Raw genomic sequence first — 56,233 nt, forward strand, 5'->3', positions numbered from 1 at the left:
GCGTCTTCATGTCGGCCAAAAACATGCTGATGCCGCGATGCTTGGGCGCGTCCGGATCGGTGCGGGCCAGCACAAAGATCCAGTCGGCGTAGTGCGCGCCGCTGGTCCAGATCTTCTGCCCGTTGATCACATAGTCGTCGCCGTCGCGTACGGCACGGGTCTGCAGGCTGGCAAGGTCGGAGCCGCTGCCCGGCTCCGAGTAGCCCTGGCACCAGATGATCTCGCCGCTCGTGATTTTCGGCAGGTGCTCGCGCTTCTGCCTCTCGCTGCCGTGCAGGATGATCACCGGGCCGATCAGGCTGAGGCCGTGATAGCTGCCGGCGGCGGGCGCCCGCGCCTCGGCCATCTCCTCGTTGAAGATGAACTGCTCGGCCACCGACATGCCCGCGCCGCCATACTCTTTCGGCCAGTGCGGCGCCAGCCAGCCGCGGTTGCCCAGCGCCGCGCGCCAGCGCTCCGTCGCGGCGTCGCGCCGCGGTCCGCTGGCCTCGCCGAGTTGCGCCCGCGGCCGCTCGCCGGGACTGAGGCTGAGATAATGCTCTTGAATGAACTGCCGCACGTCCAGCCGGAACGCTGCTTCCACGGGCGTGTCGCGAAGATCCACCGGCTTTTACACCTTTCGTGCCGCGGAGCACAACCTCGGCGCCCACCGATCGCACCGCTCGATCTGGCCGGTTCGCGAGGCGATTGCGCCGCGGGCCACGCGGCGAGCCGCTCACGTCTGAAGTATGGCACGCCACGTTCGCGCCCGCCACGCGGGGAGACGAGCGAGCCCGGCCGCGCTACACTGGGCGCGATGTACGACGGACCTATTCCGCTAACACGAGAAGTGGGGCGGGTGCCCTCGATGCGCGTGCCGCTGGACGCCGCGGGCGAGGCGCGCTGCCAGCGGCTGATGGCCGATCTGCTGCTGATCGATCTGCATCAGCACCCCGTCGTGCTGCCCGACGCCCCGGCCCGGTTCACCGAGTACCTGCGCGGCGCCAGCTACCGCTGGGGCTTCGAGGCCGTGCGCGCGGGCGGCTGGAGCACGGTGGCCACGGCCAACGCCTTCCGCGCCGCCGCACGCTCCGGCGACATGTCCTTCGTTGACTTCGACGATCTCGTCGACGAGCTGGCGGAGATGCTCGGCGACGTCCGGGCCAGCGCGGGCGTCGGGGTCGTCTGCAGCGCGGACGCGATCGAGGCGGCGCGGGCCAACGGCACGATCGGCTTCCTGCCGACGCTGGAGCACCTCGGCATCGGCCACGATCTGCGCCGGCTGGACCTGCTCTACACCATGGGCGTGCGCCTCGCCGGCCTTACCTACGCCAAGCGCAACCTGCTGGGCGACGGGCTGCTGGAGCGCAGTGACGCCGGACTCAGCGAGCTCGGTGTCGCCGCGATCGAGCGCATGAACGACCTCGGCATCGCCGTGGACCTCTCGCACGCGGGCCACACGACGGCGCTGGAGGCGATCGCCTGCTCGCGTGCGCCGGTGATCTTCAGTCACAACGCCTCGTACACGCTGCGCCCGACGCGCCGCACGCGCACCGACGAGGAGCTGACCCTCTGTGCCGCGAAGGGCGGCCTGATCGCGATCACCGCCGTGCCGAACTCGCTCAGAGACGACCCAGCGCAGGACATCGGCTGCGTCCTCGACCACTACGACTACATGGTGCGGCTGGTCGGCGTCGAGCATGTGGGGATCGGCACCGACACATTGATCGGCGACCACGTCGGCTACCACCGCGTGATGATGGGCCGCAGCGGCCCGGACGCCTTCCCCACGCCCTACCTGAATGGCCTCGAATCGCCCGCCGACGGCTCGAACATCGTGCGCGGCCTGATCGCCCGTGGCTATGATGACGCCCAGGTCCGCGCCATCGCCGGCGGCAACGCGCTGAGCTATTTCCGCCGCGTGTGGAAGTGACCGGCAACAGGAACGGAGGGAGACGCCCATGCCGCGAGTGCCGGCCATCACCGCCAAAGAGCAACTGCCGGAGGCGCAGCGCCCCATCTTCGCTGCGATCGCGGAGAGCCGCGGCGCCGTCGGCGGGCCGTTTCCCGTGCTGCTCAACAGCCCCGAGGTCGCCGGCCGGGTTGCCCACCTCGGCACCTACCTGCGCTTCGAATCGGAGCTGTCCGGCGTGCAGCGCGAGCTGGCGATCATCACTACGGCGCGGGAATGGAACTGCGCCCTGGAATGGGGCGGCCACGTTCAGCTCGCCCGCCGCGAAGGGGTGCGCGAGCAGGCGATCGACGCCGTCGGCCGCCGCGCCCCGCTCGCCGGGCTGACGGACGAGGAACGGCTGATCGTCGGCTACGCGCGCGAGCTGGTCGGCACGCGGCGCGTCGGCGCGGACACCTTCGCCGCCGCGCACAAGGCGCTGGGAGACCGTGGTGTGACCGACCTGACCGCCACGATCGGCTACTACGGCATGCTCGCCTGCGCCCTCAACGCCTTCGAGGTCGAGCCGCCGGCAGGCGCACCGCCGCTGCCGTAGCCGGGCGATTCCTGCCCGTTCGACCGCCCGCCAGCAGATCGTCGAGAGCCAGGAGAGAACCGCATGCCGAGCGCCTTGCTCGACCAGATCATGGCGGCCGCCGCCTTCGCACCGCTCAACCCGGCCCCTACGTTCAGCGGCGCCGACCCGGTCTTCCCGCTGGCGCTGCGCATCGGCGAGGCCGGCGCGGCGGCGATCGCGGCGACTGGCGTTGCCGCGGCCGAACTGTGGCGGCTGCGCACGGGCCGGACGCAGAGCGTTCACGTCGCGGTCGATGCGGCCGCCGCGGCGATGCGCGGTAACCAGTACCTGCGGCGCGAGCAGGAAGGCGGCGGCGACGCCCCGCTGGCCGCCGCGGGCCGGATCCCCGGCGCGGGCGGCGGCATCTACCGAACGGGCGACGGCCGCTGGATCTACCTGCACGGCGGCTTCGAACACCACCGCGCCCGCATCCGCAAACTTCTCCAATGCGAGGAGGACGCGGAGAGCATGGCGCGGGCCGTCGCAGGCTGGAAGGCGGCGGCGCTCGAAGACGCGGTGTTCTCCCACGGGGCCTGCGGCGGCGTGATCCGCACGGAAGCCGAGTGGCTGCGCGGCGAGCAGGGACAGGCGATCGCCGGCCTGCCGTTGCTCGAAGTCCTGCGCGCCGGCGACAGCCGTCCCGAGCCGCTGCCGCAAGCTGCCAGGCCGCTCTCGGGCATCCGTGTGCTGGACCTGACCCGCGTGCTCGCCGGCCCCACCTGCGCCCGCACGCTCGCCGAGCACGGCGCAGAGGTGCTGCGTGTGGGCACGGACCGGCTGCCGAACAATGAGAGCCAGACGATCGACACCGGCCACGGCAAGCGCTCGACCGTGCTCGACCTGGCGAATCCATCGGGCATCGAACAGCTCAAGGCGCTGATCCGCGACGCCGATGTCTTCTCGCAGTCGTATCGCCCTGGCTCGCTGGCGTCCCGCGGCTTCTCGCTTGATGCAGTCATGGCGCTGCGGCCGGGCATCATCTATGTCACGCTCAGCGCCTTCAGCCACGCCGGCCCCTGGCGCGACCGGCGCGGCTTCGACACACTGGTGCAGGCCGTGAGCGGCATCGCCGACGAGTACGCGCTCGACGGCCGGCCGCGGCTCTATCCCGTCTCCGCGCTGGACTACATCACCGGCTACCTGGCGGCGTTCGGCGTGATGGTGGCCCTCGGCCGGCGGGCGCGCGAGGGCGGCAGCTACCACGTGCGCGTCTCGCTGGCACAGACCGGGCGCTGGCTCACCGCGCAGGGCCGCATTGCGCCCGAACGCGTGGCGGCGGCCCCGGCCGATCTCACACCGGAGCGGCTGGCGGCGCTGAGCACGACCTCCGACTCGCCGTTTGGCCGCCTGCGCCACCTGGCGCCCGTGGTGCAGATGAGCGAGACGCCGGCGCGCTGGGAGCGGCCGGCCGTCCCACTCGACCATGACGAACCACGCTGGCTGGACGAGGAACGAGGAACGAGGAAATAGAGTAAAGGAGTGAGAACATAGGAACGATGAGAGCCTCGCGCCCCGCTTCTCGTTCCTATTTCCTCGTTTTTATTTCCTCGTTCCTGCGCTACACGGGCAGGTTGTAGACTCGCGCCGCCGTGTCGTGCAGCACCTTCTGGCGCACCTCCGGCCGCAGCGAGGCGAGCGACTTCGCCACCTGCTCCTTGACCTCCGGGTAGAGGCAGGTCGGGTGGGGGAAGTCCGTCTCGAACATGACGTTGTCTTCGCCGATCATGTCGATCGTGTGCGCCGGCCCCCAGCGCTCGAACCAGAACGAGACGTAGCAGTTGCGCCGGAACAGCTCGCTGGGCAGGATGCCTTTCCAGACGTCGCGCTTCTCCTCGGGCACCACGTTCTCGTGCCACTGGTAGTCCATCGACTCGAGCAGGAACGGCACCCAGCCGATGCCGCTCTCCACCGAAATGACCTTGAGCTTGGGATGGCGCAGCAGCACGCCGCTGAAGATCAGGTTCGTCAGCGTCTTGGAGTTGTCGAGGAAGAGGCTCACGGAGATGAAGGCGGTGAAGTCGCCTCGCCCCAGCGTGGACCAGCCGCGCGGCCGGATCTTGCCCGAGCCGATGTGGAAGTTCACCGCGACGTTCATGTCCTCGCACAACGACCAGAACGGATCCCACTCCGGCGTGTCGAGCGAGGGCAAGTCGAAGTCGTGCGGGCTGTCGCACATGACGATGCCGGTGAGCCCGAGCTGGTTCCGCGCCCGTTTGACCTCGGCCATCGCCTGCTCGATGTCCCAGAACGGCACCAGCGCCTGCGGGAAGAGCCGCTGCCCGCTCTGCTTCTGGATGTCGGCCATGTGGTCGTTGTAGATCGTGGCGCAGGCGAGCCGCAGCTCGTTGTCCGAGATCTCCATGAAGCGCTGGCTGCCGAAGCCGCTGACGTTGGGGAAGACGATCTGCGCGTAGATGCCGTGCTCGTCCAAAAAGCCGAGCCGCGCATCGACGTCGTAAGCGGCCTTGCTCATCTTCTCGAAGCGGTCGTTGCGCTCGACGCCGACGCCCTCGATCTTGGTGCCGTCCACGCGGACGGCGGTGGCGCCGAGTGTGGAGAAGGGCACGTTGCCGTCGATCACCCAGCTCTGGCTGCCCTTCTCGTCCTCGACCACCTTCGGCACGCGGTCCTTGAACCTGGCCGGGGCGCGGTCCACCCAGAGGCCGGGCGGCTCCGTGTAGTGGCTGTCCATGTCGATCACGCGAATCGGGTCCGTGGTGAAGGGCGCAACCGTGGTCATCGCTGCTGGCTCCTGTCGAACGCGCTCCCTGCCGGTCCAGTCGCGAAACCGCTTCGCGTGCCGGCCGAGGCGAAGGCGTGCGCCGCCGCGCGCCCTCATCATGCGGAGCACCGGGGAACTTGGCAAGGGATTGGACCGATCTCCCGGCTCTCCGCCTGAACAGGCATGTTCGTTGGCCACATAACCGGCCACGCGCGGGCGGTCGTCGTTGAGCGTAGACTCGGGGACGAAGAGCGGGGTTGCACCAGTTCGGCGGAGAGGATTTGCATGTACGATCTGCTGCTCAAGGGCGGGCGTGTGATCGACCCGGCCCAGGACCTGGATGCCGCCCGCGATCTGGCGCTTGAGCACGGGCAAGTCGCGGCCATCGCTTCCGCGATCGGCGAGAGCGAGGCGCGGCAGGTGCTCGATGTGAAGGGCAAGATCGTCACGCCCGGCCTGATCGACCTGCACGCCCACGTCTTCGACGGCGTCACCCGCAACGGCGTCGCGCCCGACCTTGCCGGCGTGCATGCGGGTGTGACCACGGTAGTCGATGCCGGCAGCGCCGGTTCCGCCACGGTGGACGCTTTCCCGCGGTATATCCTGCCGAACAGCGAAACCGAGGTGCTGCCGTTTCTGCATATCTGCCAGACCGGACTCGCCACCATCCCGGACATCGTCGCGGAGGCAAGCATCGACCTGGATGCCACGCTGGCGGCGATCGACCGGCATCCCGGGCTGATCAGGGGAATCAAGGCGCGGATGGTCTCACCCGCGCTCGAAATCCTGGGCATGGAGATGCCGCGGCTGGCCAAACGCGCGGCGCGCGAGCGCGGGCTGCCGCTGATGGTCCACATCGGCGACACCGAAAAGCGCTGCGACCCGGCGGTGATTCGCGAGCTGCTGCCGCTGCTTGAGCCGGGCGATATCGTCACGCACCTGTTCACGGCGAACCCCGGCGGCGTGCTCGACGCAGACGGCAAGCTCGTGCCCGAGGCGCGGGAGCTTGCCGATCGTGGGATCTGGCTCGACACTGCGCACGGACGGCTCAACTTCGGCTTCGACGTGGGGCGCCGGGTGCTGGAGCAGGGGCTCGTGCCGCACTGCATCAGCACCGACCTGACCGTGCCCGGCCGGCGCACCACGGTGCACAGCCTGGTGGAGATGATGGCGCGCTTTCTCGGCCTCGGCTTCACGCTGCCGCGGGTGGTCGCCATGTGCACCGTGAATCCGGCGCAGGCGCTGGGCGAAGCCGGCCGCCTCGGCAGCCTTGCCGTAGGCCGTCAGGCGGACGTCACCGTGCTCGATCTGCGCCGGGGCGCGTGGGTGGTCTACGACGTGCTGGGCGAGGCGCTGGCAATCGACACCTGCCTCGTGCCTGTGGCGACGATCAAGCGTGGGCGACTGTTCGAGCCGGAATGGGGGCCGCACCCCTGGGGCTGGGAGCCCGCGCCGGCGCGGAACTGATCCGGGCGAAGCTGCGGTTGTGCCGGCGCGGATTGCGCAGTGAGGCGGATCATCGCCTCATGGTTGCTCATAGTTGAAAGAGGAGCAGGGACGGTGGCAGAAACGATCCGTGTCGGCCTGGTCGGGGCGAACGCCCACACCGGCAGTTGGGGCGCGCGCTCGCACGTCCCGGCGCTGCACGCGCTGCCGGACTACGAGCTGACGGCGATCTGCACCGCCCACGAGGAGACGGCGCGCGAGGCAGCCGCCACGTTCGGCGCTAAGCTGGCGTTCGCGGACTATCACGCGCTCGTGGCGCAACCAGAGATCGACCTGGTCGCCGTGAACGTGCGGGTGCCGTTTCACCGCGAGATCGTGCTCGCGGCGCTCAACGCGGGCAAGGACGTGTTTTGCGAATGGCCGCTGGGCGCGAACCTGGCCGAAGCCGAGGAGATGACGGCACTCGCGCGGCAGCGCGGCGTGCGCACGCTGATCGGACTGCAGGGACGCAGCGATCCGACCTTCCTCTATTTGCGTGAGCTCATCGCGGACGGCTACGTTGGCCGGGTGTTGACCTGCAGCATGGCCGTGATCGGCAGCGGCGGTGTGGCGCGGCCAGCGAGCCGCGTCTGGGCCGCCGATCGGGCCAACGGCGTCGGCACGCTGGCGATCCAGGGCGGGCACACGCTGGACACGTTCTGCTTCAGCGTGGGCGAGTTCGCGGAGCTGGCCGCCAGCGTCGGCACGCAGCTTCGCGAGTGGCCGATCAGCGACAGCGGCGCATCCGTGGCCGTCACATCGCCGGACACGGTATTGCTCCACGGCAAGCTGGCTGGCGGCGCTGCCGTCTCGGCGCAGATCGTCAGCGTGCCGTTCCACGGCAGCGGGGCGCGGCTGGAGATCTACGGAAGCGAAGGCTCGCTCTTCCTCTCCAGTCACGGCGGCTTCAACATCGGGCCAAGCACGCTCGCCGGGGCGAAAGGGGACGCGCCACCCGCGAAGATGACGGCGCCGGAGCGCTTCACGCTTGTGCCCGAAGGCACGCCGGCGGGCACCGCCTTCAATGTGGCGCAGGCCTACGTGCGCTACGCCGACTGCGTGCGCACAGGGGAACGCATCGACGCCGACTTCGATCTGGCCGTGCAGCGGCATCGCCTGCTCGACGCGATCCAGCGCTCGTCCGACGGCGGCGCGGCCGTGAAACTCAGCGCATAGCCGCCCCAGTTAACCGCGACGCGGGCCGCGCGGCCCGGCGCTGCTGCTCAGTTCCATGCGGCCGGCGGATACGGCCGAAGCAGTGAAAGGCCATCAGCAATGACGCAAGATGCGACGCGCAATGACCCGGCACCCTCCGCCTATGTCCCGTCCACACAGCAACTGGTCGTCGAAATCTACGTTCGCGACATCCAGCGATCCACCGCGTTCTACCGGCGGCTCGGCTTCACGCCGATCGAAGACAAGGGCAGCTTTGTCGCCCTGGCGTGGGACGGGCATCAACTCTTTCTCGCCCAGCAGCCCGAGCTGCCGCCGCCCGGGGCCGGCGTCCGCGCCAACGTGCGTATCATGGTACCGGACGTGGAACGCTGCTGGACGCTCGCCCACGAGATCGGGGCGCGCATCATGGCCCCGATCGGCGACCGCGATTACGGCATCCGCGACTTCATCATCGCCGACCCGGACGGCTTCGGTATCCGCTTCGGCAGCTGGTTGCCCGGCGCGGCGCGCTGAGCGCCGCGCCGCCGCCCTGGCGGCGCTACTGGCGCTGCATCTGCACGCGCCCGCCCGGAACGAAACCGTTGACCCGGTCGAGATCGATGATCAGGGCCATGCCTTTGCGCTCGCGATCGGCGTTCTGCTCGGGCTGCGGCGCGTGCTCATACACCGTGTTGCGCACGGCGTCGCTGCCGTCGAAGTGGCCGCGCCCCTGGAAGTTGAGCATCATGCGCGTCTCCGGGTTGCGGTACAGCAGGGTGAGGCGCGGGTTGTGCGCCAGCGCCCGCTGCAGGCCGCCCTCCGGGTTGCGCACCCAGATCGCCAGCTGGTCACTGCTGTAGACCTGCGTGCTGCCGCGGAACGAGAGGTTCGGCTGCCCCGCCTCGTCCACGTAGGCGACGATCACGGGGTTGCCGGCGATGAGGGCGCCGTTGATGGCCTCGCGCATGTCGTCGCTGATCTGGATCGGTGCCGGAACCTGGGCGCTGGTCATTGAAGGCCTCCCTGTTTGACTGTCTGCCGGCGGCCGGTGCGTGCAGCCGGCCTCAGGCATCGTAGCCGATCGCGAGCGGTTGTGAATTTGCGGCTGCTCAGCAGGGTAACCGCCACGCGCTCAACGGCATGAGGCGCCGCGACCGCCTGGCGATCCGCGAGCGCCGCCGCCGCCGATTTGTGGTGGCGATCCTTGCCAGCGGGTGCTAAAATCCTGAGCCGTAGGGCGAGGCCGATTTCACGTTCGGCGACGTTGCACCCGCTTCCCTGCCCGATGCGATTGGAGGGGCCGATGCTGTCATCCTCCCGCGTCATCCGCGAGCGCCCTGCTCGCTGCCCCCTCACTGTCCCCACGCGATAAGCATGCCCCGCCCGCCGTTCGGCGGGAACGGGGCCGCACCCGCGCGCCGGCGCCTTCCACCGCGGCCGGTGATGCTGCGTCTCTCTCACGGGCAGAGCAAGGAGGTTGTCGATATGGTTGTCAGTACGACCGAGGTGAAGCCGCTCACCGACCTGGAGTTGATGGCGCACCTGTTCCGGCGCGCGGGCTTCGGCGCCACGCGCGCGGAACTGGACGCGGCGCTGAAGCAGGGCTACCAGGCGACCGTCGAGGAGCTGATCCACCCGGAGGCGCAACCCGAGCTCGAAGACGACCTCATCTTCCGCTACTACGTGGACATGAAGGAGGCGCGCCAGATCGAGCCCGCCCAATCCTACTGGGTCTACCGGATGATCAACACGAAGCGGCCGCTGGAAGAGAAGCTGGCGCTCTTCTGGCACGGCCTCTTCGCCACCGGCTTCGTGAAGACCAATCATGCCGGCGCGATGCTCGACCAGGTCGCCATGTTGCGGCGGCACGCCCTCGACAACTTCCGCACGATCCTGATCGAGCTCTCGCGCAACCCGGCGATGATCTTCTGGCTCGACAATCAGGAGAACACCACCGCCGTCCACAATGAGAATTACGGCCGCGAGCTGCTCGAGCTGTTCTCGCTCGGCATCGGCAACTACACCGAGGACGACGTCAAGAACTGCGCCCGCGCCTTCACCGGCTGGACGATGAGAAACCCAATCCCCGGCGCGCAGCCGTTCGGCCGCTTCCCCTGGGAGTTCGAGTTCCGCCCCGACCTGCACGACTACGGCGAAAAGGTCTTCCTGGGCGAGCGCGGCCACTTCGACGGGGCGGACATCATCGATATCATCGTGCGGCAGCCGGCCGCCGCGCGCTTCATCGCCCGCCGCCTCTACACCTTCTTCGTCTCGGATACCCCGGACGATGCGGCGATCGCACAGCTCGCGGACGTTTACCTCAGCTCGCAGTACGACATCCGCGCGGTGATGCGCGCGCTGCTGCTGTCGGACGCCTTTCGCTCGCCGCGGGCCTATTACGCCAAGGTCAAGAGCCCGACCGAGCACGTCGTCGGCATCATGCGGCTGGTTGAGGATTTCCAGTATCCGGCCTGGGGAATCCGGGAGATCGCCCTCGAGTGCCGCTACATGGGCCAGGACCTGTTGAATCCGCCCAGCGTCGAGGGCTGGCACACCGGCAAAGAGTGGATCGACACCGGCATCCTGGTCGAGCGCATCAACTTTGCCTCGGCCCAGGTCGGCGACCTCAGCAAGCCCGGCGTGCAGAAGATCGTGGCACGCCTGCGGGCGAAGGGCGAACTCACGCCTGAGGCGTTCGTCGACGCCTGCCTCGAACTGATCGGGCCGCTGAGCGTTTCGGACAGAACCCGCGAGTCGTTGCTGACCTTCGCCCGCCAGGGCGGCAACCTGAAGTTTGCGGGTGTTGACGATCGCGCCAGCGAGCAACGCGTGGCCGAGCTGCTGCAGCTGATCGTGGCGACGCGCGAGTTCCAGCTCGTCTAGGACCGGTTCGCGGCGGGGCCACGCGCAGGGCCGGCGAAGTTCTGAATCCGCGGTGAACCGGGAGTGAGTCAGGAGAGAGCGATGAGCGCCACGAAGCCACCGACACTGGTCGTGCTGCAACTGACGGGCGGTAACGACGCCTTGAACACGGTGATTCCCTACGCCGATGGGCTGTACTACGACAATCGCAAGACGGTGCGCATCGCCGAAGCGGATGTGCTGAAGATCGACGATCGCTTCGGCTTCCATCCCAGCATGGCCGCGATCAAGCCGTTCTGGGACGACGGCAAGATGGCGATCATCGCGGGCGTCGGCTATCCGAACCCCAACTACTCGCACTTCCGCTCGATGGATATCTGGTACACCGCCGAGCCCGACAAGATCTCCACGGACGGCTGGTTGGGCAAGGTCGTGCGCGAGATCGACCCCAGGGCCGAGAACGTGCTCTCGGCGGTCAATTTCGGGCGCGGCCTGCCGCGGGCGCTGGCGCTCAGCGGCGTTCCCGTGGCTTCCGTCGCGCAGCTCGACGGCTACGGCCTGCTCACCAGCCTCTCCAGCGTCGATCAGCGTAACTCCGCGCTCGAAGTCTTCTCGTCGATGTACGACGACGGCTTCAACGACGACCAGCAGGTGAAGCAACTCAAGCCCGTGCACGTCGACGACCCGATGAACGAAGTGCTCCAGTACATGGGGCATACCGGGCTCGACGCGCAGAAGGGCGCCGACATCCTGGCGACGGCCCTGGAGAAATACAGCTCGACTGTGACGTATCCCGGCAGCCAGATCGCCGCGAATCTCAAGGGCATCGCGCAGGTCAAGCTGGCCGACCTGGGCACGCGCGTGTTCTACACCTCGCACAGCAGCTTCGACACGCATGCCTCCGAGCTGCCGATGCACGCGTTGCTCTGGAAAGAAGTCTCCGAGGCGGTTTCGGCCTTTTTCGCCGATCTGCGCCAACACGATGCTGCGGACGACGTGATCCTGCTGATGTGGTCGGAGTTCAGCCGTCGCGTCAAGGACAACGGCGCGGGCACCGACCACGGCGCGGGCGGCGTCGCCTTCGTGCTCGGCGATCCGGTCAAGGGCGGCATGTACGGCGAGTACCCGTCCTTGAAGGAGAGCGACCTGACCATCGGCAACCTGCAAGCCAACAACGACTTCCGCTCGACCTACGGCACGATCCTCGAGCGCTGGCTGCAGGTCGAGGCGAAGCCGATCGTCAACGGCAGCTTCGAGCAGTTCGCCTTCGTTTAGCGGCCGAGCCAGCCAGTCGTGGCATCTGAGCAACCGGCAGCCGGCCGCCTGCTCCCCAACCACTCAGCAGGAGCATCGTCATGGTCATGGTCAGGAGCCGCCCCTTCACCTACTCACACACCATCGGCATGCTGGCGCTCACCGGCCGCGGGTTCAGCAACCCGGTCGATATGACCGTGGCCGAGGGCGGCCTGCTCTACGTGCTCAACCGCTCGAACTCCACCCAGGCGCCGATGGGCGCCGTGCGTGTGGGCATTTGCACCGTCGACGCCGAGTTCGTCGGGCAGTTTGCCGGCTTCGGCGAAGGCGACGGCCAGCTCACCTGGCCCACGTCGATCGACCGGGACAGCGAGGGCAACGTCTACATCAGCGACGAGCACCGCCACGACGTGCAGGTGTTCGACCGCGACGGCAACTTCGTGCGCAAGTGGGGCGGCTTCGGTTCCGGCCCGGGCCAGCTCAATCGCCCCTCGGGCGTGGCCGTGGACACCGACGACAACGTGATCGTCGTCGACCATCTCAACAACCGCATCCAGCGCTTCAGCCCGGAGGGCGAGCCGCTCGCCGCCTGGGGCTCGGCCGGCAGCGGGCCGGGCGAATTCAACCTGCCCTGGGGCGTCGGCGTCGACGCGACAGGCAACGTCTACGTCGCGGACTGGCGCAACGACCGCGTGCAGAAGTTCTCCGCCGGCGGCGAGTACGTGATGACGATCGGCGCGCCAGGCGCAGGCGACGGCCAGCTCAAGCGGCCCGCCAATGTCTCGGTGGACGGCGAGGGGAACATCTTCGTCGCCGACTGGGGGAACGAGCGGGTGATGGTCTTCACGCGGGAGGGCTATCCGCTGACCGCGCTGATCGGAGACTCCGAGATGTCCACCTGGGGTGCGGAGTTCCTGATGGCGAACGCCGACCTGACGGAAGGCCGCAAGGTCATGGCCGACGGCACCCCGGAAAAACGCTTCTGGGGTCCGACCGCGGTGGAGACCGATGCCAACGGCCGCGTCCTGGTCGTGGACAGCTGCCGCCACCGGATCCAGGTGTACGATCGCGCGAAGGAGTAGCGGCAGCAGAGCACGTTCCGCGTCCCCGCACATTGTGCGGTCGGCGTGTCGAGACCGATGACGGCCGCATCGCCGCTCGGCGGTTGCGGGCGCCTGCTCAGCATGCCCGCCATGCCGCCAAGGCGCCCCTGGCCACATCCACGGCGCTCCACCGGCCCGCGCCCTGCGGGGCCGGTAGGCCAAGCGCGGCTCAGGGCGCTTCGCTTGTTCACCACGAAAGGGCGGCGCTAGACTGAAGTGGTGCGCCCCCGTAGCTCAGTTGGATAGAGCACCGGCCTCCGGAGCCGGGAGCACAGGTTCGAGTCCTGTCGGGGGTACCGCGGCGCCAACCAGTCAGCGGGCCGGGCCGCAGAAGCCCGGCTCTTCTTGCGAGCCACGGCCGTAGAACAAGCGAGGCGAGCCCTGAGCAGGCGTCCACAACTGCAACGCAAGCGGCGGGAACGCCGATACGACCCGCTCAAACCACTTGGCGGCTTCCGCCACGAGCCAAAGGGCTGGTTCGAACGAATTATCCACCACAAGTGGGCCTTCGGCGTGATCTCCGTGGTCGGCGGGCTCGTGTTGCTGGTGGGCACCGTCGTCCTCTTCAATCCGCCGAACAGCACCAGCACCAACCGGGCTGCCAAGCAGAACGCCTCCTCCAGCGATGAAGCAACGGCGCCCTCCTCGCTCGACACCACGCCGGGGCCGAGCGCCACGGCGTCGGCTACGCCGACCGGAACGCCGGCGCCGCAACGCACCTACAGCGCCGCGCCGCCGTTCTCGATCGATCCCGCGGCGACCTATATCGCCACGATCGCGACGGACCAGGGGAATATCGTTCTGCAGCTCGACGCGAAGGCCGCGCCGCAAACGGTGAACAACTTCGTCTTTCTCGCCACCAACCGCTTCTACGACGGGCTGGCGTTTCAGCGCGTGATCAAGGACTTCGTCGCCCAGGGCGGGGCGCCGCAGCCGGACGGCAGCGGCGGCCCGGGCTACGTCGTGCCGCCGGAGAACAGCCCGCTCAAGCACACGACCGGCGCCCTGGCTGTCGCCGAGGCGCTCGGGCAACCGGGCATGGGCAGCACGTTCTACGTCGTGCTGAAGGACCAGCCCGACCTGGACGGCAAGGACACTGTGTTCGGCAAGGTCACATCCGGGCTGGAGATCCTGCAAAACCTGCCGAACCGCGACCCCAAGGATCCCAACGCGCCCGCGCCGCTGATGATGAAGAGCATCACGGTAAGCAAGCAGTAGCGGAGCCGGCCGTCGTGGCCGCGCTGCACCCCGAGAAGGATGACCGATGGCCCAGTACAGCGCACCGCCCGCGATGTCGATCGACCCAAACAAGCGCTACACCGCGACCCTGCATACCGACAAGGGCGACGTTGTCGTCGACCTCTTCGCCAAGGATGCGCCGAAGACGGTCAACAACTTCGTCTTCCTTGCGCGCGAAGGCTTTTACAACGACGTCACCTTTCACCGTGTCATCCCCGGCTTCATGGCGCAGGGCGGCGACCCGACCGGCAGCGGCAGCGGCGGGCCGGGCTACAAGTTCGAGGACGAGCGCAACGGCCGCCAGCACGTCGAGGGCACGCTCTCGATGGCGAACGCGGGGCCGAACACCAACGGCAGCCAGTTCTTCATCTGCTACGAGGCGCAGCCGCACCTGAACGGCCGGCACACGATCTTCGGCCAGGTGACGCAAGGGATGGACGTCGTGCGGCAACTGCGCGAGCGCGACCCCGGCCGCGACCGTCAGCCCGGCGACGCGATCAAGAGCGTCGACATCAGCGAGGCGTAGGGGCGGGCGGCGGCTCGCATCCGCACCTACGTGCCCTCGCCTTCTCCATACAACAGGAGAATGAGAGTGGCGATCCAGCGGGCGAAGTTCCGGATGGCATCGAGCTAGGGGCTTCGCGCAGGGGCGCACGGCGCGCCAGTACGTGCACGGGCGCGACACACCGGGCGCCGGGTTTCCCGGCGCCCTACCGCGTCAGCATCGCCAGATCGCCCCTTTTCCCCTGGCATTGGGAGAGCCGCCATCGGCGATCTCACAGAAACAGGGGATAGCGGGTCGGCCCGGCCGCCTACGCCGACGCCGCGCGCGCCAGTGATCGCTCGCAGAACTCCGCCGGAGACTCGGCGGCGCCGCGGGCGCGCGCAATCTCGTATTCGACGGCGCACTCGTTGCAGAAGGTGAGGCGATCGTAGCGAACGCTGCCCATCGCCCGACGCGGCGACTGGCAGCGATGGCAGGGCAAGGAACTGCGCGGATCGACGCCGCGCGCGGCGTCCTCTTCCACGAACAGGCGCATGACGGCGCGGATCGCCTCGATCTGGCCCGGCGTCAGCGCCCGGCCCACCTGGGCGGCGCGCTGGGCGGGCGCTGCCGCGGCCAGTCTTCGGGCGCTCTCGCGCGCCGGCGCGACGTAGCCCTCCACTTCCGGCTCGAGCTCGTCCTGCTCGGGTACGCCCCACCAGCCCTTCTGGCGCGGCCGCTCGACGGTGCACGAGGTCTTGAACGCGCGGCGAGACATCGCAGACAGCCTCCTCTCCTCGCGGCGCACATGGGCGCCGCGCACCGGGCGCCAGACCAGGAGAGGACGGCTCGACCGCGATCAGCACCGCCGGCAATGAAAAAAACCGAGGGCAGCAGCCCCCGGTCATACCGGCGGAACTTCCTCCCTTGAACGCCTACGAGGTTAGCTGTCGGGTTCGGCCTCAAGAGATTGGCCTATCCGCCCGAAGGCGGAATTCACCCCAGATGGTGGGTCCCCCGTTGCCGCGACGCGGCATTCGGCGCTGGCGCTCTTCGGTTGTACCCCCATGCTATGAACCGAGTTCGCGCACTGTCAAGGGCGGGAAGCTGGCAATAGACGGAAAATCTGCTCACCCCGCCGAATCGGAGCCGCGCAGCTTCCCACGCTCGGCCCGGTACTCGACGAAGCGCAGCAGCAGGGCGAACGGCAGGGCGCAGAGCAGCGCGACCAACCCCGCAATCCAGTAGGTGCCGCTTAAGATCAGCAGGATACCGATCGCCACCGCGACAGAGAGGCCGACGATCGCGCTGATCCTGCCGATAACCACGCCGATGGGAATATTGCTGTCCGTGGCTGAATCTCCCTCGGTCCACGCGTATGTCAGCGCATGCAGCGTCGTCTGGCGCCGGCCAAACCGGTCGCGCTCAGGCGCCGTGCTGCATCCGGCTGAGAAAATAGGAGACGACGCGGCCGGTGCGGTCGTGACCGGCGCTGCAATGCACCAGCACGGGCTTGGGCAACGCCTCGAACGCCTTCCAGGCCGCCTCGTACTGCGCCGGTGTAAACGGCTCGGCCATGCCGTCCGGCGCGGCGATGTTGGCCACGCCGAAGCCGGACTCTTCGTAGAAGGCGAGCAGCCCCTGCGGCAGGCCGCGCGCGTACAGCGGCAGCTGATCCTGCCCAAGCAGGCAGATGATCGAGGCGATGCCCGCCTGCCGCTTCTCCGTCACCCAGTCCTCGACGACGCGGCGCGGAACGGTGAACTCCTCACCCGGCCGGTAGCCCGGCCGGAAGCTCGTGGCCAGCAGTCCTTTCTTCACCCAGCGCACCATACTCCCACTGTAGAAAAGGCGGCGTGCGGCGAACAACCCCGACGGATGCCCGTAAGGCCCGCGGCCGCTACCATGCCCTACGGATGGTGAGGGCTCTTCCGCACAGCGGGAGGCTCGGGAGGAGCAGGCGGTGGCCGGGTCGCTGATCGTGGTGGCGTCGAGCAACGGGCGCGTGGGCATCGGCGAGGCGATGCGCGTGCTCAGGGCCGGCGGCTCGGCGCTGGACGCCGTCGAGGCCGGCACGCGCCTGGTCGAGGACAACCCCAACGACAACTCCGTTGGCACGGGCGGCCTGCCGAACCTGCTGGGCGAGGTCGAGCTGGACGCCAGCATCATGGACGGGCGCACCCTGGCCGCCGGCGCCGTCGGCTCCGTGCGCTACTATCCCAATCCCGTCTCCATCGCCCGCCGCCTGCTGGAGACGATGCCGCACTGCTTTCTGGTTGGCACCGGCGCCGAACGCTTCGCCGGCCAGAGCGGCTTCCAGGCCGCCGAGCTGCTGACGCCGGCAACGCGGCAGCGCTACCAGGACTGGATGGCGGGCAAGCTCGACGGTGCCGAGTCCGAGAACTACCGCCGCTACATGGCATCGGTGCACGATCTCGCTGCCATGGCGCAACAGGTCACGGACCCGCATCGCACCGGCGGCACGGTCAACTTCCTCGCCCGCGACCGCGAGGGCAACCTCGCCAGCGCTGTCTCGACCTCCGGCTGGGCCTGGAAGTATCCCGGCCGCCTCGGCGACTCACCCGTGATTGGCGCCGGCAACTACTGCGACAACCGCTACGGCGCCGCCGCCTGCACCGGCCGCGGCGAAATGGCGATCCGCTGCGCCACGGCGCGCAGTGTGGTGCTCTACATGAAGCTCGGCATGAGCGTTGCCGATGCGCTGGCCGAGGCGCAGCGCGACCTCTGGGCGCTGGAAGACGCCTTCTACGGCAACATGCACATCGTCGCGCTCGACCGCGACGGCAATCCCGCGGCGGCGAGCAACAGTCCCGCGACGTACATCTACCAGCGCGACAATATGGACACGTTTGCCGAGGAGCCGCGCACCCTGATCGTCTCCGCCGACCCACAGAAGCAGGGCGGCTGGAGCACGGTCACCAGGCCGCGGGAGCAGAGCGACCGGCAGTAACGAGGAAATAGGAAATAGGAGCGGCTAACGAACACCTCGTCTCTATTTCCTATTTCCTCGTTTCTCGTTCCTCGTTCCTACTGATCCGCCTGCGCCAGCGTCTTGTTGGCGGTGCGCGCAACGCCGGCCTCCACGCCCAGCGCCTCCAACGCCGCTTCAAGCTGGGGGTCGCGGCCGTCAGCCAGGGCACGGGCATCCGAATCGACCGCGCGATCGGGCGTAATGCCGACCTTTTCCAGCGATTGCTTGCTCACCGGTGAGAGCACGCCCTGCACCGCGACTTCCATGCCGGCCTTCTGATCGGCCAGCGGGAAGAACTGCGCCGCCATCAGGCAGCCGCAGCTCTTCGCACCCACGATCAGGCCATCGTGATACTGCTGCACCGCCGAGGCGAACAGCTCGGACGACGAGGCGCTGCCGCCATCGACCAGCACCACGAGCTTCTGATCAAAGGTGAAGCGCTCGTTCGCGCGCGGGATCGGCATCGTACGGCTGCCGCCGGGATTGACCAGGTAGGAAAGCGGACTTTGCGAGACGAAGAGCGAGAGCACCTCTTGCAGGTCACCGAGCGAGCCGCCGGGGTTGCCGCGCAGATCGACGATCACGCCGCCTGTCTGCGCATCGTCGAAGTCGCCCAGCGCCTGCTTCACCTGGAGCTGGATCGGCACCTGGGTGGGGAACTCGCGAATGCGGATGTAGCCGACGTTGCCGGGCAACTGCTTGCTGCGCACCAGGTCGAGCGAGATCGTCTGGCGCGTGATCGTGATGCGCCGGTCGGCGCGGCCGGGGCGGCGCACGTCGAGCGTGAGCGTGCTGCCGTCCGGGCCATCCAGGGCGCGGCTCGCCTCGCGCGGGGTGAAACTGCCGATCTTGCTGCCGTCGATCGCGAGCACGGAGTCGCCGGCTTGCAGGCCGGCGCGATCGGCGGCCGAGCCGGGCGCCACTTCAAGCACCAGCGGCGGCCGCTCGGTCACGCGCTCGATACGGATACCCGTCGTGGTGCCGAGGTTGCCGGCTTCGCGCCTGTTCTGCGTGGCGAACTGGTCGGGCGAAAGAAACGTCGTGTGCGAGTCGTCCAGGGACTCGGCCATCGCCGAGGCGGCAGCGTAATTGATTTTTGCGGTGTCGAGCGTGTGGCCGCGCGTGACCTTCAGCTTGCCGAAGGCGTCCTCGATCGCGGCGAGGTCGGCGGTTCGATCGCCGTGCAGCGCGGGCGCGGCGGCCTTCGCCGTTTGCAGGCCCTGCTTGCCGCCCTCGTCCAGCAGGCCACGCCAGGCGGCGTTGAGCAGCGTGTTCGGCGCCGGCCGCTCGACCGCGCGGTTGAGCAGCAGGTTGTAGGCGTTCTCGAAGACGGTGAAATCAAGCGTGCCGACCGGCTCACCCGCGGGCGTGCTCGTGGCCGCGGGTGCGGGCGGGATGCGCGCGGACGTGCAGGCGACGCCGGCCAGCAGCAGCACCGCCAGCGTGAGGCAGAGCAGCGAGCGAGGGCGCCTCACAGCGATTCGCGCAGGAATTGCCAGGCCTCCTTGAACTCGGGGCCGCGCATGTCGGTGTGGCCGCCGTCGTACCAGACGATCCGTTTCGGCTCGCCCAACGCGTCGAAGAGGATCTGCGCCGCGGCGGGCGGCACGGTCTCGTCGCGCCGGCCGTTGATGCAGAGCACCGGCCGCGGCGCGATCTTCCCCGCGAAGTGGCTGGGATCGACGATCTCCAGCGCCAGCCGCATCGCTTCGATGCGCGGCGGATCGTCGGGCAGGTCGCGGAAGCCGCTCAGCGTGGCGCCGCCGATGCAGAAGACGGCGGCCTTCACGCGCTCGTCGCGGGCGACGAAGGGCACGCCGTTGATCGTGCCCATGCTGAAGCCGATGAAGCCGGGCCGGCCCAGGTCGATCTCCGGCCGCGTGGCGAGGTAATCCACGGTGCGTTGCAGATCCACGCACATCTGCACGGCGTGGTCGCGCCGCGTCCAGGGGAGTTGCCAGATCGCCTGCGGGTCGCGCGGGCGGGGTTCGCGCTCGCCGTGGCCGCTGGCGTCGATCGCGATGCAGGCGAAGCCTTCGCGCGCCCAGCGCAGCGCCGCCAGGCGGATGTAGTCATCCTCTTTGCGGCTGCCGGCGCCGTGCTGCATCAGGATCGCGGGCAGCGGCCCGGCGGCCGCCGCGGGCTGCCAGAGCAGACCGGTTACGCGCTCGCCGTGCGTGCTGGAGATGGCGAAGCGCGTACTACGGACGCCGTTCTCCTCGGCAACGACGCGCGCTTCGGCCTCCAGCGGCATCTCGCGGTCGTAGCGGAAGAAGAGGTCGCGCACGCGGTCGTCGACGATGCTGGCGGTGGTCATCGATCGTCCTCCGCTTCGACGCCTAATCAGGGCGCAGCGTTTCGAGCAGGAAGCGGCGCATCTCGTCGATGTCGTCGCGGGGAATGTCGCCGTGGCCGCCCTCGTACCAGATGGCGCGGCGCGGCTCCTTCAGCGCGCTGAACAGCGCGTGGCCGAGCACGGGTGGGATGATCGCGTCCTGTGTGCCGTTCACCATCAGCACCGGCCGCGGCGCGATCAGCGGCGCGTAATGCAGTGGGTCGCAGGCGTCGGCCACGGTTTCGGCATCATGGCGGCGCTCGGCCGGCGCCTGCAGGGCGAAGAAGTGCAGCAAGCCGGCGCCGCCCAGCGCAAAGACGGCGGTGCGCACGCGCGGCTCCATCGCCACAAAAGGCACGCCGAGGATGCTGCCCATGCTGAAGCCGGCGTAGCCGATGCGGGCCGTGTCCAGGTCGGGCCGCGTCTCGGCCCAGTCGACGGCGCGCATCGTATCGACCACGTACTGCGTGACGAATTCGAGGCCGCGGAAGGGCTGGCGCAGCACGACGGTGGGGTCGGAGATGTGCTGGCCGCGCTCGCCGTGAAAGGGCGCGTCGATGCAGAGGCAGGCGAAGCCCTCGCCGGCCCAGTGCTCGAAGAGCTGGCGCATCAGCGGCTCGTCTTTGCTGGCGCCGGCGCCGTGGCCGATCAGGAGCAGCGGCCGCGGCGCCGCTGCCGCGGCGGGACGGTAAAGGACGGCGGGCACGCGCTGGCCGTGGGCGCTGAAGTAGGCGAAGCGCTCGCTGCGTACGCCAGCGGCGCAAGAGGTGACCGGCTCGCTCGCGTCGAGGGACGCATCACGGTCGTAGCGAAAGAGCAGGCGCCGCTGCTCGGGCGAGAGTCCCATCCGCCACCTCCACGCCCCGTACGCCGCCCGGTATGCAGAGCGTAGCCGGAGAGGCGGGCGCGGGTCCAGCGGAGGCCGGCAGGCTGCTCGGCCGTCCGCGGGCGCGGGCATGGCACTGGCCGCACGGACACGGTGCTTGTAGACTGACAGAAGAACGTTTGTTCTTATGTCGGGGAATGGCAAAATTGCCCTCCTATGCCCACGATCTTGCTTGATATAGCACGTATGTTCTAGTATGGTGCGGGCATGCGGATCGCTTGCGTGCTCGTACCCGACCTTCCCGTGCAGCTCGTGCTGCGGCAGCGGCCGGACCTCGCCGGCCGGCCCGTCGTGGTCGGCGGCTACCCGCACGAGCGCAAGGCCGTGGCCGACGCTTCGCCGGAGGCCGCGGCGAGCGGGATCTCGCCGGGCATGGCGCTGCGCCAGGCGGCGGGGCTCTGTCCCGCCGCCACCTTCCTTCCCCTCGACGCCTCGCTTGTGAGCGAGGCGTTTGCATTCTTACTTCACGTTATGGAAAGTTTCAGCCCCGCCGTAGAAGCAGAGCCGCCCGACGCCTTCTATCTCGACCTCTCCGGCCTGAACGCCGCGCGCGAGCAGGCGCTGCTGGAGACCGTGCTTGCGGTGCTGCGCGCCGGCTCGTCGCCGGCCCGTGCCCTCACCTCTAACCCCTCTCCCAATGCTGGGCGAGGGGGATCTTCAGATGCGCCATTCACTGCTCACGGCCAAGGCGTATGCCATGCGCCCTCTATTCCCTATTCCCTATTCCCCATTCCCTTCCCCACTGCCCGCGCCGCGGGCGCGGCGGGCCGCTTCACGGCGCGGGTGGCGGCGGAGTTGGCGGGCGCGGGCGAGGTGCGCCGCGTGCCGCCGGGCGCCGAGCGGGAGCTGCTGGCGCCCGTGCCGGTGACGCACTTGCCCTGCTCGGCAGAGATGCAGCGGCGGCTGCGCCTCTTCGGCCTGCGCACGCTGGGCGAGTTCGCGGCGCTGCCCTTCGGGCCGGTGCAGGCGCAGTTCGGCCGCGAAGGGGCGCTGATGTGGCGCCTCGCCCGCGGCGAGGACGAACGCCCACCCTTGCCACGCCGCCTGCCGCGGCACCTGGCACGCGAGCGCCATTTCGACCCGCCCGTGATCAGCACGGAGACGCTGCTGCGCGTCGTGAAACGCGAGCTGGCGAAGCTGACGCCGGAGCTGCAGGCGCTCTACCTCGGCTTCCGCCAGGTCACGCTGGCGCTGGCGATCGAGGCACAGGAAGTGCGACAGCTAGAACCTGCGGACGCCGCGTGTCGCGCCTGCGGCGCGACGGGCGCAGTATTGGAAGTCTCCGACGGTTGCGCTGCGCTATGGGCGCCCCTGCAACGCGTCGCCACACCGAGCGATTCACGAGTTGTCCCTACCAACCTGTCACCTGTCACCTGTCACCTGTCACCTCCTGTTCCCTGTTCCCTGTTCCCTATTCCCTACCAGCGCACCTGGACCCTGCACGCGCCGGCGAACCGGCCGGAGGCGGCGTTCCTGCCGGCCGCGGCAGCGCTGCGCGAGCTGGCGCTGCCCGGCCCGGTGGCGGCGCTGCGGCTGACGCTGCACGATCTCTGCCAGGAGGAGGGCCAGCAGGGCAGCCTCTTCAGCAGCGCGGCGCGGCGGCGCACACAGCTCGGCGAGGCGGTGCGCCAGATCGAGGCACGCTGCGGACGTAACCTGCTGCAGCGCATCGTCGCGCTCGACCCGCGCTCGCGCCTGCCCGAACGCCGCCGCGGCCTGGCCGAGTTCCGGCCGTAGGGGCCGGGGGTTAGGGAATAGAGAGACGCTCTGCCATCCTTTCCAAATAAACCCACTCCACAGCTTCCCCCTCTCTATCGAAGATCGCGCTCCGCGCGATGGAAAACCCTGGAGAGGGGCCAGGGGGTGAGGCCACATGGCCCTCGAAGACTGGTCGCAGAGCATCGTCGCCACACCGGGCGCGTCCGCGGGCAAGCGGCGCGCCCGGCCCTCACCCCCGGTCAATCTCATCGTCCCAATCCTGGGAGAGGGGCCGGGGGTAAGGGCCGTGCCGCTCAATGCGCCGCGGCGGATCGAAGTGGAGGCGGACGCGGTCACGGGTGCGCCGGCGCTGCTGCGGAGAGGCGGGCGGGAGCAGCGCGTGCGCTCGGTGCAGAACCACTGGCGCATCGACGACGAGTGGTGGCGCGAGCCGATCTCCCGTCACTACTACCAGCTCGAGCTGGCCGGCGGCGCGCTGCTCACCGTCTTCCGCGACCTCGTCGCCGGCGGCTGGTGGGAGCAACGAGCGTAGGGCGAGGGAATAGGGAATAGAAGGGCCAGAACGTGCGCGACTGGCAATAGACACACCGGAACGCTTCGCGTATTTCTATTCCCTATTCCCTATTCCCTATTCCCTATTCCCTATTCCCAGGAGTGAGCCATGCGCGAGATTCCGCTTCGTATCGTCGATGCCTTCACCGACCGGCCGTTCGCCGGCAACCCGGCGGGCGTGGTGCTCGACGCCGAGGGGCTGGACGAGGCGACCATGCAGGCGATCGCCCGCGAGGTGAACCTCTCCGAGACGGCCTTCGTCACGCCCTCGCAGCGGGCCGACTTCCGCGTGCGCTTCTTCACGCCGACGACGGAGATTCCGCTCGCCGGCCACCCCACGATCGCCACGATGCACGCGCTGGTCGAGGCCGGGCGCATCCAGCTCGGCGGCCCGCGCACGCGCGTGACGCAGGAGCTGAACGTCGGCGTGCTGCCGGTGGACCTGGAAGCCGATGCCGGCGGCCGCCTGACGCGCATCTGGATGACGCAGAAGCCGCCCGAGTTCCTGCGGATATACGACGCGGCGCCCTACGCCGAAGCGCTCGGCATTCCCATCGCCGGCATCGAGCCGGACTTCCCGGTGCAAACGGTGAGCACCGGCACGCCGCAGCTCATGTTCCCGGTGCGCAGCCTGCACGTGCTGGAGCGGCTGCGGCCCGACTTCACGGCGCTGACCGCGCTGCAGGCGGAGGGCGATTACTTCAGCCTGCACGTCTTCGCGCCGGAGGGCTACGCGCCGGAAGCGAAGGCGCACGCCCGCCACTTCGCGCCCGCGGCCGGCATCGCCGAAGACCCGGTGACCGGCTCGGCCAGCGGCGGCATGGGCGCCTATCTGGTGCGCTACGGCCTGGTGCAGACGCCGAGCTTCATGACGGAGCAGGGTCACATCGTCGGCCGGCCGGGCACGATCTACATCGAAGTAGACGGCGAAGACGAGCAGATCACGGGCGTGCGCGTGGGCGGCCGGGCCGTGACCGTGACCACCGGCACAATGCGGATTCCGTGAGGAGAGTGAGCAGTGAGTGGGGAGTGGGGAGCGGGGAGTGCCAGTGATTCGAGGCGGCAGCGGCGGGCCGCGCCGGCCCGGGCCCTCACCCCCGGCCCCTCTCCCAATCCTGGGAGAGGGGAGCTTTTTTCGGCCCGTGTGCAGTTCCGCCCTCTATTTCCTATTCCCCATTCCCTGTTCCCTCCGTCATGACGTACGCCGAGCTGCACCTGCATACGAGCCATTCGCTGCTCGACGGCGCCTCGCTGCCGGAGGAGATGGTGGCGCGCGCCGCCGAGCTGGGCTACTCCGCGCTCGCCATCACCGACCACGACGGCCTCTACGGCGTGATGCCCTTCTACAACGAGGCGCGCGACGCTGGCATCAAGCCGATCGTCGGCGTCGAGCTGACCGTTAGGGAACAGGGAACAGGGAACAGGGAACAGGAGGGCGATTCGAGGACCGCAAACGCTCCCGCCGTCCCCCATGCCGCTGCTGGCACCGCCGGGGAACATAACGGCTCCGCTCCACCAACTCCTGTCACCTGTCACCTGTCCCCTGTCACCTGTTCCCTGTCCTCTACGCACGTGACCCTGCTGGCTCGCGACCAGACGGGCTACAGCAACCTCTGCCGGCTGATCACCACGGCGCACATGCGGCAAACAGAGAATAACAAGGGCGACCCGGCGATCGACTTCGCCACGCTGGCCGCGCACCACGCCGGGCTGATCTGCCTCTCCGGCTGCCGCAACGGCGAGATCAGCCAGCACCTGCTCGCCGGACGGCGTCAAGACGCGCTGGCCGCCGCGCAGCGCTACGCCAGCGCCTTCGGCCCCGACAGCTTTTATGTCGAGCTGCAGCACAACCTCTGCCGCGAGGACGACGCCTTGATCCGCGCCCAGGTCGAGCTGGCCGGCCATCTCGGCCTGGGCTACGTCGCCACCGGCAACGCGCACTACCACCTGCCCGAGCGGCACAAGTTGCAGGATGTGCTCGTCAGCATCCGCCACCGCGCCACGCTGGACGACTCGCACCACCTGCGCCGGCCCAACGCCGACTTCTATCTCAAGTCGCCCGCCGAGATGGCGGCGCGCTTCGCCGCCTACCCGCTCGCCGTCGCCAACAGCCTGCGCATCGCCGACGCCTGCAACGCCAGGCTCGACTTCAGCGCGTATCGGTTCCCCGACTACGAGGCGCCGAACGGCCTCTCCACGGACGAGTTCCTCGAACAGCTCTGCCGCGAGGGGGCGCAGCGCAAGTACGGCCACTGCAGCGGCGAGGTCGAGGAGAAGCTGCGCTACGAGCTGAACCTGATCCGCAAGCACGGGCTCGCCGGCTACTTCCTCATCGTCTGGGACCTGATCGACTTCGCGCGGAAAAACCGCATTCCTGCGCAGGGGCGTGGCTCGGCCGCCAACTCGATCATCGCCTTCGTGCTCGACCTCACCCGCGTCGACCCGATCCGCCACCGGCTCTTCGTCGGCCGCTTTCTCAACGAAGAGCTGCAAACCGTGCCCGACATCGACATCGACTTCTCGCGCGAGCACCGCGAGCAGGTGATCCAGTACCTCTATGAGAAGTACGGCCGCGACCACGCCGCGCTGGTCTGCACCGTCGTCACCTTCCAGGCGCGCAACGCCGTGCGCGAGGTCGGCAAGGCGCTCGGCCTGCCGCCGGACGACCTGGACCGCGTGGCGCGGCACCTGCACCACCAGAGCGCCAAAGGGCTCGAAGCCGAGATCGCCCGCATCCCCGGCATGGAGGCGAAGGCGCACGCGCCGATCTGGCGCGAGCTGGCCGAGCTGTGCGAGGCCGTGGCCGACTTCCCGCGGCACCTTTCGCAGCACGTGGGCGGCATGGTGATCTCCTCCTGTCCGCTGGCCGAGCTGGTGCCACTGGAGAAGGCGCGCATGCCCGGCCGCGGGGTCACGCAGTGGGATAAGGACGGCGTGGGCGACGCAGGGCTGATCAAGATCGACCTGCTCAGCCTGGGCATGCTGGCGCTGATCGACGAGGCGGTCGAGCTGGTGGACGAGGCGCGCGGCCTGTGCGTGGACCTTGAGCACGTGCCGCTGGACAACGCCGACGTCTACGACACGCTCAGCAGCGCCGACACGCTCGGCATCTTCCAGGTGGAGAGCCGGGCGCAGATGCAGTCGCTGCCGCGATCGCAGCCGCGCAACTTTCTCGACATCGTGGCGCAGGTGGCGATCATCCGCCCCGGCCCGCTGCAGGGCAACATGGTGCATCCCTACCTGCGGCGGCGGCGCGGCCAGGAGGAGGTGAGCTACGCCCACCCGAAGCTGGAGCCGGTGCTGGAGGAGACACTGGGCGTGATCCTCTATCAAGAGCAGTGCATCCGCGTGGCGATCGAGGTCGCCGGCTTCAGCGCGGGCGAGGCCGACCAGCTGCGCCGCGCCATGAGCCGCAAGCGTTCGGCCGAGGCGATGGCGAAGCTGCAGGCGCGCTTCTTCGCGGGCTGCGGCGCCAACGGCGTGGGCGCGGCGACGGCGGCCGAGATCTGGCAGATGCTGCAGGGCTTCGCGCAGTTCGGCTTCTGCAAGAGCCACGCCGCCGCCTTCGCCTGGATCACGTATCAGTCGGCCTGGCTGCGGCTCTACTACCGCGAGGAGTTCTACGCCGCACTGCTCAACAACCAGCCGATGGGCTTCTACTCGCCCGAAGTGGTGCTGAACGATGCGAAGCGGCACGGCGTCGAGGTGCTGCCGGTGGACGTGAACGCCAGCCGCGACCGCTGCACGATCGAGCGCGGCGGCCTGCGGCTCGGCTTCCGCTACGTCGAGGGGCTGGGCGAGACGCAGCGCGAGCGGCTGGACGCGGCGCGGCTTGCGGGCGAGTACCGCTCGCTGGGCGACTTCTGCCGGCGTACGGGCCTGGCGCGCGAGGCGGTGGAGAACCTGATCGCGATCGGCGCCTTCGACGCCTTCGGCCTGGAGCGCCGCGAGCTGCTCTGGCAGCTCGGCCTGATCTACCGGCCGGAAGTGCACCACGCCGCCACACGCCGCCGCCGGCCCACGGCGGCGGAGGCCGTGGCGCGCCGCCTGCTGACGCCGTCGCAGCGCCGGCCGAAGGCGCCGCCGCCGTTGCGGCCGTTGCAGGAGGCGCTGCCGCTGCCGATCGAGCAGGACATGGCGCCGCTGCGGCCGATGACGCCGCGCGAGCAGGCCGAGGCCGACTACGCGATCAGCGGCCTCTCGGCGCGCTGGCACTGGCTGGAGTTCTTCCGTCCGTACCTGACCGATGACGTGGTCAGCAGCCTGCAGCTGGAGCGGCTGCCGGACGGCACGAAGCTGCGCCTGGCGGGGCTGGTCGTCTGCCGGCAGAAGCCGGGCACGGCGAAGGGCTTCATGTTCGTAACGCTGGAAGACGAATGGGGCCTGAGCAACGTGATCGTGAAGCCGGCGGTGTACGAACGCTACCGCACGCTGTGGCGGCTGGAGCCGCTGATCGTCGTCGCCGGCGAGCTGCAGCGCCGCGACGGCACGATCAACGTGATGGCGCACACGATCGCGCCGCTGCCGGTGGGCGAGGAGCCAGAAGCGCCGACCGTGCCGGAGTCGCACGACTTCAGCTAACCGCCTGGTGAAGAGCTAACCAGGCTGCGACGTAAGATAACGTATACGCTATCATGGAAGCGCAATGCCCGCCGTGCTGCGCTTCGGTCCATACAGCGTGTACGTGTATGCCGAGCGCGGCGGGCGGCATCATGGAGCGCACTGCCACGTGCGCTGGGCGGAGCACGAGGCCTCGGTTGCCTTGCCGGAGATCGAACCGATGCACGGCGCAAAGCTGCCAGGAAGTGTGCTCATGGTACTGCGCGATCATGTGGATGTCCTGAATAATGCCTGGATCGCGTTGAACGAGCAGAAGGAGCGGTAAGCGATGGCACGCTGGACATCGCAAGGCTACCGGCGGATCGTCCGCGCCGACGAGCACGATGGCATGCTGACGGTTGGCTTTGCGGACGGCACCTGCGCCACGCTGCCGCTAGCCAGTCTCTTACCGGCCGGCGCGCCGTATCAGGCGGCGAGCCAGCCGACGCACACCAACTATGAAGTCATCCTCAAGGCAGTTGCAGGCGAAATCGCCATCCCATGGGATGAGATCCGCATCCTCACTGACGCCGAGTTTAGCCAGCAAATGGCACGCGACGCCGAGCGGCGCGCTCGGCGAATAGGCGTGCGTATCCGCGAGCTACGCCGCGAGCGCGGCCTGACTATCCGCGAGTTGGCCCAGCGAGCCAGCATCTCGCCGGTCAGCCTCTCGCGGATCGAAAACGGCCGGCACGACGTCGTGCTCACGACCCTCGCTCGCATCCTCGCCGCAATGGGCCGCTCACTGCGCGATCTGGTCACTCCAGGTGGGCTTGATGAAGCTGAAGACGATACCTGTGATGCGCCGGACGTTAAGCCCGGCGTGACAGTCCTCGCGAATCGAGCGAGCGACCGCCAGCAATGAAGTCTCAATATCCGGATCTGAGGCATCCAATTCAGGAGGCACGAAAGCAGGAATGGGATGTCCAATCCCGGCCAAGGGCGAAGAAATGCTCAATCACATTGAACTGCTTCCCGAACAGGAGGCACTCTTCGAAACGATCGTCGAGGCAGCACGCAAGCTTCGAGACAATCATGAACCGTTCATGTTCATTCAATTCATCGGTGGGCAGACCCTCCAACATCACGGACTACCGGGTGGTGCGATAAGTCCCTACCGAGGGCACCTTGATGCCCTGGCTAACGCCGGCCTTATCAACAGACGGCTCGGCAGCCACGGCGCCTTCAACTTCGATGTTACCCCGCGTGGCTTCCTGTACTACGAACACATGGAGCAGCGAGCTGGCCAACCCAACCGGAACGTTGAAGAGGCCATCCATCGCTACCTCGACTCTGCAATATTTTCTGTTCGTCATAATCATTCCAACCACAAGTGAGAGGACGCGGAACGGCTCCTTTGGTCAGGTGACTCTGAGCAGCAGCTCACAACAATCGGCCATCTATGCCGTGAGGCTATCCAGGAATTCGCTACCGAGTTGGTCAACCAATTCCAACCCGCGGAAGCAGATCCGGATAAGTCTCATGATATCAACCGGGTGCGGGCAGCGATGGAGGTCCGGAAGGTCATATTGGGAACCACTGAAGTGCCAATGCTCGATGCGCTGCTGGAATATTGGCGCGCCGTCAGCATGCTCGTTCAGCGACAAGAGCACGGAGGTCAGCGATCCGGAACACCGTTGGTCTGGGAAGATGCCCGCAGAGTGGTGTTCCAAACTGCAAATCTCATGTATGAGATCGATCGAGCTCTAAACCGATGATACGCCCTACACTGCATTGCCCTACAGCTTCAGCTCGCTTGAGTGGCCGGGGAAGAGGCGCGAGTGCGGGTCGACCGCGCGCTTGGCGGCGTTGGCAGCGATCGCGGCCTGGGCGAAGCCGGTAACGATCAGGTTCAGCGGCTCCGAGCCTTCCTGCGCGGCGATGTCGCCTGCGGCGAAGACGCCGGGCAGGTTCGTCTCCATGAAGCCGTCGACGCGGATGTGCCGCGCGTCCGCAAGCTGCACACCCCAGGACTCGATCGGCCCCAGCGCCGCCTTGAAGCCGATGTTAATCAGCACGGCATCGACCTCCAGCTCGCGCTCCTCGCCCGTGCGATTCTCGAAGATCGTCGCGCCCTGCACGCGGCCCTCGCCGTAGACCCGCTTCAGCTCCCAGAAGGTGAGCATGGGGATGCCGCTCATGCGCAGCGCGGTCAGGCTCGCCTCGTGCGCGCGGAACTGGTCGCGGCGGTGAATCAGCGTGATCTCCTTCGCCCAGTCCTTCAGGTTCAGACACCAGTCCACCGCCGTATCGCCGCCGCCGACGATCAGGATGCGCTGGTTGCGGAACGGCCGCTTATCTTTGACGAAGTAGAAGACGCCGCGGCCCTCGAAGTCCTCGACGTGGGCGCGGTCGATCTTGTTCGGCGAGAAGGCGCCGATGCCCGCGGAGATCACCACGGTGCGCGTAAAATGCGCGTCAACCGGCGTGCCCAGCCGCCAGACCTCTTCCCCGTCGACGTCGGCACGAGTGAGCGTGTCGATGCGCTGCTCGAAGCAGAACTCGGGCTGGAACAGCTCGCACTGCGCCAGCAGTTGCGTCACCAGGTCCTGCGCCAGGATCTTGGGATGGCCGGGCACGTCGTAGATGAACTTTTCCGGGTAGAGCACGGCGAGCTGGCCGCCCGGCTCGGGCAGCGCCTCCAGCAGCTTGGTTTTCATGCCGCGCAGGCCGGCGTAGAAGGCGGCGAACAGGCCCGTCGGCCCCGCGCCGATGATCGTCAGATCAAACAGTTCACGGCTCATCGTTTCTCCTTCCGCTGCCCCGTGCCTGGCTCCGAAAAGGTGCGCACCGGCAATCCGGCCGGCCGGCTGGTTTGACGCCCTCCGCACCCACTCGATACACTGAGTATGGCAGAGAGAGGCGCGACATCTGCCGGATCGGTCCCACGGCCGCATGCAGCCGCGACGGCGTGGCAGCAGGCGGCTCTTTTGTGCCGTGCGACGCAGGCCGCGGAACGTCGTCCATGCCGCTGATTACGATTGCCGATATCTCCCTCGCCTACGGCGGCCGCGATGTGCTCTCGCACGTCAGCGCCCGGCTCGACGCCGGCGATCGCGTCGGCCTGATCGGCCCAAACGGCGCCGGCAAGACCTCGCTGCTGCGCCTCATCGCCGGCGAGGAGCGGCCCGCCGGCGGCCAGATCGCGCTGGCCGGCGGAAACCGCCTCGGCTACGTGCCGCAGATTCCCCACGTCGCGCCCGATCGCACCGTGCGCGAAGAAGTGCTTTCCGGCATCGCCCACCTGGCCGAGCTTGAGCACGCGATCGAGGCCGCGGCGCACTCACTGACTGAGGCCGAGGGCGCCGCGGTTGCCGCGGCGGCGGCGCACTATGACGAACTCACGCGCCGCTTCGAGGCGGAAGGCGGCTACCGCTACCGTGCAGAGGCGGAGGAGATCCTGGCCGGTCTGCGCCTGCCCGAGCGGCTGTGGAACCAGCCCGCGACCGGCATGAGCGGCGGCGAGAAATCGCGCATCGCCCTCGCCCGCGCGTTGCTGTCGAAACCCGACCTGCTGCTGCTGGACGAGCCGACCAACCACCTTGACATCGCCGGCATCCGCTGGCTCGAGGGCTTTTTGGGCCGCTGGCCCGGCGCCGTGGTGGTCGTCTCGCACGATCGCTTCTTCCTCGACCGCGTCGCGACAGAGATCTGGGATCTTCGGCACGAACGCCTCACCCCCTACCGCGGCAACTATTCGGCCTACGTGCAGCAGCGGGACGCGCGGCTCGCGCGGCAACGCGACCAGTACGAGCGGCAGCGCGAGAAGATCGAGCGCGAGCAGGAGCTGATCCGCCGCTACAAGGAGGGCCAGCGGGCGCGCTGGGCGCGCGGTCTGCAGACGCGGCTGGACCGGGTCGAACGGCTGGACCGCCCGCGAGAGGAGAAGTCGGTCTCGATCCGGCTGAGCAAGGCGAGCCGCACCGGCCGTGTCGCGCTGCTGCTGGAACACGTGGTCATCGCGCAACCCGGCAACCCGGCGCACGAGCTGCTGCATTTTCCCAGGAAGGTCGAAGTCGAACGCGGCGAGCGCATCGCCATCGTCGGCGACAACGGCACCGGCAAGACGACCCTGCTGCGCACGCTGATGCGCGAGCGCGAGCCGGCACACGGCACGATTTCGCCCGGCGCCAACGTGCGGCCCGGCTACTACCGCCAGGGCACCGAGCACCTGGACGATCGGCTGAGTGTGCTCGACGAGCTGCTGGCCACGCGCAACATGCCGTTGCAGGATGCGCGTGATCTGCTTGCCCGCTTCCTCTTCCGCGGCGACGCGATCGATCAGCCGGTCGGCACGCTCTCGGGCGGCGAACGCAGCCGCCTGGCGCTCGCCAAGCTCAGCGCCGACGACGTGAACCTGCTGCTGCTGGACGAGCCGACGAATCACCTTGATATCGCCGCGCGCGAGGCGCTGGAGGCCGTGCTCGACGGCTATCAGGGCACGATCCTCTTCGTCACGCACGACCGCGCCTTGATTCAGAACCTGGCGGCGAAGACCTGGCTGATTCAAGACGGCGTCGTGAGGCTGCATGAAGGCGGCGTGATCGAGCCGCCGGCCGAGGCGGTCAAGCCCGCCAGGCCGGCCGAGAGGGCGGCCGCTGAACGCCAGCGCCCAGCCTCGCCCGGCCGTGAGCAGGCGAAACGCGCGCAGGCCGTGGCGCAGCTCGAAGCCGACGTGGAGGCGGCCGAGAGCCGCATCCGTGCCCTTGCGGCCGAGCTTGAGCGCGCCAGCGCCGCCCACGACGCGGAGCACACCGGCGCCGTGGGCGCGGCCTACGCCGAGGCGGAGCAGCAGTTGCACGCGCTGATGGCCGCCTGGGAGGCCGCGGCGCAGGCCGTCGAGGCGGCGGCGGGCTGAGTCCGGTTGCTACTGGCTTTGGGGCGGGCCGAGCACGTCGTCGAGAGCAATCGTTAACTCAGGGAACGCAAGCGGCGTGAGCGTGCCGCCGCGCTCGACGACCGTGACCCCGGTGTAGCGCCGGCCGCGGGGGCGACGATGCACCAGCGCACGGTCGCCGCGCAGGTCAAAGACCCAGGTCTCCGGGATGCCGGCCGACGCGTAGAGGGGAAGCTTGCGGCTGAGGTCGTAGGCAAGCGAACTATCCGCGACTTCAATGACCAGCCAGACGGCCTCGGGACCGGGTAGCCCACTGAGATAGTAGTCATCCCGCCGCCGAAGGATGGCCAGATCGGGTTCTGGCTCCGATCCCGGCCGCAGCCGCACGGACATCTGGATCGAAACTATCGCACGGCCGGTGAGACGCGGCGTGAAGAAGTCGTTCAAGACGTTGACCGCTCGCCAATGACGTAAACCGATCGCGGCCATGTAGAGGATCTCTCCTTCGATGAGTTCGATCCGCTCCGCGCGCTGGAAGACGCCGGCCTCGATCATCCGCTCGTATTCGTCCGTGCTGAACAGCCGGCGCCGCGGCTGCCACTCGGGTGCCTCGTCTGGTTTGGGCTTCGCGACCATCACAATCGCTCCCGCTTCGTTCCGTGCTCGTCCAGACCAGTATCGCAAACGCGCCGGCGCTTCAGCGGGCCTCTGGCCCGCGCAGAAAGCGCTCGACCCAGATCGCGGCCGTGGCGCCGTCGCCCACCGAGGCCGCGACCTGCCGCGCCGAGAACTGGCGCAGATCGCCGGCGACGAACACGCCGGGCACGCTGGACTGCAGCCTGCCGTCACTGACGACGTGCCCGCCGCCGTCCAGATCCACCGCGCCCTGCAGCCAAGCCGTATTGGGGTTGAGCCCGACGTAGATGAAGACGCCGCCAGCGTCCAGCCGCGATGCGCCCTCACCTGTCGTTAGCTCAACCCCGCTCACCGTCTCCTCACCCACGATCGCACCGACCGTCGCGTTCCAGAGCACGCGGCACTTCGGGTGTCCGAGGATGCGCTCCTGCATCACCCGCGCCCCGCGGAACGACAGGCGCCGGTGCACAATCGTCACGCTCGACGCGATCTCAGCCAGGTAGAGCGCTTCGTCCAGCGCCGAGTCGCCGCCGCCCACCACGACCACCGGCCGGTCGCGGAAGAACTCGCCGTCACACGTCGCGCAGTAGGAGACACCGCGGCCCTCGAACTCCTGCTCGCCCGGCACGCCCAGCCGCGCCAGCGTCGAGCCGCCGGCCAGGATCACGGCACAGGCGGCAAACGTCTCGCCGTCGGTTTCCACCAGGTGGCGGCCGTCCGCGCCGGCGCCGGGCCGCAGCGCCTGTGCCTCGCCGTACGCGAACGCAAGGCCCGCGTCCATCGCCTGCTGCGCCATCAGCGGCCCCAACTCGTGGCCGGCGATGCCGTCGGGAAAGCCGGGATAGTTCTCCACGCGGTCTACGTTGACGAGCTGCCCGCCCGGCCCCATGCGCTCCAGCAGCAGCGTGTCGATGCGCGAACGGGCGGCGTAGAGGCCCGCGCTCAGCCCAGCCGCACCGCCGCCGACGATCAGCAGATCGGTCTCCCTGGTCATTCTCTTGCGCCGTTCCTCTCGTTGACAGTCTCGGGAGCCGCTGCCTACGATCCCAGCGCGAGCGGACCGGCGGCGCGACAAGCGCGACGCGGCCAGACGCGAAGGCGAGGTGCGGCATGACCAGTCTGGCCCAGGAGATGGTGACCGTCTACGACCCCACCGCCCAGCCGCGGCAGAGCGGCGCCGCGCTCGCCGCACGAACCGACGACCTGCGCGGCAAGACGATCGGCGTGCTCGACAACGGCAAGGCGAACGCCGGCCTGCTGATGACCGCCGTCGCCGGCATCCTCAAAGAGCGCTACGGGGCCGCCGACGTGATCGTGCGCAAGAAGCCGGTCGCCGGGCCAGCCTCGCCACAGGTGATCAGGGATCTCAAGGAGCAGTGCGCCGCCGTGCTTGTCGGCAGCGCCGATTGAGGCTCCTGCACCGCCTGGAGTGTCCAGGCAGCGATCGTGCTGGAGAAGGAAGGCATGCCCACCGCCGTGGTCGGCACCGACGAGTTTCTCTCGCTCTTCAAGCTGGAGTCGCGCTCGCGCGGGCTGCCCGATCTGCCGGTGGCGATCACCAAGCACCCGCTGGGCGGTCTGCGCGAGCCCGACGTGCTGGCCAAGGCCGAGGCGCTGGTGCCGCAGACCGTGGCCGCGATCGTGCGCGGAGGCGCGGCATGAGCGAGGGTCCGCGCGCCCGCACGTTGCAACTCCCGTCCTCGTTCCAGGAGATCAACACCGTCTTCTACGAGCGCGGCTGGACCGACGGCCTGCCGATCGTGCCGCCCACGGAGAACGCGGTCGCGGAGATGCTCGCCTGGACGGACCGCGATCCACTCGATATCGTCGGCGTGCTGCCGCCGCGGCAGGGTGAGGCGACGGTCGAGAAGATCGCGGTGAACGCGGTGATGGCCGGCTGCCTGCCGCAGTATCTGCCGGTGATCGTTGCGGCGATCCAGGCGATCTGCGACGAGCGCTTTAATCCCGACGGCGTGCAGGCCACCACGCACCCCGTGGCGCCGCTGCTGATCGTCAACGGCCCGATCGCCAGAGAGTTGAGCATCAACAGCGGCTACAACTGCTTCGGCCAGGGCGCGCGCGCCAACGCCACGATCGGCCGCGCCATCCGCCTGGTGATGATGAACGTCGGCGGCGGCCTGCCCGGCAGCGGCGACCGCAGCACGCAGGGTAGCCCCGCCAAGTACACCTACTGCATCGCCGAGAACGAGACGGAGAATCCCTGGCAGCCGCTGCAGGTCGAGCTGGGCTTCGACGTCGAAACCAGCACGGTCACGCTCTGCGGCTGCGAAGGGCCGCACAACATCCAGGACCATTACAGCAATACAGGCGAGGGCATCCTCAAGACGATCGCCGGCGCGATGGGCCAGGCAGGCAGCAACAACATCCTCGGCCACGGGCATCCGGTGCTCACGCTCGGACCGGAGCACGCCGCCACGATCGCCCGCGACGGCTACAGCAAAGCCGACGTGAAGCAGTTCGTCTTCGACAACGCGCGCTTCCCGGTGAGCAGGCTGGGTTACGAGTTCACGCACGGCGTGCTCGACCGGCTCAACAGCTTCGACCCAGACGCGCCGGACGCGATGTGCCGGATCATGGAGCGGCCGGAAGATCTGCTCGTGGTCGTCGCCGGCGGCTCGGGCAAGCATTCGTCGTGGCAGCCGACCTTCGGCGGCTACACGAAGCCGGTGACGCTGCCGATCGCACGCAAGGACGGGGCGACCGCACGCTCGATCGAGGAGTTCCGGCGAAGCTGACCGAGTCGAACGTGGCGCCTTCGAGGCTGGGACCCATTGGCCGGCGGCAGAGGGAACTGCCGGCCGCACGGGTCCGATTGCAGGTACGGCAGCGCTATGCGTGAAGCAGCGGATGATCGTCCGGTCGGCCCGCCGCGCGCCATCCTCTTCGATTTGGACGGCACGCTCGACGACCGCTCGCGCTCGATCGCGCGCTATGCCCGGCCGTTCCAGGCGTCGTTCGCCGAACATCTGGCCGAGATCGAGATCGCTGAGCTTGAGGCGCTCCTCCAGCGCGCCGACGGCGACGGCTACCGGGTGCGAGCTGACGTGTGCGAGGATCTCCTGCGTGTGTTGCCCTGGCAGAACGCGCCGGAGGTTCAGCAGCTCGTCGAGCACTGGTACGCCTGGTTTCCGATATCGGCTGCGCCGCGCGACGGGCTTGAGGCGCTGCTGCCGGCGCTCGCGAGGCGGGGAATTCGGCTGGGAGTGGTGAGCAACGGCGGCGTGCGCATCCAGCGGGCCAAGCTGGCGGCGCTGGGCATCGAACGCTATTTTTCCGCCGTCGTGATCTCCGAAGCGGTTGGAATCGAGAAGCCGGACCCGGCGATCTTCCGGCATGCACTGGACCAGCTTGGTTGCGCCGCAGGGGAGGCCTGGTTCGTCGGTGATCATCCTGTAAACGATGTCCTCGGGGCGAGCGCCGCCGGCCTATGGGGCATCTGGTTGCCCGCGCTGCACCCGTGGCCGGCCGAACACCCGCCGCCGGCATGGCAGATCGCCACGCTGCTCGACATCCTGCGCCTGCTCGAACCGGCCGCCTTCGAGAGCACGGGCCCAACCGCATCGCACATCGCGACATAGTTGAAAAAGTCAATCGACAATCCGTACAATGACGGCCAGCAGCTACGCGCTCACAGCCAGCGGAGGCCGGCGATGCCCATCGAGTTCATCGGGATGATCGGGACGCGGCCGGCGTCCGAAACGCACGGCGCCGCCGTCTCGATTATCGGCGGTTCGGTCGATCGTGACTTCGTACGCGACTTCTCCCGCGCCCACGAAGACGCCGGCTTCGACCGCGTGCTTGTCGGCTACGGTTCCACCGGGCCAGACACCTGGAGTGTCACCTCGTATGCTTCCTCGGTAACCGAGCGGCTCGGCTTCTTGCTGGCGCATCGCCCTGGCTTCGTCGTGCCCACGCTGGCGGCACGCAAGGCGGCCACGCTCGACCAGTTCAGCGGCGGCCGTATCGCCCTGCACTTCATCACCGGCGGCAGCGACGCCGAGCAGCGCCGCGACGGCGACTTTTTGGACCACGACGCCCGCTACCGCCGCACCGACGAGTATTTGAGCGTCTTGCGCCAGGTCTGGACCTCCGATCAGCCCTTCGACCACGCCGGCGAGTTCTACCGCTTCGAGCAGGCGTTCGCGGACGTGAAGCCGCTGCAGCAGCCGCATGTGCCGATCTACTTCGGCGGCGCCTCGGGGGCGGCGCTGGCGGTGGGCGCGAAGCACGCCGACTGCTACATGTTCTGGGGCGAGCCGCTGGCGGCGATCCGCGCCCGCATCGCCGCCGTCACGACCGCGGCGGCGCAGTACGGCCGCCGGCCGCGCTTCAGCGTCTCGCTGCGGCCGATCCTGGGCGCGACGGAGGAGCAAGCCTGGGCGCGGGCGTACGGGATCCTCGAGCGGATCAAGACGGTGCGCGGCGGGCACGGCATCAACGGCACGAGCGCGCGCCCGCAGTCCGTTGGCTCGCAGCGGCTGCTCGCCGCGGCGGCGCAGGGCGAGATCATGGACCAGCGCCTCTGGACGCCGATCGCGGCGGCCACCGGCGCCGCCGGCAACACGACGGCGCTGGTGGGCACACCGGAGCAGGTGGCGGAGTCGCTGCTCGCCTACTACGACCTCGGCGTCACGACCTTGTTGATCCGTGGCTTCGATCCCCTGCCCGACGCGATCGAGTACGGCCGCGACCTGCTGCCGATCGTGCGAGCCGAGGTCGCCCGCCGCGAGCGGCAGGCCGCCGCGGTCTAGCCCTGGCCTCAGGCGAGTGACGGCGGCAGCTTCAGTCCGAAGCGCGCGGCCAGCAGGCGCATGTCACGGCGATCGTCCTCGTCCGGCTCGTAGCCGGAATGGCAGAGCAGCTGGAACTCCGCACTCAGGCACTTCACCGGCTCGCCGTCGATCGTGCCGTTGCCGCCGAAGCCTTCCGGTGGATAGCGGAAGAGCGAGCCGTCCGGCTGCGGCTGCAGCCCGCCGCCCTCGGCGTCGAATGTGACCGTGTGGAAGTCGATCGCGCGGCCGCCGGGGGCGCGCAGCACGAAGCGGATGGGCCGGTCGTCTTCGGCAGGAAGATAGCCGAGCGGCGCCAGCGCGGTGATCGTTGCCGCATGATCGCTCGCGGCGCCGACAAGGTCCAGGTCGGCGTGCAGCCGCGTTTGTTCGCCCAGGGCGGCGTCCACCGCCCAGCCGCCGTCGACGCACACGTCGATGCCGGACTCGCGCAGGGCATGCAGCACGCGCACCACTTCGGCGGCGGGCATCTCGCCTCGATTTGCATGGCCCGTGTCAGGCATGATCGCGACGGGGCCGGTGCGCTAGTGCGCCGGGTAGCTCGGGTCGGGCGTGTCGGTGTCGATGATCTGCTGCAGGCGCGCGCGCACCTGCGAGTGTTCGCCGTGGGTCTTCTCAGCGATCAGCGCAGCCAGGCGATCGAGGTCGCTCTCCGCGGACTTGATCTCCTCCGCAGAGACGCCGGGGAAGGCCGCGCGGATGTCATCGAGGCTCGTCTCGACGCGCGCCGCCATGGACAGCGCTTCGGGGGTGGTGTCGTGGCGCGTCTCGGCGGTGGCCATCTGCTGCTCCGGCGCCGGGGCCCCGCGATCGCCGAACTCGCCGTAGTCGGCGGAGTCGATCTCGTCCTCGTCATAGCCCGAGCCGCGCCGCTTGCGCAGCACGAATGCTGTGATGCCGCCGATGACTACGCCGCCGAGCAGGAGCTTCTTCAACACGACCGCCGTTCCCTTCTTCGCCGCCCCGGCTCTCGTCCGGCCGCGGCGCACGCTGCTGCGGCGATCATACGCCAAACGCAGAAAAGCGGATGACCGAGGAACCTTGCGGCCCCTCGGTCATCTCGTGTCAGGCGCTCCGCGGGACATACCCGAGATCTTGCGATCCCTCATTGCCTTGCGGCCAGAGCGGGCCCGGCTTCAACGACTGCCCGACTCTCCACCGGTTTCGCTCGTCGGAGTCGTCCTGACGGAGGTATAGTCGCAGGCTGGGAATCCCCTGTCAATCCCGATTTCGTAAAGCTGGAGATCTTCCTCCGCCGCGGCGTGTGAGCCTCGGCACTCGCTCGTGCCGCATGCCAGCGCTACGCTGAGGAGAGCGAGCCGTGCAGGAATGCCCGTGATCTATGACGCGATCGTGGTTGGCGCGGGGCCGGCGGGCAGCACCGCCGCGCGCGAGATCGCCCGGCGCGGCGGCTCGGTGCTGCTGCTGGAGCGCGCTCGCTTTCCGCGCGACAAGCCGTGCGGCGGCGGCGTCACGCCGCGCGCGGCGAAGCTGCTGCCCTTCGACCTGGCCCCGGTGCTCGAGCGCAGCGTCGACAGCGTCTACTTCAGCCTCAAGCAACGGGCGGGGTTCGTGCGGCGCTCGTCCGCGCCGCTCACGCTGCTCACGCAACGCCGGCGGCTCGACGCGTTCCTCGTGCAGCAGGCCGAAGCGGCCGGAGCAACCTTCCACGACGGGGACGGCGTCTCGGGGCTGGAGTTGACCGACCACGGCGTCACCGTCCTCAGCCGCTGCGCCAGGCAGAAGGGCCGTGTGGTGATCGGCGCGGACGGTGCGAATGGCGTCGTCGCGCGGCTGTGCGGCCTCGGTGGACCGCGCGACGTGGCCGTGGCGCTCGAAGGCAACATCCCCTGCCCGGATGGGCTGCCGCGGCGCTGGCAGCGCGCGATCGGCATGGACCTCGGCGGCATTCCCGGCGGCTACGGCTGGCTCTTCCCCAAGGGCGATCATCTCAACGTCGGCGTCGGCGGCTGGCAGTATTTGGCCGGCAGCCTGCGCGCCCGCCTGAACGCGCTCTGCGCCTTCTACGACCTGCCGGCCGAGCGCCTGCAAAACCTGCGCGGCTACCAGTTGCCGGTGCGGCGGCCGGGTTCGCCGCTCGCCCGCGGCCGCGTGGCGCTGGCCGGCGACGCCGCGGGACTGCTGGATCCGCTTTCGGGAGAAGGAATTTACGCGGCGATCAGCAGCGGCCGGACCGTGGCGCGGCACGCGGCCGCGCTGCTGGCAGGACGCGCCGCCTCGCTCGCCGGCTATGCGGCGGCGATCGAGCGGGAGCTGGCGCCCGATCTCGTCGCCTCCCGTCGCTTTCAGGATCTCTTCTACCTGGTGCCGGAGCTGTACGTCGGCCTGCTGCGGCGCAGCGACCGCATCTGGGAGCTGCTCGCCAGCCTGATTCGCGGCGAGCAGAGCTATGTCGGCTTCAAGCGCCGGCTCGGGCCGCTGGGCTGGGCGGTGGACGTGGGCTCGCTGGCCGTGCGCACGACGCCGTTCGGTCGGATCGCCGGCCTGCCGCCACGCTCCTGAACGGCCGAGCCGGCTGACGCCAATCAAACGCGGCGCCGGCGCAGGACTGCTGCCCCCAGGCCCACACCAAGCGCACCGACTAGGACCGCGGCCACGATCGGCAAGCTCCCTTCGCGGCCGGTGCGTGGCGCCGCCGCAGGCGTGACCCGTGCCGGTGCAGCAGGCTCCGTGCTGCTGGCGGCCGCGGCGGTTGCCTGCGGCGCCGCCGCGGAGGCCGTGGCCCGTGCCAGCAGCGTCTGAACCGGCTCCATGCGCAGCGGATAGCGGTCGAAGAGGGCGTTGATGCCCTGGCCCAGCACGGAGATCACGTCGTCGCGCTCGGCGCCGGGCATGGCCGCGTAGGTTACGGAGACCACGACGTTGCTCCGTTGCCAGCGATAGGTCGTCGCGCCGGCCTCCATCCACTGACCGCGATAGGCCATGGTCGGCGTGCCGAGCGGGAAGCGCGGCTGCGCAGGCTGTTCTAGCTCTGGAAAATCGTTCGGGGCGAGCGCGGCGGCAGCGCCGTCCGGCGTGGTGTACAGATCGAACGTCGCGGTCAGGCCGAGCGCGTCCGGCAGGTCGATCACGTAGTCCTGCGACTGGCGCCCCAGCCAGCCGCGGCCTCGCATCGTCTCCGCCAGCGCGAGCGGATCCTGGCTGCTCACATCCACAACCGGGGCGGGGCTGTTCAGGCTTTGCACGGCGCCGCGGTGGGCGTTGACCCTGGTTGCGCCCAACTGCATCCAGTCCATGTCCGGCGCGTACTCGTTGAGCAGGCCGTAGATCGTCTCCGGCGGCACCGGCGTGCTGTTCGCTTGAAAGGCCGGCGGCGCCGGGGCAGCGGCCAGCGCCTGGACCGCGGCGTCGAGCTGCGGATCACGCTCCGTGCGGTAATCGTCCGCCGTGCGCGTGTCGGACGCCTCGACGTCCACCGCGAGACCCAGACGATCCACCGTCTGGCCGCCGCGAGCCGTGCGGACTTCCGCCATCGCGATCTGCAGCGCGGCGTCTCCAGGCAGCGGCAGGAACTTCGCCGTGGCCAGCGCGCCCGCGCTGCGCTCGCCTACCAGCACGGCGCGGCCGGCCTCATGCAAAGTCGAGGCCACGGACTCCGACGACGATGCCGAGTTACCGTTGATCAGCACGGCCAGCGGCAGTTGCACCGGCCGCATGGAACCGCTCGCCACGCCTTCCACCAAATGCCCACGTTCGTCGTAGTGCGTGACCGTCAACGTTGTGCCGGGCAGAAAGCGGCCGAGCAGGCCATCCGCCGTGGCGACGGCGCCGCCCGGGTTGTCGCGCAGGTCGAGCACCAACCCCTTCGCCCCGCCGCGTTCGAGCTGGTTGAGCTGCTGATCAAGGTCGGCAAGCAGCAGGCGGCCGTTGCTGTTGGCGAAGCGTGAGCTGGCGAACTCGCGCAGGCGGATATAGCCCACGTCGCCCGCCAGCATGCGCGTGGTCAGCGCGGGAAAGGCGTACCAGCCGCCCTTGAGCGTGAAATTCGTGCGAGTTCCGGCGCGGTCGATCGTGACCTTGACGGTCTGCTCATCTTCGCTGAAGGCATCGTCGATGAAGCCCTGTTCGGCGTCGGCGGGCACGGGCGCATCGTCCATGGCTACGATCACGTCCCCGGCGTGCAGGCCGGCGAGCTTCGCCTGGCCGTCCGGCGCCAGCTCAGTGACGATCCAGGGGGCATGCTCGGTCGTGTGGATGCCGATGCCCCACTCCAGCTCGCGCCCACCGTCATCTCCGAAGCCGACGCCGACGCCGGGCACGAACTGCGTGTGCTGCTCATGCACGCTGGCGGCCATGCCGTTGGCGACCGCGTAGGCGTAGGTCCGTGCTTGGCTCGGCTTCGGCAGCGTCGCGGCGAACCGCCGATACTGCGCCGAGAATGCGGCGAAGGCGGCGTCAGCATCCGCGGGCAACGGCGTGAGCGGCGGAACCTGGGTCTTCCGCGCCGCCGAGGAACGTTGCAGCGCCTCCCAGCCCGCCGAGAGCAGCGCATCGGGATCGAGCGGCTGGTAGAAGAACTGCAGCAGGTCCGTGTACTCGGCCTGCAGCATCGCCAGCCCCTGCGCGGCCGGATCGCCCGCCGCGCGAACGCGCCGGCCACCGAAGCTGAGCAGCAGCGCCGGCACGGCCAGCAACACCATGAGCCTGGACCACCGCCGCATCGATTCCTCTCTGTGTCTCGACTGCCGTGGTGAGTGTCGTCACGCGGGCGCGCTCGCTTCAGTACGCCGGCGAACCGGATCCGCAACCAGCAGCGGCTCTCCGCCTGCCGCTGGTCCGCTGGGCGCCGCCGGCGACAGCCGCCGTCGCGCAAGGCCGCATCGCGGCCGACCCGAGAGGCGGCCGCGCGCGGCAAGATCCGCGGCTCTTCGGCCGGCGCCGATCGCTGCCACAAAGTCCGTGCTGAATCGTCCGCCGCGCGGTAGGATGCGGCTGCAGCGAGGGTGTGGGGCGTCCGCGCCGGCGAACTCGGCAGAGGCGCCGGACCAGGGCTTCACCAGGCAGAACAAACCAGGAGGGGCAGCGTGGCGGGCACGACGTACGAAGCGATTCTCTACGCGGTCGACGGGCCGGTGGCGACGATCACACTCAACCGGCCGGAGGCGCTGAACGCGATCAGCCCAACGCTCGAGGCTGAGCTGCACCTCGCGCTCGACGAGGCAGACGCCGACCCGGCCGTGCGCGCCGTCATTCTGACGGGCGCGGGCCGCGCCTTCTCGGCCGGCTACGACATGGCCGGCCGCAACGAGGACGGACGCATGGGGCCGCTCGATCCCGGCGGCATCAGCCATGCCGAGTATCTGCGCTGGTGGCACGGCAACGACACGCGCAATGTGCAGAAGCTGCTGCACCTCTGGTATTTGACCAAGCCGGTGATCGCCGCGGTCAACGGCTACGCGATGGGCGGCGGCTTCTGGTACTCGACCGCCTGCGACATCACCATCGCCTCGGAACGCGCCGTGTTTGCCCAGCCCGAGGTGCGCCACGTCTCCAACAGCACGTTTCTCTTCGCGGCGTTGTGCGGCTGGAAGGTGGCAAACCGCTACGTGCTGACCGGCGACCACATCGACGCGGCCGAGGCGTTGCGCATCGGTCTGATCAACGAGGTCGTCCCGCACGACGAGTTGCTGCCCGCGACGCGCCGGCTTGCTCTGCGCATCGCCGCCGTGCCCGAACCGTCGGTACGGCTGAACAAGCAGGTGACGACGTACGGTCTGCTCTCGGCCGGTGTCGCCTCGGGCATGCTGGTCAACGGCCCGCTCTCCGCCCTGGCGCACAGCTCGCACGGACCCGAGCGCGAGCGGCTGTACGAGGCGCAGCGTCAGGGCGGTATGAAGGCGTTCCTGGCCGCGCGCGACCAGCCCTTCCACCCCGAGCCCTTCGGCCCGAAGTCGCGCTAGCCGCTGTGCCCTGTTCCCTATGAATCCTCGGCGCCGAACAAGGTCTTGCGATAGAGCGTGCCGGACTTGGTCTTCTCCAGCCGCGGCGCCAGCGTCAGCTCGCCGCGATCGATGCGCCGCAAGAACTCCTCCAGGGCGAAGTGCACCACTTCGGAGGAGGAGATCTCCGTGCTCGCCGCCAGCAGGCGGATGCGCTCTTGCAGCGCTTTGGGCAGGTAGTAGGTGCCCTTGTCGGGCAGCACGCGGGCCGGCTTCTTGGGCCGCACGCCGAGGCGGCGCACCTGCGTCTCCGCCTGGGCACGGCTGAAGGGATCGTCGCCGAGGCCGGCGCGGCGGCTCATCGTCATCGTTTGGCAGATCCTTCTCGGCAGTAGGCGGCGGGCGTCGCAACCATGCCTTCAGGTGTGCGCCACGCGGTCGGTGAAGCGGGCGTAGTCCTCGGCGCCGATCGATTGCGGCGCGTATTCGTAGATCGTCTTGTGGTGACCCGCCGCCTCTGAGACGCGCACGTTCTTGCGAATCGGCTCCGCCACGATGCCGTCGTAGTGTTCGGCAAGCAGGGCGACGGCGGCGCGGCTTTTGCGGTCGCGCGCGTCGTAGAAGGTCGGCAGGATGGCGCGCACGCCCAGCGCGTAGCCCTCGCGCTGCATCTCGTCTACCGTGGCCAGGTGCTCCCGCGCCCCGTCGAGCGCCAGGTAGTCGCAGGAGACCGGCAAGATGACCTCGGCGGCCGCGACCAGCGCGTTCATGTTCAACACATCGAGCGAGGGAGCACAGTCCAGCAGCACGAAATCGTAGGCACGGGCAACAGGCCGCAAGGCGTTGAGCAGCAGCTCCTCGCGCCGGCGGCGGCTGGTCAGTATTTCCTTCGCCTCGGCCAGGTTCTTGGCGGCCGGCAGCACAGCCAGCCGCGGCCGCACCCGGTAGATCGCCGCCTCCGCGGCCAGGCCGCGCACGAGCACGTCGAAGACCGTGCGCTCTGGTTCGAGGCTGAAGTACTTTGCGATCTGGCCCTGCGCGTCGAGATCAACGAGCAGTGTGTTGAAGCCGGCGGCCGCAAGCCCGGCGCCGAGATTGACGACCGTGGTGGTCTTGCCGACGCCGCCCTTCTGGTTGGCGACGGCGATCGTTCGCGCAGCCAAGCGCTCCTCCCCATCTCCTTGGCCCTCCGGGCGCCGAACGCCGGCACGTGCCGGCAAAAGCCCCCGGCAGCGACCGGGCGATGCTGTTATAGCATAACAAAACTGCCGGGCAAAGGCGGGACTTGACCGCTTATCGCCTGGGCGAGCGTCGGAACGAGGTCGCGCAAGGGCTACGCGACGTGCACGGTGATCCGGCAGGTGCGGCCAAGCACGATGATGTCGCCGTCCTTGAGCGGTTGCGGATCCTTGGCGAGCACGGCGGCGCCGTTGATCGTGCTGCCGTTGGTCGAGCCCAGGTCTTCGAACTTGAGCACGTCGCCCTCGCGGAAGATGCGGCCGTGGCGGCGCGAGACGGCGTGCACACGCTCGCCCGCCTCGATCACGATGTCGTTGCCGTCGAAGTCGAGTTCCGGGTAGATGCCCGACTCGGCGTCGCGCCTGCCGATCGTCACCTCGTCGCCCTGCATCTCGTAGCGGCTGCTGGCGGCGGGCCCGCTCAGGTCGAAGGCGATCTGCAGCCCGGACGGCGGGGACGGCGGCGCGGGGATCGACATCGTCGGCGCCGCGGCGCTATCGGCGGGCGCGGGCGCGGGAGCCTGCTGATCGGTTGGGACAGCGGCCTGCGGCGGGGTCGCGGGCGTCGTGGCGGCGGCGGGCGCCGCCTCCGCCGCTGCTCCGGCGGGCGGCTGGTCGGTAAGCGGCTGGCCGCAGTTGTCGCAGAAGGCGCCCGAGACCGGCGCAGCGGCGCCGCAGTGCGGACAGGTGGTCGGCGTTGGCGGCGTCTGCAGCATGCGCTGGAACTCTGCGTCGGAGTACGCGAGCGAGCCAGCGCCCGCGGGCGAGGAGCCCGCGCCGCTGGCGCCGGCGATGGTGGCCGCCGCTGCCGCCGGCGCCGCGCTCAGATCGCTGCCGCAATCGAGGCAGTACTGCTCGCCGGCCGGATTCTCCTTACCGCAGGCTGGACATTTCATCGTTCCGCCTCGATTGCGACCCCTCGGCCGCCGGTGTGTTGGTTGGACTCCGCCGCCTCTATGCTAACCGAAGCGGCAATTTCTGCGGAAGGCGTCCGCCTTCGCGGCGTGACGGGCTTAGCTGAGTTTGGTCGTGCCACGCGTCTGGTCGCCGGCCAGCTTGCGGGTGCCGGAGCTGACCTCGCCCTGGCGCACTTCCGACTGCATCTGCTCGATCGCCGCCATGTCGCCTTGCAGCTTTGCCGTGGCCGCGCTGTCGCCGCGCTGCTGCGCCTGCGAGAGCAGCTTGCCCGTCACCTGGCGCGCCTCGTCCAGCAGCTTGCCGGTCTGCGCCGCCTGCTCGCCGGAAAGCCGGCCGGTCTGCGTCGCCACCACGGCCTGCTTGATCAGGTCGGCCTTGCGAAGCTCGCCGGCATAGTGATCGACCTGCACGTTGACCTGCGCCGCCAGCGAACGGTCCTCCGTGAACTCCACGAACACCTGGCCGCCATCGGGCCGCTCCGACTGGTTGTAGGCGTTGGCACCGGGCATGTCGTACGCGATCTGCATGAAGCCGGGGCGCTTCTTGCCAGCCGCGGCCTGCGGCGGCATCGAAAAGCCGATGAGAAAGTCGCGCTCCTCCTCCGAGGCCAGATTCGGCAGGGAGATACGCACGTTGCGCTCGTCCAGGCGGTTCACCTGCAGGTCCACCGCGGCGGGGAAGACCTGCGAGACCTGGCCGATCTGCACGTTGGCGATCACGGTGAGCTGCAGCGTGGCGTTGGTGATCGTGACGCCCTGCGTCTCCTGGAACTCCTGCGTGAGGTTGTTGACGAGCTGCTGCGAGTCCTGGATGTAGCGCGTGTTGCCGCGTGTGCGGTCGGCAATCTCGCGCAGCAGCACCTCGTTGTAGGTCTCGCCCACGCCGTAGGTCGAGATCGGCATGCTCTGCTCGTTGGCGTAGAAGTTGTTTTGCAGAAACTCCTGCAAGGGGCGGGCGTCGCTGCTGTCGTTCTGGCCGTCGGTGAAGAAGATGATGCGGCCAGCGCGGTTCTGAAGCACCGCCTGCAGCCCGCGGAAAGCCTCGCGCAGCCCCAGCGACATGTAGGTGCCGCCGCCGGCGCGAATGCGGTCGATCGCCGCGTTCGCCTGTGCCTTGCCGCCGGCGTCCATCACCGCGGGTCCAAAAGCCGTCGCCGCGGATGAGGAGAAGAGCACGAGCACGATCGTGTCGTCCGCGGTGGCCAGGTCCACGATCTCACGCACGGCGTACTTGGCCCACTCGATCTTGGTGCTGCCCTGCATCGACTCGTTCATCGAGCCGGAGACATCGAGCACGATCGCCGTGGCACGCTGCGTCGTGCCGCCCTGCACCGGCGCCTTGACCGAGGCCAGCGCGTAGTTAGCAGTGTCCGCGTCGCCGACTGTCACGTACGGGCGCAGCACCTGCGTGTTGACGCTGAACTGGTTCGCCACACCCATCCTCCTGCTCGCCCGCGCTGGCGGCTACTCCATCGCCACGAGCACGGCGGTGATGTTGTCGAACCCGCCGCGGTCGAGCGCCGTTTGCACCAGCTCGTCCACCGCGTCGGTGAAATCGTCGCCGTGGCCGCAGATCACGCGCTCCATGTGCCCGTCCGGCTCGGCCGGCGGCTCAAAATACATGTAGAGGCCGTCGCTGCAGACCAACAGCCGGTCGCCGGGCGCCAGCTCGCGGCGAAATGTCTCGAAGCCGGGGTTGTCCGTCGGCGGGTCGCTGGCGCCCAGCCAGCGGGCGATCACGTGGGCGCGCGGGTCGAGCCGCGCCTGTTCAAGCGTCATGCGGCCCGCGTCCACGACCAGGTTCACCCAGGAATGGTCGCGTGTGAGCGGCACGCAGCCCTCGCAGGTCACGCCGTAGGCGCGCGAATCGCCGCACCAGATGCCGGTAACGGTGCCGCCGACAGCGCAGGCCGCCACCAGCGTCGTGGCGTTTGCCTCGTCAAAATTGTCGTAGGGCATGGCGCTCACCTGCTGGTGGGCGACCTGGCCGGCGTCGAGCATCAGCCGATCGGCACGGTCGGCGTCGAAGTCCCGGTCGCTCCAGTGTGCCGCGATCGCGTCGTGCAGCAGTTGCACGGTCAGCGCCGAGGCCTGTTCGCTGTGCTTACCGGCGCTGACGCCGTCCGCGACGACTGCCAGCGTGACGGGCGTGCCGTCCCAGCGCTGCCAGGTCCAGACGCCGCCCGCGTCCTGGTTGACGGGATGATGGTGGCCGATGTCGGTGAGCCAGGCGGTGCGGTGCATCGAGACGAGGCGTGTGGCGGCGCCGGCGGCCAGCAGCGCCCGCACGTCATCGAGGTCAGCCGGCCGCCGTGCCGGATCGTCGGCCAGCAGGCGGACCATCGCCTTGTGCCAGGCACGCGGATATCCGAGCGCCATGTTTGTGCAGGCGTGCATCACCGCCGCCGCGGCATATGCCCCCGCACGCCAACCGTCCACGTTCCGCTCGCCGGCGCGGATCTCCGGCGCGAGGAAGGCAGGGTCGGCCAGCAGGCCGGAGGCGAGCGGCAGGGCCGGCGCCGAGGGCTGCGGGACGAAGGCGCGGCCGCTGGCAACCACGACCTGCGCCGGCGACAGCAGCAGCAGCCGGCCCGCCTGCGACGCCCGTTGCGCCACGAGCAGCAGGTCGAGCAGCAGGGCGCCCGCGTCGCCTGAAGTCAAGCCGTCCGCCCGATCGAGCGATGCGAAACTGCCCGGCGGGCGGCTCAGTACCGCGTACGGCCCACGGGTGGCGTCGGCGCCACTCGCCAGCACGGCGGGAATCAGCGGGCAACCCGCGGCGCTCGTCAGGGCGGCCGGGTCCAGGGCGGCGATGGTCGAGGTGAGCGCGTCGAGCTGCGCCTGCTCGCCAAAGCGCAGGACGGCGCTCGCCTGCGTCTCATCCGGCCGGCGTACGGTGCAGGTTTGCGCATCCAGCGCTTCGGCCACCACGAAGCCCATGAAGCTGTCGCCAGGGGCCAGGGGCCGGCCACCGGCCGGCTTCGCCTCGCCGCAGTCGGCGCAGTACTGCTCCGCGTCCGGGTTCTGATGGCCGCAAACGCAGATCCAGGCATCGAGTGGCTGTGTCTCAGCTTCCGCGGGAGCAGCAGAGGGCGGATCGGGCGCCACCGGCGGCTGCGAGCCGGCGGCTTCGGCGGGGGGCGGCGCAGGAGCGGCCGGTGCGGGCCGCACTTCCACGGCGGCTACGCCGCCGGCGGCGACGGCAGCCGGCTCGGCTTCGCGCTGTGCCGCTGGCTCGGCGAGCGAGGCGCCGCACTCTTCGCAGAAATTGGCGTCGGCGGGATTGGAGGCGTTGCCGCAGTGGGGGCAGGCCATACGGTCCTCCGGCGCCGGCCGGGCCGGGCGCCGCGGTGTTCGCCAGGGGTGCGTATTTCTCAGTGTAGCATGGCGCTCAGAGGCGCTTGACAATGCTGCAAGGCGCGGCGGCAGCAGCAAAGAGGGGCAGATGCGGCATCCGCCGCGCACACCTGCCGGCCGGCGGGCGCGCCACGATACCGATTGGCGGCGCCATCCAGGGCCACGGAGGAGCATCGTACATGCAAACGCTCGACGATCTGCACGCCCGCCTGATCCCCTTCTGCCGCGCGCAGACCGGCGACCCGCAGGCTCTGGTCTCGCGCGTGGAGGTGATGCCGGGCCACGCGGGCTTCTCCTACGGCTTCACCGTGGACTACCGGGCCGAGAGCGGTCCGCACAGCGAATCGTTCGTGCTGCGCCTGCCGCCGCCGAACGTGAAGCTGGAAGGCACCGCCGACGTGCTGCGCCAGGTGCGCGTGCTCGGCGCCGTGCGCGGGTCCGGCGTGCCCGTGGTGCGCGTGCGCTGGTCGGGCGACGACCCGCGCTGGTTCGACCGGCCCTACTTCGTCGTGCCCCGGCTCGCCGGCGACACGCTGCGCACCACGCCCGGCGAGTGGGGCGCGGCACTGCCGGCAGAAACGCTCAGTTTCATGGCGCGGCAGGCGATCGAGGCGCTGGCGGCCCTGCACCGCATCGACTGGCAGCAGGCGATCCCCGAGTGGGCGCCGCCGCTTGAGCCGGAAGCCGACGTGCAGCGCTGGGACCGTTTCGCCGAGCGCGCCGCCGACCCAGAGCTGGTGCGACTCTGGCCGGAGCTCAAGCGCCGGCTGCTGCAGCGGCTGCCGCGCGAACCGCGCATGGGCATCTTCCACGGCGACTTCCAGTGGTCGAATCTCTTCTACGCCACGAGCGACCACCGCCTGCTTGCCGTGATCGACTGGGAGCTGGTGGGCATCGGCCCGGTGCTGAACGACCTGGGCTGGATCATGGTCTTCAGCGATCCACAGAGCTGGGCGCATGCCGGCCGATCGACGGCGCCAATGCCCCTGCCGGCAGAATTGCAGGCCGTCTACACGGACGCGTTCGGCGCCGATCCGGGCGACGTGGCCTGGTACCGGGCGCTGGCGGGCTACAAGTTCGCGATCATCGGCGGCTTCAACCTGATGCTGCACCGCCGGGGCAAGCGCCACGACCCACACTGGGAGGAGCTGGCGCCGTCGATCCCGCGGCTGTTCGCGCGCGCGATCGAGGTGCTGGACGGCGCGCGTTGATGCGTCCTCCTCCGTTCAGCGCACGCCGCGCAGGCGCGGGTCGAGCACGTCGCGCAGGGCGTCGCCGAAGAGATTGAAGGCGAAGACGGCGAGGCTGATCGCCACGCCGGGGATGATCGCCAGGTGCGGATAGGTTTCGAAGTAGCCGCCGGCCGCCTGGTTCAGCATCGAGCCCCAGGCCGGCGTCGGCGGCTGCACGCCGAGCCCGAGAAAGGAGAGCGAGGCCTCGATCAGGATGGCGATGCCGAGCACGAGCGACGCCAGCACGATGATTGGCGCCATCACGTTGGGCAGGATATGCCGGAACATGATGCGCGTGTCCGACGCGCCGACATTGCGCGCCGCTTCCACCCACGAGGTCTCCTTCGCCGCCAGCACGGAGCCACGCACGATCCGCGCCGGCCGCGCCATCAAGCCCACCGAGATCGCGATGAACGCCTTGGTCAGGCTCGGTCCCAGCGCCGCCACGATTGCCAGCGCCAGGATCAGGCCGGGAAAGGCCTGGAACGCGTCGATCACGCGCATCAGCACCAAGTCGATCGTGCCGCCGAAGTAGCCGCTCACCAGGCCGATCACCGAGCCGATCACCACGCCGATAAAGGTGCCCGCGAAGCCAACGTAGAGTGAGACCCGCGCGCCGTAGACGATGCGTGCGTACAGGTCTCGCCCGAGCTGGTCGGTGCCCAGCCAGTGCTGCGCGCTCGGGGTTTGCAGCTTCTCCCGCGGGTGCACGCGCTGATAGTCCGGCGTGATCGCGGGCGCGGAGAGCGCCGCAACGATCATCAGCATGATGATTACGGCGCCGAACGCGCCCAGCGGCTTGGCACGGGCAAAGCGCAGCACCGCATGGCCGCAGCGTCCTGGCAGCGAGCGCTCGGTCGGCAACAGTGCCTGTTCGCCAAGGATCAGGGCCTCGCTTGCGGCCATCGCAGCCCTCCGTGGCCGGCCAACCGATGGTTTCTTCACCCGCCCATGAGCGCGATGCCATCGGTGTCGTGCGACCGAAAAGCAGGTTTCGCAACCATGGCTAAGCAAACTGAATGCGCGGATTCAGCACGCCGTAGAGCAGATCCGTCGCCAGGTTAAACAGCAGCACGACCAGCACGATGAAGAGAATGGCCGTTTGCACCACGGGCCAGTCGCGCTGGTTGATCGCGTCCACCACCAGGCGGCCCATGCCGTTCAGCCCGAAGACCACCTCGATCAGCACGGTGCCGGTAATCAACGTGCCCAGCGAGACGCCCCAATACGTGATCACCGGGATCAGCGCATTCTTCAGTGCGTGCCGCCAGAGCACACCGCCTTCGCGCAGCCCTTTCGCCCGCGCGGTGCGGATGTAGTCCTCGCGCAGCACCTCGAGCATGGTCGTGCGCACCAGCCGCGTGGTGCTGGCAGAGAAGCTCAAGCCGACGATCAGGGCCGGGAACACCATCTGCACCGCGTTGCCGCCCGGATCGGTGAACGGGTTGACGAAGCCGCGCGGCGGGATCCAGTGGAACCACTTACCGAGAAACACGATCGTCAGGATCGCCACGAAGAAGCTGGGAATGGAAAGAAAGCTGATCGAGACGATCCGCGACAGGTAGTCGAGCCAGGTATCCTGGCCCACGGCCGAGATAATACCCAGCGGCACCGCCACCAGCGCCGTGACGATGAAGGCCAGCACGCCCAGCTCAAGGCTCACCGGAAACGTCTGGCGAATCGCCTTCGTCACCGGCTCGTGCAGCCAGAACGAGCGTCCCCAGTCGCCCTTGAGGCCGTTGCCGATCCATGAGGCGTACTGCACGACCACCGGCCGGTTGAGGCCGAGCTCCTTGCGCGCCTGTTGCAGCTCGGCAGCCTGCATCCCCTGCCGCTCGCCCATCATCGTCACCAGCGCATCGCCGGGAATGACGCGCAGGATGAAAAAGGTAAAGACCGAGACGAGCAACAAGACGGGGATGCAGGCGAGCAGGCGCCGCTGAATGTACGTCGCCATGGCGCATCGTCCTTTAGACATGGTTTCAAAACCGGCTCGATCGTCGTGTGCTGCGCGTGCATGACCACCAGAATGCCGGTTTTGAAACCATCTGTTAGCCAGTCCTCGATCGTCAGGTGCAGCAGCCACTGGGCGCGGGGTCCAGCGAAAGGCCCAGCCGCTGCACGCGGTCGAAGAAGCCATCGCGAATCGAGGCCACGTCCTCGGCGCTCAGCCCCAGCCGCGCCAGCTCGTCATCTGAGAGCGCTTCATAGCGCCGCTGGGCGCTCAGATCGCGCGCGGCTTCTTTGGCCAGATCGACCATCACTTCCAGGCTCATGACTGTCTCCTCTCCCGCTGCCAGGCGTCGATCAACTGGTTTTGTCCAGCCAGACCGAGCGGATCTGCGGACAGGCATAACAGACGCCCTGACCGAGGAAGCCGTGTGAGCGGTAGTTCTTCACGTAGGACGGCCAGGCATCACGGATCCATGCCTGCGGCAGCCACACGTCGTAATTCTGGTCGAGCAGATAGTTGTAGATCTGCAGCAGGATCTGCTTGCGCTTGGTGGCATCCAGCTCGCGCCGCTGTGCGTTGAGCATCTGATCGAGGTTCGAGTCCGCGACGTTGTTGTAGTTGAAGCCGCCGCCGGTGACGTACCAGGGATAGATCCAGCCGTCGATCGAGAACTGCGCCGGGCCCCAGACCATGTTGGCAGCCTCGTTGAAGTTCCTGTTCGCCAGCAGGGTGATCGCCGTCGGGTTGTCGACGTGCCTGTCGGTCACACTGACGCCGATCTGACGCAGATTGTCCTGAAACGGCGCGAACAAGTCGCGACCGGAGGTAATGTAGTACTCGACGATCTCGAAGCCCACGTTGTCCACGCCGGCCGCCTGCAGCATCTTCTTGGCTTCACTCGGGTTGAACTGATAGGTCGGACCCTGGCTTTTTGCCGTTGGGAACGAGTCGAAGATGAACGACCAGGGGATTGCGGTGGCGCTGAACCCTTTGTTCAGGCTGTCGTAGAACAGATCGTCGTACGACTGACGATCGATGCCCATGCTGATCGCGTTACGTACGCGCTTGTCCTTGAACTTGGGGTTGTTCATATTAAACATGAAGCCGTTGACATTGCCGCCACGCGAGGTCGGCAGATCGAGCCAGACGGTGTCCGGGCTGTTCTTGAGCAGATCTTCGCCGTCCGCCGTGTCCAGCGGCTGATACCAGAACCAGTTGCCGGAGCGGAAGCCGGCCTTCTGCGTCGCCGTGCTGTTTTCGACGAACGCCTCGACGCGATCGGCATAGGGCAGCGGCTTGCCGTCGGCGCCCATCTCCCAGTAGTCTGGGTTGGCATGGAAGACCGAGCCCTGCTTCGGCGTCCACGAGTCGCGGATGAATGGGCCGGTGCCGATCACCTCCGTCTGGATCTTGTCGCTGTTCACATACAGCTCGCGCGGCTCGATAAAGGCGAAGGTGGCGATACTCGCGGGAAAGTCAACGTAGGGCGCCTTCAGCTTGACGCGCAGCGTGTTGGCGTCGGGGATCTCCATGCTGTCGACGAGTGAGAAGTAGTCCTTCTGCACGCCGCCCGCCGCGTAACGCTCGAACACGAGCTTGACGTCCTCGGACGTGAACGCGCGGCCGCTGACCGGCGCGACGTTCTGCCACTTCACGCCTTTGCGCAGCGTGAAGACGAACTCGGTGCCGTCCTGCGCGGTCTGTTCCCATTTCTCTGCGAGGTCGGGCTCCAGCTCGAGCTTGAACGGGTCGGTGGCCGGCCCCAACTTTTCTCGGATCAGCCGGTTGTAGACGAGTGAGCTCGTGTCGTAGATGGTGCAGGAGAAGCCGCGCGTATGGTCGAAGTGCGGCGGGTCCAGGTAGCGGAACTTGACCGTGCCGCCGCGCTTGACACTCTTCGCGGCATTGAGCTCCTCCTGGCTCGCGGCAAGCTGATTCTGGTAATGGCCGGGCTTGATCTTGTCCACGGCGCCGGACTGCGCGGCCACCGTGCCGCCGGCCGTGGCGGCGCTGATCGCCGGAGCCGCGGTGCCGGCCGCCGCCGGCGCGCCGCTGTTGGCCGGCGCCGAAGATCCCTTCTTGTTGTTGCTGCCGCCGCACGCGGCAACCAGGGCAACGGCGCCGATGGGCACGCTCGTTTGCAAGATCCGGCGGCGAGGAACACCGCGCGACTTTCGCAACCAGTAGTTGTCACCGCTCATCGGCCTGCTCCTTCAGCTACACCACGCGTCTCCTCCACCGCCGCCAAACTCTCCGCTTCCGCGGTTGGCAGCCATTCTACCCGTCTGGTCAAGTCCTGTGGGGCCAGTTTCCTGAGCGCCACGATTTCGAAACATCGGCAGCGGAAATGTTCGCGAGTCTGGCGCGACTGCGCCCAGGCCGCTAGCATTTCGTTGCGATCGGGCCCGGGCGCAGGAGGGGACGATGAACCGCGACGAACTGATCGAGCGGCTGCGCGATTCCGGTGTGGCAGGCCTCGCGGCCATGCACGCAGTTCCGGCAGCAGCGCTTTCGCGGGCCGGCTACGAGAACGGCTGGACGGTGCGGCAGATCATGGCGCACGTCGCCTCGATGGAGTTCACCTACCGCCGGCTGCCCGATGTGGCCCGCGGATCGCGCGATGCGCAGGCGACGGCCGGCGGCGGAACCTTCGACATGGACGGCTACAACGCTCGCCAGGTCGAAAGACGCGCGGAACGGTCGCCGGCCGAGCTCGCGGAAGAGTTTCTGCGCGGCCGCGCCGCACTGATCGTGCTCGTCGCCGGCCTGGACGACTGGGTGCTCGCCGTACCGATGCGCTCGGCCGGCGGCGTCAGCGGCACGCTGGCGGAGGTGATGGCCGGCACCGCCGCCGCCCATGTGCGCACCCACTGCGGCGACTTCGTCCGCGCCGGCGGCGCCGAAGCGGGTACGGGCGAGCGGGTCGCGGCCGGGGTCTTGCTGAGCGCGGAGGAAGCCGCGGTGCACGTTGAACCAGTGCCGGCAGAGCGCTGGCGCGCCCGCGCAGGCGCCGATGCCTGGTCGGCGGCGGGCATCAGCGGCCACCTGATCGAACTGCTGCCCTACTGGGCGACGAAGCTGGAGCAGGTGAGTCAGGACGCGTCCTTGCCCTTCAGTCGCGCCCTCGACGCGCCGGAGCGGCTGGGCGGCGTGGTGAACGGCGAGGCGCTGGCGCCCGCACAGGGTGCTGCCGAACTGCGCCGCGCGTCCGCCGCGGCCGCGGCCATCCTGCGGAGAATGCCGGCCGCCGCCTGGCGGCAGACAATTGCGCACCCGCGACTCGGCGCCGTTTCACTCGAAGCGGCGGCCGAAGAGCTGCTCGTCAGCCACGCGCGCGAGCATGTCGCGCAGATCGCGGCCGCACTGGCGAGCGCGGCGGGCTGAGTCACACTGCCAGCGCCCTGGCGCGACCCTACTCGCGCATCTCCTGCGCCGCCAGCACTTCGGGATTCACCAT

The 56,233-nt window shown here is 68.8% G+C and carries 54 protein-coding genes, 1 tRNA gene and 1 riboswitch (1 of these 56 cut by a window edge); of the genes, 30 read left to right on the forward strand and 25 right to left on the reverse strand.

Translation table 11 applies throughout. The features are described from left to right. Positions 1-604, reverse strand: a 604-nt coding sequence (locus VKV26_16975) for an acyl-CoA dehydrogenase family protein (protein ID HLZ71598.1), incomplete at its 3' end; no start/stop codon positions are given. 243 nt (positions 605-847) lie between these two features. Here VKV26_16975 and VKV26_16980 point away from each other — a divergent pair. From VKV26_16980 to VKV26_16990, 3 genes are all read left to right on the forward strand, one after another. Beyond that, positions 848-1,912: a membrane dipeptidase gene (locus VKV26_16980; GenBank protein HLZ71599.1), complete on the forward strand. Its 1,065-nt coding sequence runs from the start codon at positions 848-850 to the stop codon at positions 1,910-1,912. Between the two features lie 28 nt (positions 1,913-1,940). Then, complete coding sequence (locus VKV26_16985) at positions 1,941-2,486, forward strand: carboxymuconolactone decarboxylase family protein (GenBank protein ID HLZ71600.1); 546 nt, start codon at positions 1,941-1,943, stop codon at positions 2,484-2,486. A 63-nt stretch (positions 2,487-2,549) separates the two neighbouring features. Then, positions 2,550-3,977, forward strand: a complete 1,428-nt coding sequence (locus tag VKV26_16990) for a CoA transferase (protein HLZ71601.1) — start codon at positions 2,550-2,552, stop codon at positions 3,975-3,977. 88 nt (positions 3,978-4,065) lie between these two features. Here VKV26_16990 and VKV26_16995 read toward each other — a convergent pair whose 3' ends face one another. Next, positions 4,066-5,247, reverse strand: a complete 1,182-nt coding sequence (locus VKV26_16995) for an amidohydrolase family protein (protein HLZ71602.1) — start codon at positions 5,245-5,247, stop codon at positions 4,066-4,068. A gap of 267 nt (positions 5,248-5,514) precedes the next feature. Here VKV26_16995 and VKV26_17000 point away from each other — a divergent pair, with 267 nt between their 5' ends. From VKV26_17000 to VKV26_17010, 3 genes are all read left to right on the forward strand, one after another. Continuing rightward, positions 5,515-6,696: an amidohydrolase/deacetylase family metallohydrolase gene (locus tag VKV26_17000; protein ID HLZ71603.1), complete on the forward strand. Its 1,182-nt coding sequence runs from the start codon at positions 5,515-5,517 to the stop codon at positions 6,694-6,696. Between the two features lie 93 nt (positions 6,697-6,789). After that, entirely contained in the window at positions 6,790-7,890 is a 1,101-nt protein-coding gene (locus tag VKV26_17005) for a Gfo/Idh/MocA family oxidoreductase (protein HLZ71604.1), read from the forward strand. Positions 7,891-7,989: 99 nt separating this feature from the next. After that, the gene (locus VKV26_17010; GenBank protein HLZ71605.1) at positions 7,990-8,403 is read left to right on the forward strand and encodes a VOC family protein; all 414 of its coding nucleotides are present in this window, start codon (positions 7,990-7,992) and stop codon (positions 8,401-8,403) included. Between the two features lie 25 nt (positions 8,404-8,428). On the opposite strand, the gene VKV26_17015 is transcribed toward VKV26_17010, so the two are convergent. Further along, positions 8,429-8,881: a pyridoxamine 5'-phosphate oxidase family protein gene (locus VKV26_17015; protein HLZ71606.1), complete on the reverse strand. Its 453-nt coding sequence runs from the start codon at positions 8,879-8,881 to the stop codon at positions 8,429-8,431. Positions 8,882-9,354: 473 nt separating this feature from the next. Between VKV26_17015 and VKV26_17020 the strand changes: the two genes are divergently transcribed. The 6 genes from VKV26_17020 (at position 9,355) to VKV26_17045 (ending at position 14,853) form a co-directional block, all read left to right on the forward strand. After that, positions 9,355-10,752, forward strand: coding sequence for a DUF1800 domain-containing protein (locus tag VKV26_17020; protein ID HLZ71607.1), 1,398 nt, complete (start codon positions 9,355-9,357; stop codon positions 10,750-10,752). A gap of 81 nt (positions 10,753-10,833) precedes the next feature. Beyond that, positions 10,834-12,006, forward strand: coding sequence for a DUF1501 domain-containing protein (locus VKV26_17025; GenBank protein ID HLZ71608.1), 1,173 nt, complete (start codon positions 10,834-10,836; stop codon positions 12,004-12,006). Between the two features lie 80 nt (positions 12,007-12,086). After that, positions 12,087-13,067 (forward strand): NHL repeat-containing protein, encoded by a 981-nt coding sequence (locus VKV26_17030; GenBank protein ID HLZ71609.1) that lies wholly within the window; start codon positions 12,087-12,089, stop codon positions 13,065-13,067. A 244-nt stretch (positions 13,068-13,311) separates the two neighbouring features. Beyond that, positions 13,312-13,384 (forward strand) — tRNA-Arg (locus VKV26_17035). Positions 13,385-13,601: 217 nt separating this feature from the next. Continuing rightward, a complete protein-coding gene (locus VKV26_17040) occupies positions 13,602-14,306 on the forward strand; it encodes a peptidylprolyl isomerase (GenBank protein HLZ71610.1) in 705 nt (234 codons plus the stop codon). Between the two features lie 46 nt (positions 14,307-14,352). Beyond that, a complete protein-coding gene (locus tag VKV26_17045; GenBank protein ID HLZ71611.1) occupies positions 14,353-14,853 on the forward strand; it encodes a peptidylprolyl isomerase in 501 nt (166 codons plus the stop codon). Positions 14,854-15,139: 286 nt separating this feature from the next. On the opposite strand, the gene VKV26_17050 is transcribed toward VKV26_17045, so the two are convergent. The 3 genes from VKV26_17050 to VKV26_17060 form a co-directional block, all read right to left on the reverse strand. Continuing rightward, the gene (locus tag VKV26_17050; protein ID HLZ71612.1) at positions 15,140-15,589 is read right to left on the reverse strand and encodes a hypothetical protein; all 450 of its coding nucleotides are present in this window, start codon (positions 15,587-15,589) and stop codon (positions 15,140-15,142) included. 139 nt (positions 15,590-15,728) lie between these two features. Further along, positions 15,729-15,864: riboswitch (cyclic di-AMP (ydaO/yuaA leader) on the reverse strand. Between the two features lie 77 nt (positions 15,865-15,941). Continuing rightward, positions 15,942-16,139 carry a hypothetical protein gene (locus tag VKV26_17055; GenBank protein ID HLZ71613.1) on the reverse strand — a complete coding sequence of 66 codons (198 nt, stop codon included), beginning with the start codon at positions 16,137-16,139 and terminating at the stop codon, positions 15,942-15,944. Positions 16,140-16,236: 97 nt separating this feature from the next. Continuing rightward, the gene (locus tag VKV26_17060) at positions 16,237-16,632 is read right to left on the reverse strand and encodes a tyrosine-protein phosphatase (GenBank protein HLZ71614.1); all 396 of its coding nucleotides are present in this window, start codon (positions 16,630-16,632) and stop codon (positions 16,237-16,239) included. A gap of 142 nt (positions 16,633-16,774) precedes the next feature. Between VKV26_17060 and VKV26_17065 the strand changes: the two genes are divergently transcribed. Then, positions 16,775-17,782, forward strand: a complete 1,008-nt coding sequence (locus VKV26_17065) for a N(4)-(beta-N-acetylglucosaminyl)-L-asparaginase (protein HLZ71615.1) — start codon at positions 16,775-16,777, stop codon at positions 17,780-17,782. A gap of 77 nt (positions 17,783-17,859) precedes the next feature. On the opposite strand, the gene VKV26_17070 is transcribed toward VKV26_17065, so the two are convergent. From VKV26_17070 to VKV26_17080, 3 genes are read right to left on the reverse strand one after another with little or no spacing between them, the layout of a single operon-like run. Then, positions 17,860-19,278 (reverse strand): S41 family peptidase, encoded by a 1,419-nt coding sequence (locus tag VKV26_17070; GenBank protein ID HLZ71616.1) that lies wholly within the window; start codon positions 19,276-19,278, stop codon positions 17,860-17,862. Further along, complete coding sequence (locus VKV26_17075) at positions 19,275-20,120, reverse strand: alpha/beta fold hydrolase (GenBank protein HLZ71617.1); 846 nt, start codon at positions 20,118-20,120, stop codon at positions 19,275-19,277. The genes VKV26_17070 and VKV26_17075 overlap by 4 nt, the downstream gene beginning before the upstream one ends. A gap of 22 nt (positions 20,121-20,142) precedes the next feature. Next, entirely contained in the window at positions 20,143-20,985 is an 843-nt protein-coding gene (locus tag VKV26_17080) for an acetylxylan esterase (protein HLZ71618.1), read from the reverse strand. 261 nt (positions 20,986-21,246) lie between these two features. Between VKV26_17080 and VKV26_17085 the strand changes: the two genes are divergently transcribed. The 7 genes from VKV26_17085 (at position 21,247) to VKV26_17115 (ending at position 29,231) form a co-directional block, all read left to right on the forward strand. After that, positions 21,247-22,761: a hypothetical protein gene (locus tag VKV26_17085; GenBank protein HLZ71619.1), complete on the forward strand. Its 1,515-nt coding sequence runs from the start codon at positions 21,247-21,249 to the stop codon at positions 22,759-22,761. Positions 22,762-22,897: 136 nt separating this feature from the next. Further along, a complete protein-coding gene (locus tag VKV26_17090) occupies positions 22,898-23,275 on the forward strand; it encodes a hypothetical protein (protein HLZ71620.1) in 378 nt (125 codons plus the stop codon). Between the two features lie 129 nt (positions 23,276-23,404). Beyond that, positions 23,405-24,301, forward strand: coding sequence for a PhzF family phenazine biosynthesis protein (locus tag VKV26_17095; GenBank protein ID HLZ71621.1), 897 nt, complete (start codon positions 23,405-23,407; stop codon positions 24,299-24,301). 188 nt (positions 24,302-24,489) lie between these two features. Further along, positions 24,490-27,876, forward strand: a complete 3,387-nt coding sequence (locus VKV26_17100) for an error-prone DNA polymerase (protein ID HLZ71622.1) — start codon at positions 24,490-24,492, stop codon at positions 27,874-27,876. A 64-nt stretch (positions 27,877-27,940) separates the two neighbouring features. Then, complete coding sequence (locus VKV26_17105; protein ID HLZ71623.1) at positions 27,941-28,180, forward strand: DUF4160 domain-containing protein; 240 nt, start codon at positions 27,941-27,943, stop codon at positions 28,178-28,180. Between the two features lie 3 nt (positions 28,181-28,183). Beyond that, on the forward strand, positions 28,184-28,759 hold the full coding sequence (locus VKV26_17110) for a helix-turn-helix transcriptional regulator (GenBank protein ID HLZ71624.1): 576 nt from the start codon (positions 28,184-28,186) through the stop codon (positions 28,757-28,759). Between the two features lie 52 nt (positions 28,760-28,811). Further along, entirely contained in the window at positions 28,812-29,231 is a 420-nt protein-coding gene (locus VKV26_17115) for a hypothetical protein (protein HLZ71625.1), read from the forward strand. 402 nt (positions 29,232-29,633) lie between these two features. Here VKV26_17115 and VKV26_17120 read toward each other — a convergent pair whose 3' ends face one another. Next, positions 29,634-30,638 carry an NAD(P)/FAD-dependent oxidoreductase gene (locus VKV26_17120; protein ID HLZ71626.1) on the reverse strand — a complete coding sequence of 335 codons (1,005 nt, stop codon included), beginning with the start codon at positions 30,636-30,638 and terminating at the stop codon, positions 29,634-29,636. Positions 30,639-30,859: 221 nt separating this feature from the next. Between VKV26_17120 and VKV26_17125 the strand changes: the two genes are divergently transcribed. After that, complete coding sequence (locus VKV26_17125; GenBank protein ID HLZ71627.1) at positions 30,860-32,752, forward strand: ABC-F family ATP-binding cassette domain-containing protein; 1,893 nt, start codon at positions 30,860-30,862, stop codon at positions 32,750-32,752. Positions 32,753-32,761: 9 nt separating this feature from the next. On the opposite strand, the gene VKV26_17130 is transcribed toward VKV26_17125, so the two are convergent. Together VKV26_17130 and VKV26_17135 are read right to left on the reverse strand one after the other, a co-directional pair. Beyond that, complete coding sequence (locus VKV26_17130) at positions 32,762-33,367, reverse strand: Uma2 family endonuclease (protein HLZ71628.1); 606 nt, start codon at positions 33,365-33,367, stop codon at positions 32,762-32,764. Positions 33,368-33,428: 61 nt separating this feature from the next. Next, positions 33,429-34,361 carry an FAD-dependent oxidoreductase gene (locus VKV26_17135; GenBank protein ID HLZ71629.1) on the reverse strand — a complete coding sequence of 311 codons (933 nt, stop codon included), beginning with the start codon at positions 34,359-34,361 and terminating at the stop codon, positions 33,429-33,431. A gap of 116 nt (positions 34,362-34,477) precedes the next feature. Between VKV26_17135 and VKV26_17140 the strand changes: the two genes are divergently transcribed. From VKV26_17140 to VKV26_17160, 5 genes are all read left to right on the forward strand, one after another. Continuing rightward, positions 34,478-34,777, forward strand: coding sequence for a hypothetical protein (locus VKV26_17140; protein ID HLZ71630.1), 300 nt, complete (start codon positions 34,478-34,480; stop codon positions 34,775-34,777). Positions 34,778-34,813: 36 nt separating this feature from the next. Next, positions 34,814-35,029 (forward strand): hypothetical protein, encoded by a 216-nt coding sequence (locus VKV26_17145; GenBank protein HLZ71631.1) that lies wholly within the window; start codon positions 34,814-34,816, stop codon positions 35,027-35,029. Further along, the gene (locus tag VKV26_17150; protein ID HLZ71632.1) at positions 35,026-36,123 is read left to right on the forward strand and encodes a hypothetical protein; all 1,098 of its coding nucleotides are present in this window, start codon (positions 35,026-35,028) and stop codon (positions 36,121-36,123) included. Before VKV26_17145 ends, VKV26_17150 begins: the two co-directional genes overlap by 4 nt. A gap of 96 nt (positions 36,124-36,219) precedes the next feature. Then, entirely contained in the window at positions 36,220-36,966 is a 747-nt protein-coding gene (locus VKV26_17155) for an HAD family hydrolase (protein HLZ71633.1), read from the forward strand. A gap of 72 nt (positions 36,967-37,038) precedes the next feature. Beyond that, positions 37,039-38,139 carry an LLM class flavin-dependent oxidoreductase gene (locus tag VKV26_17160; GenBank protein HLZ71634.1) on the forward strand — a complete coding sequence of 367 codons (1,101 nt, stop codon included), beginning with the start codon at positions 37,039-37,041 and terminating at the stop codon, positions 38,137-38,139. Between the two features lie 8 nt (positions 38,140-38,147). Here VKV26_17160 and VKV26_17165 read toward each other — a convergent pair whose 3' ends face one another. Beyond that, a complete protein-coding gene (locus VKV26_17165; protein ID HLZ71635.1) occupies positions 38,148-38,648 on the reverse strand; it encodes an amino acid transporter in 501 nt (166 codons plus the stop codon). 54 nt (positions 38,649-38,702) lie between these two features. Further along, a complete protein-coding gene (locus tag VKV26_17170) occupies positions 38,703-39,113 on the reverse strand; it encodes a hypothetical protein (protein ID HLZ71636.1) in 411 nt (136 codons plus the stop codon). Positions 39,114-39,513: 400 nt separating this feature from the next. On the opposite strand from VKV26_17170, the gene VKV26_17175 reads away from it, so the two are divergent. Next, positions 39,514-40,701, forward strand: coding sequence for a geranylgeranyl reductase family protein (locus tag VKV26_17175; GenBank protein HLZ71637.1), 1,188 nt, complete (start codon positions 39,514-39,516; stop codon positions 40,699-40,701). A gap of 23 nt (positions 40,702-40,724) precedes the next feature. On the opposite strand, the gene VKV26_17180 is transcribed toward VKV26_17175, so the two are convergent. After that, complete coding sequence (locus VKV26_17180) at positions 40,725-42,839, reverse strand: S41 family peptidase (protein ID HLZ71638.1); 2,115 nt, start codon at positions 42,837-42,839, stop codon at positions 40,725-40,727. Between the two features lie 384 nt (positions 42,840-43,223). Here VKV26_17180 and VKV26_17185 point away from each other — a divergent pair, with 384 nt between their 5' ends. Continuing rightward, complete coding sequence (locus VKV26_17185; GenBank protein ID HLZ71639.1) at positions 43,224-44,099, forward strand: enoyl-CoA hydratase/isomerase family protein; 876 nt, start codon at positions 43,224-43,226, stop codon at positions 44,097-44,099. Positions 44,100-44,116: 17 nt separating this feature from the next. On the opposite strand, the gene VKV26_17190 is transcribed toward VKV26_17185, so the two are convergent. The 5 genes from VKV26_17190 to VKV26_17210 form a co-directional block, all read right to left on the reverse strand. After that, the gene (locus VKV26_17190; protein ID HLZ71640.1) at positions 44,117-44,446 is read right to left on the reverse strand and encodes a hypothetical protein; all 330 of its coding nucleotides are present in this window, start codon (positions 44,444-44,446) and stop codon (positions 44,117-44,119) included. Between the two features lie 51 nt (positions 44,447-44,497). After that, positions 44,498-45,241, reverse strand: a complete 744-nt coding sequence (locus VKV26_17195; protein ID HLZ71641.1) for a ParA family protein — start codon at positions 45,239-45,241, stop codon at positions 44,498-44,500. 170 nt (positions 45,242-45,411) lie between these two features. Beyond that, positions 45,412-46,212 (reverse strand): FHA domain-containing protein, encoded by an 801-nt coding sequence (locus tag VKV26_17200; protein ID HLZ71642.1) that lies wholly within the window; start codon positions 46,210-46,212, stop codon positions 45,412-45,414. 117 nt (positions 46,213-46,329) lie between these two features. Next, positions 46,330-47,667, reverse strand: a complete 1,338-nt coding sequence (locus VKV26_17205) for a VWA domain-containing protein (protein ID HLZ71643.1) — start codon at positions 47,665-47,667, stop codon at positions 46,330-46,332. Between the two features lie 30 nt (positions 47,668-47,697). Further along, positions 47,698-49,548, reverse strand: a complete 1,851-nt coding sequence (locus VKV26_17210) for a protein phosphatase 2C domain-containing protein (protein ID HLZ71644.1) — start codon at positions 49,546-49,548, stop codon at positions 47,698-47,700. Between the two features lie 221 nt (positions 49,549-49,769). Between VKV26_17210 and VKV26_17215 the strand changes: the two genes are divergently transcribed. Next, positions 49,770-50,801, forward strand: a complete 1,032-nt coding sequence (locus VKV26_17215) for a phosphotransferase family protein (GenBank protein HLZ71645.1) — start codon at positions 49,770-49,772, stop codon at positions 50,799-50,801. A 15-nt stretch (positions 50,802-50,816) separates the two neighbouring features. Here VKV26_17215 and VKV26_17220 read toward each other — a convergent pair whose 3' ends face one another. From VKV26_17220 to VKV26_17235, 4 genes are all read right to left on the reverse strand, one after another. Then, a complete protein-coding gene (locus VKV26_17220) occupies positions 50,817-51,728 on the reverse strand; it encodes an ABC transporter permease (protein HLZ71646.1) in 912 nt (303 codons plus the stop codon). A 100-nt stretch (positions 51,729-51,828) separates the two neighbouring features. Next, positions 51,829-52,779 (reverse strand): ABC transporter permease, encoded by a 951-nt coding sequence (locus VKV26_17225; GenBank protein ID HLZ71647.1) that lies wholly within the window; start codon positions 52,777-52,779, stop codon positions 51,829-51,831. A gap of 112 nt (positions 52,780-52,891) precedes the next feature. Continuing rightward, complete coding sequence (locus VKV26_17230) at positions 52,892-53,098, reverse strand: hypothetical protein (GenBank protein ID HLZ71648.1); 207 nt, start codon at positions 53,096-53,098, stop codon at positions 52,892-52,894. A gap of 31 nt (positions 53,099-53,129) precedes the next feature. Next, positions 53,130-54,977 (reverse strand): ABC transporter substrate-binding protein, encoded by a 1,848-nt coding sequence (locus VKV26_17235; GenBank protein HLZ71649.1) that lies wholly within the window; start codon positions 54,975-54,977, stop codon positions 53,130-53,132. A 223-nt stretch (positions 54,978-55,200) separates the two neighbouring features. Between VKV26_17235 and VKV26_17240 the strand changes: the two genes are divergently transcribed. Continuing rightward, complete coding sequence (locus VKV26_17240; protein ID HLZ71650.1) at positions 55,201-56,160, forward strand: DinB family protein; 960 nt, start codon at positions 55,201-55,203, stop codon at positions 56,158-56,160. A 28-nt stretch (positions 56,161-56,188) separates the two neighbouring features. Here the strand turns inward: VKV26_17240 and VKV26_17245 are convergent, their stop codons facing one another. Continuing rightward, positions 56,189-56,233, reverse strand: the end of a protein-coding gene (locus VKV26_17245) for a D-glycerate dehydrogenase (protein ID HLZ71651.1). It continues 975 nt past the right edge of the window; only the last 45 of its 1,020 coding nucleotides appear in the window; its start codon lies beyond the right edge, outside the window; its stop codon occupies positions 56,189-56,191.

This window comes from Dehalococcoidia bacterium, from assembly GCA_035310145.1.
Lineage (GTDB): Bacteria > Chloroflexota > Dehalococcoidia > CAUJGQ01 > CAUJGQ01 > CALFMN01.

What these genes read in the sequence shown, in the direction of transcription:
- VKV26_17220 (HLZ71646.1), bottom strand. Translation starts at nt 51,728, where the DNA reads ATGGCCGCAAGCGAGGCCCTGATCCTTGGCGAACAGGCACTGTTGCCG.
- VKV26_17155 (HLZ71633.1), top strand. Translation starts at nt 36,220, where the DNA reads ATGCGTGAAGCAGCGGATGATCGTCCGGTCGGCCCGCCGCGCGCCATC.
- VKV26_17080 (HLZ71618.1), bottom strand. Translation starts at nt 20,985, where the DNA reads ATGGGACTCTCGCCCGAGCAGCGGCGCCTGCTCTTTCGCTACGACCGT.
- VKV26_17000 (HLZ71603.1), top strand. Translation starts at nt 5,515, where the DNA reads ATGTACGATCTGCTGCTCAAGGGCGGGCGTGTGATCGACCCGGCCCAG.
- VKV26_17090 (HLZ71620.1), top strand. Translation starts at nt 22,898, where the DNA reads ATGGCCCTCGAAGACTGGTCGCAGAGCATCGTCGCCACACCGGGCGCG.
- VKV26_17225 (HLZ71647.1), bottom strand. Translation starts at nt 52,779, where the DNA reads ATGGCGACGTACATTCAGCGGCGCCTGCTCGCCTGCATCCCCGTCTTG.
- VKV26_16990 (HLZ71601.1), top strand. Translation starts at nt 2,550, where the DNA reads ATGCCGAGCGCCTTGCTCGACCAGATCATGGCGGCCGCCGCCTTCGCA.
- VKV26_17075 (HLZ71617.1), bottom strand. Translation starts at nt 20,120, where the DNA reads ATGACCACCGCCAGCATCGTCGACGACCGCGTGCGCGACCTCTTCTTC.
- VKV26_17045 (HLZ71611.1), top strand. Translation starts at nt 14,353, where the DNA reads ATGGCCCAGTACAGCGCACCGCCCGCGATGTCGATCGACCCAAACAAG.
- VKV26_17240 (HLZ71650.1), top strand. Translation starts at nt 55,201, where the DNA reads ATGAACCGCGACGAACTGATCGAGCGGCTGCGCGATTCCGGTGTGGCA.
- VKV26_17095 (HLZ71621.1), top strand. Translation starts at nt 23,405, where the DNA reads ATGCGCGAGATTCCGCTTCGTATCGTCGATGCCTTCACCGACCGGCCG.
- VKV26_17120 (HLZ71626.1), bottom strand. Translation starts at nt 30,638, where the DNA reads ATGAGCCGTGAACTGTTTGATCTGACGATCATCGGCGCGGGGCCGACG.
- VKV26_17215 (HLZ71645.1), top strand. Translation starts at nt 49,770, where the DNA reads ATGCAAACGCTCGACGATCTGCACGCCCGCCTGATCCCCTTCTGCCGC.
- VKV26_17235 (HLZ71649.1), bottom strand. Translation starts at nt 54,977, where the DNA reads ATGAGCGGTGACAACTACTGGTTGCGAAAGTCGCGCGGTGTTCCTCGC.
- VKV26_17105 (HLZ71623.1), top strand. Translation starts at nt 27,941, where the DNA reads ATGCCCGCCGTGCTGCGCTTCGGTCCATACAGCGTGTACGTGTATGCC.
- VKV26_17020 (HLZ71607.1), top strand. Translation starts at nt 9,355, where the DNA reads ATGGTTGTCAGTACGACCGAGGTGAAGCCGCTCACCGACCTGGAGTTG.
- VKV26_17190 (HLZ71640.1), bottom strand. Translation starts at nt 44,446, where the DNA reads ATGACGATGAGCCGCCGCGCCGGCCTCGGCGACGATCCCTTCAGCCGT.
- VKV26_17100 (HLZ71622.1), top strand. Translation starts at nt 24,490, where the DNA reads ATGACGTACGCCGAGCTGCACCTGCATACGAGCCATTCGCTGCTCGAC.
- VKV26_17200 (HLZ71642.1), bottom strand. Translation starts at nt 46,212, where the DNA reads ATGAAATGTCCAGCCTGCGGTAAGGAGAATCCGGCCGGCGAGCAGTAC.
- VKV26_17110 (HLZ71624.1), top strand. Translation starts at nt 28,184, where the DNA reads ATGGCACGCTGGACATCGCAAGGCTACCGGCGGATCGTCCGCGCCGAC.
- VKV26_17010 (HLZ71605.1), top strand. Translation starts at nt 7,990, where the DNA reads ATGACGCAAGATGCGACGCGCAATGACCCGGCACCCTCCGCCTATGTC.
- VKV26_17135 (HLZ71629.1), bottom strand. Translation starts at nt 34,361, where the DNA reads ATGACCAGGGAGACCGATCTGCTGATCGTCGGCGGCGGTGCGGCTGGG.
- VKV26_16980 (HLZ71599.1), top strand. Translation starts at nt 848, where the DNA reads ATGCGCGTGCCGCTGGACGCCGCGGGCGAGGCGCGCTGCCAGCGGCTG.
- VKV26_17025 (HLZ71608.1), top strand. Translation starts at nt 10,834, where the DNA reads ATGAGCGCCACGAAGCCACCGACACTGGTCGTGCTGCAACTGACGGGC.
- VKV26_17015 (HLZ71606.1), bottom strand. Translation starts at nt 8,881, where the DNA reads ATGACCAGCGCCCAGGTTCCGGCACCGATCCAGATCAGCGACGACATG.
- VKV26_17130 (HLZ71628.1), bottom strand. Translation starts at nt 33,367, where the DNA reads ATGGTCGCGAAGCCCAAACCAGACGAGGCACCCGAGTGGCAGCCGCGG.
- VKV26_17165 (HLZ71635.1), bottom strand. Translation starts at nt 38,648, where the DNA reads ATGCCCGCCGCCGAAGTGGTGCGCGTGCTGCATGCCCTGCGCGAGTCC.
- VKV26_17125 (HLZ71627.1), top strand. Translation starts at nt 30,860, where the DNA reads ATGCCGCTGATTACGATTGCCGATATCTCCCTCGCCTACGGCGGCCGC.
- VKV26_17180 (HLZ71638.1), bottom strand. Translation starts at nt 42,839, where the DNA reads ATGGTGTTGCTGGCCGTGCCGGCGCTGCTGCTCAGCTTCGGTGGCCGG.
- VKV26_16995 (HLZ71602.1), bottom strand. Translation starts at nt 5,247, where the DNA reads ATGACCACGGTTGCGCCCTTCACCACGGACCCGATTCGCGTGATCGAC.
- VKV26_17140 (HLZ71630.1), top strand. Translation starts at nt 34,478, where the DNA reads ATGACCAGTCTGGCCCAGGAGATGGTGACCGTCTACGACCCCACCGCC.
- VKV26_17160 (HLZ71634.1), top strand. Translation starts at nt 37,039, where the DNA reads ATGCCCATCGAGTTCATCGGGATGATCGGGACGCGGCCGGCGTCCGAA.
- VKV26_17210 (HLZ71644.1), bottom strand. Translation starts at nt 49,548, where the DNA reads ATGGCCTGCCCCCACTGCGGCAACGCCTCCAATCCCGCCGACGCCAAT.
- VKV26_17230 (HLZ71648.1), bottom strand. Translation starts at nt 53,098, where the DNA reads ATGAGCCTGGAAGTGATGGTCGATCTGGCCAAAGAAGCCGCGCGCGAT.
- VKV26_17050 (HLZ71612.1), bottom strand. Translation starts at nt 15,589, where the DNA reads ATGTCTCGCCGCGCGTTCAAGACCTCGTGCACCGTCGAGCGGCCGCGC.
- VKV26_17115 (HLZ71625.1), top strand. Translation starts at nt 28,812, where the DNA reads ATGGGATGTCCAATCCCGGCCAAGGGCGAAGAAATGCTCAATCACATT.
- VKV26_17030 (HLZ71609.1), top strand. Translation starts at nt 12,087, where the DNA reads ATGGTCATGGTCAGGAGCCGCCCCTTCACCTACTCACACACCATCGGC.
- VKV26_16985 (HLZ71600.1), top strand. Translation starts at nt 1,941, where the DNA reads ATGCCGCGAGTGCCGGCCATCACCGCCAAAGAGCAACTGCCGGAGGCG.
- VKV26_17150 (HLZ71632.1), top strand. Translation starts at nt 35,026, where the DNA reads ATGAGCGAGGGTCCGCGCGCCCGCACGTTGCAACTCCCGTCCTCGTTC.